The organism is Plantactinospora sp. CA-294935, assembly GCF_050936445.1.
Lineage (GTDB): Bacteria > Actinomycetota > Actinomycetes > Mycobacteriales > Micromonosporaceae > Plantactinospora.
In genome coordinates, this window is the sequence record NZ_JBNJMU010000001.1 from 4115687 (window position 1) to 4173049 (window position 57363).

Genomic DNA, 57363 nt, shown 5'->3' on the forward strand with positions numbered 1-57363 from the left:
CGGTCGTTGCGCGATGTTTCCGAGGTGGAGGAGTTGTGCTCGAAGAAGAGCACTGCCGCCGATCTGACGGCGAAGCACGGACTCGTCGATGATCGTTTCGAGTGCTGGCGGATTTGGTCGTTCAAGCACGCCCTGTCGCTCCATCCGAAGCTCCAGCCACCGGGACACCTTGTCTTCCGTGCTGTTGGGTCCCTCCAAGCATCTGATCACGAGCTCGGCGTACTTCCGTAGCTGGAACAGCCCGGGAATGAGCATCGCGTGATACGAGCAGACCGTGTTGGCGCGGGACTCCAGCCACGGGAAGTCGATGAAGGAAGAATCGACCAGGTCGCCGTAGTTGTCGGTCCAGCGGTCGGTGCGCCACACCTCTTCCGCGAGTGTGAGCAGTTGGGCGCGTTCGGTGGCGCGGTGGAAGCCGTACAGGTCGAGCAGGGCGAGCACGTCGTGGCGTTGGATCGGCCACTCGGCCCGCTCGTAGCGGCCGAGCGCCGACCGGTCCCGGTTCAGGTGCTCGGCGACCAGCTCCAGGCTCATGCCGCGCTGCTCGCGCAGCTCCCGGAGCCGCTGGCCGAGCCACTGTGCCCGGAGCGTACGGATGAAGGGCCGATGTTGCGTCACCACCATGATCTGTCTCCTCTGCCGAATCGGTGCGGGTCGTCGCGGAAAGGTCGAGCGGGAAGGGTTACTCCCGCCCGGCGGCCCCTGACAACCTGTCGATAGAGGAGGTGATGCCGAGTCGTCTTTTCAGGTTGGACCGCTGATTCATCGCGACTTACCGGAGTTATCTACCACGGGCGCGCGTAGCTCCGCGACCCCGCACCATCACGAATTGCGCCACCGTTCCACCGACCGCGTGGCGTGGTGAAGCGCGTGCTCATTTCCGCCTGCCCTGCTGCCGTACTCGCCGATTGGCTGCGGTGGCAGGTGCGTCAGGGGCGGCCCGTTCCCGACATCGGCCTCCCGACGGGCCGCCCCTCTCAGTTCCCGAAGCGTTCCATGCTGACGATGAAAGAAGGAGTACGTTGTCCAACATAGATCGCGGCTTGACTACCGCCCCCGATCCGCCGGGCGGCCGGTGATGGACGAGCGGCCGAGGTTCGTCCTGCATCTGCCGTTCACCGCGAACAGCCTGGACGCGGCGAAGCTCTTCGCCCGCACCGCCGGTCGTTCGCTGGCCTTCCTGTCCCAGGTCGACGTGCCGGAGACGACCCTCTCCGAAGAGGACAACCAGGGCGTACGGCACCGGGTCTTCTGCGACCGGCTGCTGACCGGCGGCCGGCGCTGTGCGTTGCGGGCCGACCATCCGAACGATTGCACGGCGGTGGGCCGGTGACCGCCACACCCCTGGTGGTGCCCTGCCCGGACTGCCGTACCGCCAGCTACGCCTGCTCCGCCTGTGGCCAGTACGGGTCCCTTCGGGCTCAACTCGTCCTCACGGTGGCGAACCTGGACACCGGAGCGGTCGCCTCGGCGGAGGTCGTACCCGGAGTGCTCGAACCCCGCCCGGCGCCCGGCGGTGGCTGGCACCTCGCGCTGACCCCGCTGCTGCGCCACCTGGCCGCGTCGGTCGGTGCGGGCAGCGTCCACCACGTCACCGCCCCGACCGAGCCGGTCGGCGAACGGCTGGTACCGCTGCCTGCCCGGTGGCGGCCCGAGTTGGCCACCGAGCAGCGGCACGACCTGGAGACGGCGGCGATTGCCGGCTGGACGCGTACCCCGTGGCAGGTCTTCCTCGGCCGGACCACCGCGCGGCCGGCGCCCGACCCGGATCGGCAGCTCACCCGGCTCTGCGCGATCGCCGGCCTGCTCTGCCTCGACCTGGTGGTCGAGGCGCGTCGGCTCCCCGGCGCCGCCGAGAGCTTCGGCTGGGAGGTGCGATACGAGCTACCCGGCTCGGCACCTCCGGAACAGCCGGCCGCCTTCACCGACCTGCCCACGGCGGTCGCCGTCACCACCGTCGAGCGGGCGGTCGGGCTGCTGGCCGCTCGCCGGGTCGCCGCGCCGGCACACTTCGTCCGCTCTGCGGGCCCGGACGGGGTCGCTCGGCCGGCCACCGTCGACGTCATCTCCGGAATCGATGTCGGGCAGGTCGAACGCCGGATCCTCGGCGGCTGCGTCGTTCCGGCCACCGGCGAGGAGATGCCGGGCGCGCAGGGGATCTGGCGCAACGGCGCCTGGTGGTACACCGGGCTGCGTCCGGGTGCCGTGCCCGAGTCGCAGGTCGACCGGCACACCGGGCGGTTCAGCCCCCGGCCCGCCGGCACGTTGCGGCGCAACTGGGAGCCGCCGGCCCCGCACTGGCGCGGCACCCCCATCCCGTACGTCGACTGCGCCGACTGCGACCCGGCCACCGGCCTACGGCCCTGCGAGTGCACCCTCGGCGGCCGGCCCGCCGAAGCCGGGTGTCTCCGGTGCCATGGCGCCGGTCGCTGTGCTTCGGTGCTGCCCTGTCACGCCTGCGGCGGCACCCGCCGCCGTTACCTCGGTGCCGTCGTCACGCTCAGCAACCTGCGTGACCAGGTCCTCCACCTCAACTGGGAGGTCGGGCAGCCGCCGCCGGCCCAGCCGGTCGGCAGCCAGCCGACCGGGCAGCCGGTGGTCCAGCTTCCCGGCCGCTACCGCCTGGCACGCTGGGCCGGCGCCTTTCGGGTACGCCCCGAAGACCTCGCCGAGCTGGACGGTGGTGGCGGCGTCGACCAGGACCTCCGGGACGGCATCGTCACCCTGCCCGACCCGGACGCCGACCCGCTGGCCCACTACGTCGGGTACGCCAGTCGCGGTCACCCGGGCGCACGGCGCTTCGTTCGGGCCGCCCGACCCGATGTGCCGCCGCTGGCCGACCTGATCCGGCTCGCCCTCGGCCTCGGCCTGGTTGTCACCGTGACCGTGCAGAACCATCGGCTCAACCAGGGTGATCCACTCCGGCTGCACGGCGAGGGCTGGCGCGTCGAACTCAACGCACCAGCCCTGCCAATGGGCGTACCCGAGCTGCCGACCCATCCCACCGTCGAGACGGCGATCGCCGACTGCCTCGACTGCCTCGATCTCGCCTTGGCCGAGGCGGTGCCGGCCGACCCGAGATATCCGATCCCGGTCCCGTCGTCACCGGAGCCCGCGCGGCTCGACGACCCGCTGCCCCTGCTCACCCACCTCGGCGACCGGTACGCCGGCCAGCCCGTGGCGTTCCGATTCGACCCGGCCGGCTGCCACCTCTACCTGTGCGTCAACCGCACCGCTCGGCACATCACCACCTTCACCAGCTTGGCCGCGGGTCCGGAGGAGGCGGTGCCGTTCCCGTACTGACTCGGCCGACCGCCGCTGGCGCCGATCGAGGTGCGTGGCTCCGGCATACCGTCAGCGGAGGGTGGTCACTGCTGGAAGTTGCCGGGGCCGAGGACCTGCCAGGTCGGCGTCGTCGGGTTGGCGATCGACCGGAACGGCACGGTGAAGCTGAACGCCTGCTTGGTGGAGCGCTTGATGGTCCAGAGCTTCGACCGGGTGCCCGAGTGCTCCCAGGCGATGCCCTGGCCCTCCACGCCCGGCAGGGTGACCGTGCCGACCCACTCCAGTTCGGAGCCGGCGGACGGCAGCCGCAGCACGTACGCCTCACCGAGGTCGTGGCCGGTCAGCCAGAGCCGGCCGTCCGGCCCCCAGGAGCCACCGGAGTTGCTCATCGGTGTGAACCGGTCGAGGATCGGCTTCGGGATCGTCCACGCCTCGACGACCTGGAACCTGTCGTCCAGCTTGACCACCTGGGTGTTGTACGTCTCCCCGTACGGCTCGGTCTCGCCGTCGGCGATCTCGTCGTAGTTGGCGAACCCGGCCCACCACGCCCCGTCGTGCCGGTCCAGCCAGGTCAGCGACCCCCGGAAGATCCCGAAGCTGTACGTCTCGACGTGCCGCATCGTCCTCGTGTCGAAGACCTCGATCGAGCTTTCCATCGGCGACTCGTCGTAGTTGGAGTGCGCGGCGTAGAGCCGGTTGCCGACCACCACACCGCTGTCCAGGTGGATGATCGGGCCGCCGGAGTTCGAGGCGAACTGGAGCAGCGGCCGTCCGGTCGCCTTGTCGTGCTTGGTGATGCTGCGATTGTCGACCACGTAGAAGTACCGGTCGTCGACGGCGACGCCCTGGTTGGCGTCGAAGGCGTCGTAGCTGCGGGTCAGGGTGGCCGAGAGGACCGGCGGCTCGGCGGCGACCACGGCCGGCTTCGGCGTGGGGGCGGGGGCGACGACGGTCGGCGTGGACGCCTGGGCGGGCACGAGGCCGGCGGCCAGGGCGACCGCGCCGGCGGCGACCGAGGCGCCGAGTCCGGCGGCGATCCGGGTACGGGTCGGCATGATCTCCTCCATCGGGATTCGGGTACGCCCCGGGTCGCGTGGACCGGCCGAGGGCCAGCACTGTGCCCTCGTCAGTCGCCCTGCCCGACCCGTCGGCGTACCGTCCGACCCTCTCCGGCCAACCGCTCGGCGTGCGGAACCGGATCCGGCGACCCGATGAACTGATCATGAAGCCGGGCCGGCCGCCGGCCTGCTCACGGCGCCCGCTGTTCGGCGGGGCCTACCAGCCGGTCCCGCTCACCGTCACCGACACCCGCACCTTCGACTCCGGCGCGGCCCTCGTCACCTACGGCCGGACGTGACCCCGGGCGGAAATATCGCTGGTCGCCCGCTGGCCGGGCCGGGAGGATGACCCGATGCGGATCCGACCGGCCCGTCAGCCGGACCTGCCCGGGCTGCGGGACATCGAGCGGGCCGCCGGACGGGCCTTCCGGGACATCGGGATGCCGGAGATCGCCGACGACGAACCACCGTCGGTCGAGGAGCTGGCCCGGCATCAGCGCGCCGGCCTGGCCTGGGTCGCGGTCGACGCCGACGACCTGCCGGTCGGCTATCTGGTCGCCGAGCCGGTGGACGGCAACCTGCACGTCGAACAGGTCTCGGTGCATCCCCGGGTCGCCCGCCGGGGCGTGGGCCGGCAACTGATCGAGCGCCTCGCCGCGCACGCCACGGCGAGCGGGGTACCGGCGCTGACCCTGACCACCTTCACCGACGTGCCGTGGAACGCCCCGTACTACTCCCGGTGCGGATTCGTCGTCCTCGACGAGCGGGAGCTGCCCCCCGGGCTGGCGGCGATCCGGGCCCGCGAGGCGGCACACGGCCTGGACCGGTGGCCCCGGGTCTGCATGCGCCGCGACCTGTAGGCCGGATCGGGCGCGCCAGAGCATCCGTCGGGCAGCTCGAACGACCTCACCCCGGGGGCTGCGGCTGCCGCCGGTGCCGCTCCAGCCGAGCCGCCACCGGCCGATCGTCCGGAGGAGTCGTCCTCCGGGGTGGCGCCGTCCGAAGCGGTCAGCGGGCCACCACGGGGACCGGGCCGGGGCCGGGAAGCCGCTCGGGAGCGGAGAAGCGGTCGAGCACCAGCAGTTCGGTGCCGGCGGACATCTCGGCGAGCAGCAGTTCCTGTGCCTTCCGGGCTATCCGGATGCAGCCGTTGCTGTTGTCGCGGCCGAGCTGGCGGGCGTTGTACCAGGCGTGCAGGCCGATGTGCGCGCCGCGAAGCCCGGACGGTACCGAATTCGGTTCGTCAGGTACGGCGCCGAGCGCGAAGACCTCGGTGTCCGCGTACACCCGGCCGGGCAGGGTCGACCGGCCGAGGATGAATGTCCGGCCCAGCGGGGTCGGCGTGGCCGAGGTGCCGACGCTGACCGGCCAGGACCGGACCAGCCGGTCGTCCCGATACCAGTACAGCCGGTGCGCCTGCCGGACCACCACGAGCAGGTCGCGCAGTTCCACGGTGCTCCACGGCCCGGGCGGCACCCAGGCGATGGTCCGGTTCGCCGACGGAAGCAACACGGCGGTCCAGCCCGTCCGGCGCGTCACGATCGGCATGGTCACCGGCACCCCGCTGATGGCGGGTGCGAGGAAGGCCCGGGGCCGGCCGCCCGGCGCGTCGTACGCGGCGACCCGGCGGATCGGCCGGAGGCCCTCGCCGAGCCGTACCGTCGACATCGGAGTCGGGTCCTCGGGGAAGCCGCCCGGTGCGGGGCCGTAGTCGACTACCGGCAGATGCGCCGGGGGTGGCGCCGCGGGCGGCGTCGGCTCGGTGCTCGGCGGCGTGCCCGGGGCGACCGGGGTCGGCAGGTGTTGCTCCGCCGCCCGTGGCCGGTCGACTGTCCTCGGTGGCTCGGGCGCGTCGTTGACCACCACCACCGTCAGCACGAGTATCCCGCCGAGTACGACCAGCGCGGCACCGGCCCGGCGGCGTGCCCGCCCCGAGACTATCGGGTTGAACCGGACAAAAGCCATCTAGCTACTGTAGGTGATCAACTCGTCCTGACCGGGCCATTCGGCCGCTCCGCGTGTCCCCGGTGTGCGGTCGCCGTCAGCACGCGGCCGTGGTGAAGGCGATACGCGGGCGCTCGCGGCGGATCAGCGTGCCGGGACCGCGGGCCGGATCAGCGTGCCGGGACCGCGTGCCAGACTGGGGCGATGAATGAGCCGTCTCCGGTCCGGCAACTCCGGCTGGTGGTCACCGCCGACGACTACGACCAGGCCCTCCGGTTCTACCGTGACGTGCTGGGCCTGCCGGAGCAGGCCGCCTTCTCCTCGCCGGACGGCCGGGTCACGATCCTGGACGCCGGTCGGGCCACTCTGGAGATCACCGATCCGGGGCACGCCGAGTACATCGACGAGGTCGAGGTGGGCCGCCGGGTGGCCGGGCACATCCGGGTCGCCTTCGAGGTCGACGACGCCCCGGCGGTCACCGCGACCCTGGCCGACGCGGGCGCGACGGTGATCGCCGAGCCGACACGTACGCCCTGGAACTCGCTGAACTCGCGGCTGACGGCGCCCGGTCACCTGCAACTGACCCTCTTCACCGAGCTGGGCGAGGACGCCTGACCCAGGAGGACCGCCGAGCCGGGAGGACCGCCGAGCCGGGAGGACCGCCGAGCCAGAAGGACCGACTGAACCAGAAGGACCGACTGAGCCAAGAGGAGCGACCGAGCCGAGGGGCGCTCAGATCCGCACCGGCATCAGGATGGAGAAGGCCGTGTCGTCGTCGAGTCGGCGTACCGCCAGCGGGCGGATCGGCCCGTCGAGTTCGAGGACCAGTTGGCCCGCCCCGACCGCGTCCAGGGCGTCGAGCAGGAACTCCCGGTCGACTCCGACCCGTACCACCGGATCGGTCGGTGCGGTCGGGGTCTCGGCGGCGGAGACGGTCAGCCGGTTCGTGGCGTCGATCGCGAGGACGCTGACCGCGCAGCGGGCGCCGTCGTCCGTCCGTACCACCGTCCGGGTCTCGGCGGCGGTCAGCCGCTCGCGCAACCCGACCACGTCGACGGTCACCCGGCGTCGGTCCGGCCCGCCGGTCGTGGTGCGCAGCAACCGGCGGTAGTCCGGGAAGTCGTGCTCCATCGGGGTACCGGTGACCCGCCGGTCCCGCACCCGCAGGCTGACGGCGGCGGAGCCGAGGGTGAGGGTCGCCGGCCAGCCGCCGGTCAGCAGCGCCCGGGCCGCGTCGACGAACGAGACCGGCGCGGTCACCCGGGTCACCGCTTCGCCGTCACCGAGGTTGCCCGGCTCGGCGCAGACCTCGGAGACGGCCATCCGGTACCGGTCGGTGGCGACCAGCCGGAGCACGTCCCGGTCGAACTCGAAGTGCACGCCGCCGAGCATCGGCAGCCCGGGATCCGCCCCGACCGCGAACCGGACGGCGTCGACCGCCGCCGCCAGCTCCCGTCCGGGTACGGTCAGCCGGACCTCCGGCTCGGCGGCGGCGCAGAGTACCCGGAGTCGGGCCGCCTCCCGGCGGGCGTCGGCGAGCCCCTCCTCCAGGCGGCGCAGGTGCGCGTCCAGCAGCCGTGACACGGCGGCCGGATCCGAGCCGCGCAGCTCCAGTATCCGGGTGATCTCGGCCAGGGGCATCCCGATCCGGCGCAGGCCGGCCAGCAGCCGGGCGGCCGGTAGCTGCCGCTGGGCGTACCGGCGGTAACCGGTGCCGGGGTCCACCGACGCGGGTGCCAGCACGCCGGCACCGTCGTAGAAGCGCAGCGCGCTGATGCTCAGGCCGCTCGCCCGGGCCATCTCGCCGATGCCGAGAAGCCGGCCACCCCCGTCCATGAGCAGGCATTCTGCCCCCTCGACCGGGTCGAGGGTCAACCCGCCGGGTCCGGCCCGCCCGGCGCATCGTGCGGTGGTAGGGGAGAAGGGATATGTATCTACATCCATCTATCCAGCGTTAGTGTGCTGCCTGACCACGACTCCGACACCCCTGGAGGTCAGTCATGTCCCGACCGCACCCGGCGCGCGTACTCGTCCGCCGTACGTGCCTGGTGGCCGCGTTGGTCGCCGCCGGCCTGTCCCTGCCGGCCGTCGCCTCGGCGGCGCCGTCGACCGCGTACGCGGACGTGCCGGCGGCCTCCGGCGAGCCCGCGCCGGGAGCCACCGACGGCGACGGCGGTGTCGGCACGCTGGTGGTGAACGGCCGGCCGGCGTCGGAGAACTACTCGTTCCTGGTCTACACCTCGGGCTGCTCGGCCTCGCTGATCAAGGCCAACTGGGTGGTCACCGCCAAGCACTGCCCGACACCGAGTTCGGTACGGGTAGGCAGCGTCAACCGCACCAGCGGTGGCACCGTGGTCAGCGTGGTACGGGCGGTGAACCACCCCTCCATCGACGTGAAGCTCTTCCAGCTCGGCAGTTCGGTGAGCCACGCCCCCGCCGTCATCCCCAGCACCTCCGGCGCGGTCGGTACGGCGACCCGGATCATCGGCTGGGGGCAGACCTGCCCGGTCCGGGGCTGCGGCTCGGCGCCGACCGTCGCCAACGAGCTGGACACCTCGATCGTGGCCGACAGCCGCTGCTCCGGCATCAACGGGACGTACGAGATCTGCACCAACAACACGAACGGGAACGCCGGCGCCTGCTACGGCGACTCCGGTGGCCCGCAGGTGCGCAGCATCGACGGCCGGTGGAACCTGATCGGTGCGACCAGCCGGGCGGGCAACAACAACTCGACCTGCGCGACCGGGCCGTCCATCTACGGTGACCTGCCCTCCATCCGGTCCTGGATCAACACCCAGGTCGGCGGTCTGCCCTCCTGACCGACCCCGCTCTCGAAGACCCCGACCCGGGCCCGGCGACCAGTTCGCCGGGCCCGCGCCCGTGCCGCCGGTCGGGGTCGGGGTCGGCGTACGAGAAATACGTAACGGGCCGGAAACTGTATCGCCGTAGTCGTACGTCGGCCTTGGGCGGTTATAGAACGGTTGCCATAAACGGTGCCGAATCGGGTTGCGGGTTGGTTGTGGCCATCAGGGTGCCGTGTTATGGTATCGACGCTGTTTGATGGCTGGGCCGGGACAATTCCTGCTTTCTCCACCGAGGACCGCGTACGGGGGCGTCGCGTGAGTGTGAGAATTTTGCTGTTCGATTCCGCACAATGGCGTGCCGGGCAAGAACCCGATCGATGACTCGCTGACACCACGCGGGCCACGGCCACCGCCGGGTATGCCCGCGCCGCCGCCTGCCGGTCAGGGGCCGGCATCGGGCGGTCCGGCGACCGCTTTCGTTCCGAGCGCCACCAGCGCTGGGCGAGACGGCGTCACCTGCGGATACGTTGACACATCGGCCTGCGGGCGTACGAGGCGTTCCGGGTGTTGCGGCGTTACACCCGGCCCCCCGTGCCGCAGCCGAGGCGTCGACGTCGAGCCGTACCCCGACACACCCGCACCCGGTTTACCGGACAGGACCCCTCCCTGCCTTCCGCCATCGTTCCTGGAGTTGGTCAGAAAAGGGGGAAACACCATGCGCAAATCGCGCGTCAATTATCGGAATGGTCTCCGAGTACTGTTGTCGCTGACCACCGCGGCAATTATCGGTGGCGCGTACGCCGGGCCTGCAGCGGCCGCCCCGGCATCGGCAGACGCGGCGGCGACGAGCAGTGGCACCTGTGAGTTCCTCCGGGCACTGTGCCTGTTCGAAGGGACCTCGTACGACGGAGCACGGTTCACCGTTTCCGCGCTGGACCCGACCGTCGGGGCCTGTGTCGACCTGGTCGCGCACGGCTGGGGCGAGCGGGCCCACTCATGGATCAACACGAACAGCCGGGCGGCCCTGCTCTACGTCAACGACGACTGCACCGGCCGGCCGATGCTGCTCAGCGGCAGCAACCCGTCCTTCACCTTCCCGGCGAAGAGCGTCTTCGTCTACTGAACCCGTCAACCTCGACAACGCACCGGGGCGGCCGGGGAGAGGCTGACCGCCGGACGACAACCGCGAGACAGCCGGGAACGGCTGGAACAGCCAGGAACGGCTGACGATCGGGCACGACCGCCGGCCGGCCGGGGAAGGCGGCTCCCCGGCCGGCCGGCGAGGCGGTCGTGCCGGCGGTCCGGCCCGCCTTCCGCGAGCCGGACCGCCGCTGCGCCGACGCCGCGCCCACACCAGTCACGTCGGAGCGCGGCGCCGGGCCGCCGGTCACGCCTGAGCGCGGCGCCGGCTCACACCAGTCACGCCGGAGCGCCGACGCCGCGCCCACATCAGTCACGTCGGAGCGCGGCGCCGGGCCGCCGGTCACGCCTGAGCGTGGCGCCTGGTCGACGGCCCGGGGCAGGCTCGCCGCCGGGCCGGTGCCCGATCTCCGCTACCTGGGCCGTCATCGTCCGGCGGTGCCGGGTGAACCAGGGTCGTCCGCAAGGGGTGAACCGCGACGGGCCGGGTATCCGCCTCGGGCCGTCGCGTCGGGACGGGCCGCGGGAGGTGGGACATTGTTGGAACGGATCGAGGAACTGGCCGGAACGGGTGCGCCGGCCACCGACAGGACAGCCGCCGGCCCGGGCGGCGGGGCGGGGCGTTCGGCGCCGCCGCTGCTCACCGCGAAGCTGGCCGCCGCGCCGCGCTCCGGGGCGGTGTTGCTGCCCCGGCCCCGGCTGTTCCAGTTGCTCGACCTCGGGACGGCCGGCCCGCTGACCCTGGTCTCGGCCTCGGCCGGCTGGGGCAAGACGGTGCTGCTGAGTTCCTGGTGCCGGGCTCGCAACGCCACGGACCGCCGGGCCGGGAACAGCCCCGACCGGGGCCCGGTGGGCTGGCTCTCGCTGGAGCCGGGTGACGGCGGGGCACGGCTCTGGTCATATCTGTACGCGGCGCTGCGTCCGGCCGTCGACGGGCAGGAACCGGACGAACCGGATCCGGGGTACGGGCTGGAGTCCCTCGCCGAGCAGTTGGCCCGGCGTACCGGGCCGGCGACCCTGATCCTGGACGATCTGCACCAGGTGGACGACCCCGAGGTCTCCAGCGGGCTGGAGTTCCTGCTCCGGCACACGGCCGGCCGGCTGCGGCTGGTGATCGGCTGCCGTACCGACCCCGGGCTCGCGCTGCACCGCTGGCGGCTCAGCGGGGAGCTGACCGAGATCCGCGCCACCGACCTGGCGTTCCGCCCCGACGAGGTCGCCGACCTGTTCTCCGCGTACGGGGAGCCACTGCCGCCGGAGCAGACCCGCAGGCTGGTCAACCGCACCGAGGGCTGGCCCGCCGGCCTGCGGTTCGCCGCGCTCGCCCTGCCGGGCCACCCCGACCCGGCCCGGTTCGTGGACGAGTTCACCGGAGAACATCCGGACGTCGGCGACTATCTGACCGAGGAACTGCTCGCCGGCCTCTCCGGTGACGCCCGGGAGGCGCTCTGCCGGGCGTCACTGGTCGAGGGCTTCTCCGCGGAGCTGGTGGACACGCTGACCGGGCGCACCGAATCGGCCCGGGTACTGTCCGAACTGGACCGTCTCGGCGGGTTCGTGATCCCGCTCGGCGGCCGGCCGGCGGCGTACCGGTGCCATCCGATGCTCGGCGAACTGCTCCGGTCCGAGTTGGCCCGCCGCCCCGCCGACCAGGTGGCCGAGCTGCACCGTCGGGCCGCCACCTGGTTCACCGCGAACGAGTTGCCGGCCGAGGCGCTCCGGCACGCGCTCGCCGCGCACGACTGGCCGTACGCGATCGGCGTGCTGCTGCGGCACTGGCCGGATCTCGTCCCCTACGGCCAGTACGCCCCGACCCGGCCGGCGCCGCCGGCGCCGCCCCCGGAGGTGGTCCGCGCCGACCCGGAACTCGGCCTGGCCTGTGCCGCGGACCGGTTGGACGGGGGTGAGCCGACCGCCGCCACCGGCTACCTCGCGCTGGCCGCCGAGCACAGCGACCTGCTCGACGCGACTCGCCGGCACCGGTTCCGGCGGATCGCGGCGGCCCTGCGGCTCGCCGCCGCCCAGTCGGCCGGAGACGAACCGGCGGTACGAGCCGGGGTCGACGATCTCCGCCGCCCGGATCCGCTGGCCGGTCACGCCGACGTCGCGGTGGTGACCGTCGACCCGGGCGCGCTGCTCGGCCCCGCCCCGGCCGCCCGGCCGGACGTCGACGGTGGCCCGGTCGTGGGCGTCGATGTCGAGGCATACGTGGACGCCGACCAGATCGACCTCGGCCGGCTCACCCTGCCCGACTCGGCTCGGACCGACTTTCTGGAGCCGGGTCGTCCTGACCTGCCGGACGCTGCTCGGACCGATTTTCTGGAGCCGGGTCGTCCTGACCTGCCGGACGCTGCTCGGACCGATTTTCTGGAGCCGGGTCGTCCTGACCTGCCGGACGCTGCCCGGACCGATCTTCTCGGTCCGGGTCGTCCTGACCTGCCCGGCTCGGCCCGGGCCGACGTCCTCGGTCTCGGCCGAGCCGACCTGGGCGCAGCGGGCTGGGCCGGCCCGGCGGGCTCCGGTCTGGGGGACCCGCCCGACGTGGGGCGGCTCGGTATCGCGCCGGCCGACGGCGGGGATTCCGACCGGGACGACCTTGAACTCCGGGCCAGAGCGGTGGCCAGGCTGGTGCCGGGGGCGATCCGGTTCGGGACGGGCGACCCGACCGCCGTCGAGCCGGAGATCGCCGACGGGCTGGCCGAGGCGACCCGGGCGGAACTGCCCCGGGCCCGTCGGCTCTGCCTGGGCCGGCTGGCACTCGCCCGGGCGATCCGGGGCGAGCTGACCAGCGCCGACGAGGCCGCCCGCGCGGCACTCGGCACGGCGCCCTTCGGTGGGCTGGTCCGGCCGGCCGACGGCGTACACGGGTATCTCGCGCAGGCGCTCGTCGCGCTGCACCGGGACCGGCCGGACGATGCGGACGCGCATCTGGTACTCGGCGTCCGGGCCGCCGAGTACGTCGACGAACCGCTCGTGCACGGAGTGGCCGGCATCATCCAGGCTCGGCTGCTGCGTGACCGGGGTGACCTGACCGGTGCGCACCAGGCGCTGGCGGCCAGCCGCCGCCGGCTCGGCGACCGGGCCGAGGCGCAGCCACTCGCGCACTGGCTGCTCGCCGCCGAGGCGGAGCTGTGGGTCGACCACGGCGACGTCGAGTTGGCCAGGGGCATGCTCACTCCGGCGCTGGAGCGGGGAACGGCTCCGGTCGAGCCGGTGGCGGTGGCGCTGTCCCGGGCCCACCTGCGGGCGCGGGACCCGCAGGCCGTCCTGCGTACGCTGCCGGACTGGGCGGCGCCGGCCGGGGCCGGTGGGCCGCTTCCGCTGCGGCTGGCGGCCGGACTGCTCGACGCGAGCGCGGCCCGGATGACCGGCGACCACCGCCGCGCCGCCCGCGTCCTGGAACAGGTGCTGCGGTTGGCGGAGCCGGAGGGCTTTCGGCGGCCCTTCACCCGGGCCGATCCACCGGTACGGGACCTGCTCGCCGCCCACCTCGACTCGGGTACGGCGTACTGGCCGATGGTGAACGAGCTGCTCGACGCCGCCGACGGGACGGGCGGCGCGGCGACCCCAACGGCAACGCCGCTGGCTGAACCGCTGACCGAGCGGGAGCTGACCGTGCTCCGCTACCTGCAGAGCATCCTGTCCAATGTGGAGATCGCGGCGGAGCTCTCGCTCTCGGTCAACACCGTCAAGACGCACGTCCGGAACATCTACCGCAAGCTCGACGCCACCCGGCGCCGCGACGCCGTACGCCGGGCCCGCGAACTCAACCTGATCTGACCTGAACCCGGAGCCTCACAGCCGTACGGTGATGTGGTTGTCGACCTGCGTGACGCCCGGCGCCGACCACGCGACCCGTTCGGCCTCCTCGCGTTCGAGCCACGACCGGACGTTGCCGGTCAGCACCACGGCGTCGCCCTCGATCCGGATGTCGATCCCCGCCGCGTCGGTCTCCACGCTGCGTACCAGTGCGCTCTGGATCCGCTCGGAGATCTCGTCGCGCTCCGGTCGTTCGTGCGGTTGCACCGAGATCCCGTTGGTGAGGCCGCGCACTCCGGCGAGCCGGCGTACCGCCTGCTCGGCGGCGCGTCGCTGGTATTCCCACTCGACGTCGCCGCGCAACACGACCCAGCCGTTGGAGACGGTCACGTCGACCTCGGAGGTGGGGACGAAGGCGTCCCACTCCAGGGCCCGGGTGACCGCCGCCGCGATGTCGGGGTCGTCGCGCTCGGCCGAGGAGGGCAGGCGTACCTCGAGGTCGTTCGCGACCGCCCGGACCCGGTGTACCCGGTGCGCGGCCCGTTCCGCAGCCCACTTCTTGGCGTAGTTGTCCACCCAGCCGCGCAGCGTCACCACGCCGTCCTGCACCGCCACACCGATCTCGTTCGGCTGGACCCGGGGTTCCCAGGCCAACTCCGCCAGGATGTCGCGCTGGATCTCCTCGTCAGTCCGGCTCGTCGCGCGGCTGGCCATGCTCGCTCCTCCGACGGTCGAGTGAACCCGTGTCAACCTGAACCGCGCGGCGTCTGCCGCCCCGATCTCCACCTTGGGCCACGACGGACGCAAGGGGAGGGGGAAAGAGGTTCAGTGCGGTGGTCCGGGCGACCGGTAGGCTGCGCCCCGCCGGTCACGTCCGCGCTTCGACTCTGACCCGCCCTCGGGTGAGCGACCCTCACCCGTGCGGGGTGAGCCGGACGGGGCGTGACAGCCCCGGCGAACATCAGGAATCATCAATCCCGGTGTGCTCCGGGGCAGACGCCGGTGTGGTGCGGGGGACAGGGCCCGGGCCGGAAGGAATGGGCAGGGATGACGATCGAACGGCAGACGGCACCGGCCGGACCCGACGACCGGGCCGGCGACGGATCCTCCGACGGACGGGCCGGCGACGGATCCTCCGACGACCGGGCCGGTGACGGATCCCCCGACGACCGGGCCAGTGACGGGAATGACGAGCGGACGGGACCGCCGGAGACCGGCGCCACGCCGTCGGGCCCGGATCGGACGCCCCGGGCTCCCTTCCTGGTGCGCCTGGTCAGCCACGAGTGGACGCTGGCCGTGCTCGGCGGGCTGCTGCTGGCCGTGGTGCTGACCTGGCCGACCCTGCGCGACATCACCAGCACGATCCCGCAGGACATCGGGGATCCGACCCTCCAGGCGTGGCAGATCGCCTGGGGCGGCCACGCGGTGCTGAACGACCCCACCCAGTTGTGGCACTCCAACACCTTCTATCCGGAGCCCTACACCTACGCCTACTCCGACACCCTGCTCGGCTACGCCCCGGCCGGGATGATCGGCGAGGGTCCGGTGGCCGGCGTGGTCCGCTACAACATCCTCTACGTGCTGGTGCACGCGCTCGCCTTCGTCGGGGCGTACGCGCTGGTCCGGCAGCTCGGCGCGGGCCGGATCGGTGCCGCGGCGGCCGGGGTCGCCTTCGGGTACGCCCCCTGGAAGCTGGCCCAGGCCGGGCACCTGCACGTGCTCTCCATCGGCGGCATCGCGCTGGCCCTGGCGATGCTGGCCCGGGGACACGGCTGGTCGCTGCGGCACGGCTACCGGCCGGAGCGGCGCCGCCCCGGCTGGGCCTTCGCCGGCTGGCTGGTGGCGGCCTGGCAGATCACCCTGGGCTTCGGCATCGGGCTGCCGTTCGGCTACGTGCTGGCACTGGTCTGCCTGGCCGCCGGGGCCGGCTACGCCTGGTCGTGGTGGCGGCGCCGGTCCCGTCCGCCGTTCGGTCGGCGGCTGCTGCTGGCCGACCTGGCCGGCGGGGTGGTGTTCGGCGGGGTCAGCATCCTGATGGCGTTGCCCTACCTGGAGGTGGTGGCCCGGCACCCGGCCGGCCGGCGGACCCTGGCGCATGTGCAGATGTTCTCGCCGCCGTGGCGGGGTTTCCTGGTCGCGCCGCCGGAGAACTGGCTCTGGGGCGAGCGGCACGGCGCCGCCCGGGCGAGCCTCAGCTTCGCCGGAGAGATGACCCTGCTGCCCGGGGTGGTGCTGATCGGGCTGGCCGTCGCCGGGCTGTTCTTCTCGGTGTGGCGGCTGCGGCACCGGATACTGCTCGCGGTCGGCGTACTGGTCAGCGTCGGGCTGGCCAGTGGCACCACGCTCGGCGGCGATGGCGATCCCGGGTACGCCACCCTGGTGCTGCACGCGCCCGGCTTCGACGCCATCCGGACCTCCGGTCGGCTGGTGCTCTGGACGACCCTGCTGCTCGGCATCCTGGCCGCCGGTGCGCTGACCGCGCTGACCCGGCTCGGCACGGAGTCGTCCGGTGACCGGTCGCCGGACGGCACCCCCGCCGACACCCGGCCGGAAACCACCGCCACCGTGCCGCCGGCTACCGGTGCCACCGTGCCGGCCACCGCCACCGTGCCGGCGGCTACCGGTGCCGCCACCGTCCCGCCGGCTACCGCCACCGCGCCGGCCGGCGCCGAGCCCGCCGCCGGCCAGCCCCGACCGGAGTCGGCGGCCGTGGCCGAGACGGTGCCGTCCACCGAACCGGGACAGCCGGGCCCGGACGACGGTCCGGACCAGGCCGCGCCGGCCCCGCCGCACGCGGGGGAGCGGCCGGGCAGCCCGGTACCCGTGCTGCGGATGGCTGCCTACCAGCCGCCGCCGGGCACCGAGGAGCAGCCGGACCGGCGGGTACCCGGGCGGCGTGCCGCCGGGTTCCGCAGGGCGCTGGTCCGGTTGGTCGCACTCATCCCGCTCGCGCTGATCGTCGTCGAGGGGGTCAACACGACCCCGCACGCCCCGGTGATCCCGCAACCGGCCGCGTTGCGCGGGGCCGAGGGCCCGCTGCTGGTGCTGCCGAGCAGCGGCACCCTGGAGTTCAGCGTGATGCTCTGGTCCACCGACGGCTTCCCGAAGATCGTGAACGGCCTCGCCGCCTTCACCCCGGACTCGCAGGCGCAGACTCTCGGCATCACGGCGAGCTTCCCCGACCGGCTCAGCGTCGACCATCTGCGTCAACTCGGCGTCCGTACCGTCGTGGTGTTGCCGGAGTACCTGCCCGGTACGCCGTGGCAGGAGGTGCTGAACCGGCCGGTCGACGGCTTGGGCGTCACCCGCGAGGAGGTCGCCGGCTCGGTGGTGTTCCGGCTCGGCTGAGCCCCGGCCCACCACCGGTTTAGTTTAGGTGCCCAACTATTGACACGGTGTCCAGCCGTGTGTGAACGTCTGCACGACGCCGTTACGGGAGCCAGGACGACGCCACGGGAGCAAGGGCAGCTCCCGGCTCGGGAAGTGTTCTGTCCGCGCGCGATCGGCGGGACCGCACTGGTCCGGATCGTCATCGGCGTCCCCCTCGGAACGCCCGCCGCGCCGACGGTTCGTCCGTCCCCCGGCGTGCCAACCCCCGGCCGCGCCGGCCAGCGCAAGCTCTTTCACACAGGGAGCCGTACATGCGTAGAAGTCTCGCCACTGCGCTCGCGGCGGTACTGGCCGCCGGCGTGGTGGCCGTGGTGGCCCAGGTCGCCGTCAGCCCCGCCGCGGCACCGGCCTCGGCCGCGGCGGCCGAGCCGTACTCGTGGAAGAACGTCCGGATCGACGGCGGCGGCTTCGTCCCCGGCATCGTCTTCAACCCCACCGAGCGGAACCTGATCTATGCCCGCACCGACATCGGCGGCGCCTACCGCTGGGAGCAGTCCAGCCAGAGCTGGACCCCGCTGCTGGACTGGGTCGGCTGGGACCGCTGGGGCTGGAACGGCGTGCTCAGCATCGCCACCGACCCGGTACAGACCAACCGGGTCTACGCGGCGGTCGGGATGTACACCAACGACTGGGATCCGAACAACGGCGCGATCCTGCGCTCCACCGACAAGGGCAACACCTGGCAGGCGTACCAGTTGCCGTTCAAGGTGGGCGGCAACATGCCGGGTCGGGGCCAGGGCGAGCGGCTCGCCGTCGACCCGAACCGGAACAGCATCGTCTACTACGGTGCCGAGGGCGGCAACGGGCTATGGCGCAGCACCGACCACGGCGTGACCTGGGCGAAGGTGGGCAACTTCCCGAACCCCGGCAACTACGCCCAGGACCCTTCCGACCCGAACAACTACCTGAACAGCAACCAGGGCGTCACCTGGGTCAGCTTCGACAAGTCCACCGGCACCGCCGGCAACACCACCCAGACCATCTATGTCGGGGTCGCGGACAAGGAGAATCCGGTCTACCGGAGCACCGACGGCGGTACGAGCTGGGAGCGGATCGCGGGCCAGCCCACCGGCTATCTGGCGCACAAGGGTGTCGTCGACCCGGTCGGCGGCTTCCTCTACATCGCCACCAGCGACACCGGCGGCCCGTACGACGGCGGCAAGGGCGACGTCTGGAAGTTCAACCGGGCCACCGGGGCGTGGACGCAGATCAGCCCGGTCCCGTCCAGCAGCGCCGACGCGTACTACGGCTACAGCGGGTTGACCATCGACCGGCAGAACCCGAACACCATCATGGTGGCGACGCAGATCTCCTGGTGGCCGGACGCGATCTTCTTCCGGAGTACGGACGGCGGCGCGACCTGGACCCGGATCTGGGATTTCGGGGCGTACCCGAACCGGACCAAGCGCTACACCATGGACGTCAGCTCGGTGCCGTGGCTGACCTTCGGCGCCAACCCGTCCCCACCGGAGGAGACCCCGAAGCTCGGCTGGATGAACGAGTCGGTGGAGATCGACCCGTTCGACGGCAACCGGTTGATGTACGGCACCGGCGCCACCATCTACGGCACCACCAACCTGCGCAACTGGGACAGCGGCGGCACGGTCACCATCCGACCGATGGTGCGGGGACTGGAGGAGACGGCCGTGCTCGACCTGGTCAGCCCGCCGTCGGGTGCCCCGCTGGTCAGCGGACTCGGCGACGTCGGCGGCTTCCGGCACACCAGCCTGGACGCCGTACCGCCGACGATGTTCACCCAGCCGGTCTTCACCAGCACCACCAGCCTCGACTTCGCCGAGTCGAACCCGAGCATCATGGTCCGGGCCGGCAACTTCACCGACGCCGACCGGCCGAACGACAGCCATGTCGCGTTCTCCACCGACGGCGGGGCGAACTGGTTCCAGGGCCAGGAGCCGGGCGGGATCAACAGCGGCGGCACCGTCGCGGTGGCCGCCAACGGCAGCCGGTTCGTCTGGGCGCCCGGCGACTCCGGAGCGCAGGTGGTCTACTCGGTCGGGTACGGGAACTCGTGGAGCCAGTCCAGCGGGATCCCGGCGAACGCAGGCGTCGAGGCCGACCGGGTGAACCCGAACAAGTTCTACGGCTACTCGGCCGGCCGGTTCTACCTCAGCACCGACGGCGGGCAGAGCTTCACCGCCACCGCCGCCACCGGGCTGCCGAGCGGCGGGGCGAAGTTCAAGGCGGTGGCCGGGGCCGAGGGAGACATCTGGCTGGCCGGCGAGACCGGCCTCTTCCGGTCCACCGACTCCGGAGCGAGCTTCACGAAGCAGTCGAACGTGAGCAGCGCGGTCAACGTCGGGTTCGGTCGGGCGGCGCCCGGGCAGACGTACCCGGCGGTCTTCGCGGTCGCCACCGTCGACGGCGTGCGCGGGGTGTACCGGTCGGACAACGCCGGTGGCGCCTGGGTGCGGATCAACGACGACCAGCACCAGTACGGCAACATGGGCGAGGCGCTGACCGGTGACCCGAGGGTCTACGGCCGGGTCTACCTCGGCACCAACGGCCGGGGCATCCTGGTCGCGGACCGGCTCGGCGGCCCCGCCAACCCGCCCACCGCCACCCCCGACCACCCGTCCGCCGACGGCGACTCCGACGACCCGCCCGCCCACGGCCACTCCGAGCAGCACGCCGCCGCCGAGCGGTGAGCTGCGCGCGGAACTGAACAAGGCTGAGCATGGCGCGCGGAACTGAGCGAGGACCGGGGCCGCGCGGAACTGAGCGAGGACCGGGGCCGCGCGGAACTGAGCGAGGACCGGGGCCGCGCGGAACTGAGCGAGGACCGGGGCCGCGCGGAACTGAGCGAGGACCGGGGCCGCGCGGAACTGAGCGAGGACCGGGGCCGCACCTCCGGGCCCGGCGCGGGAACGCACCGGGCCCGGCTTCCGCGGACCTGCCCGACCGGCCGGGCAGGTCCGTGGGGATCAGGTGGTGTCGACCCGGACCGGTGAGTTGGCCCGGTCGACGTCCACGAACTCCAGCCCGTCGCTGGCGGGCAGTTCCTCCTCGGCCCGGGCCAGCGCGGCCCGGGACGCGGCGGAGGCGGCCCAGGCCAGGGCGGCGCCGAACAGGCCCGCCCCGATCAGCCACCCCCAGGGAAGTCCTGGCCGGCGGCCCGCGAGGGCGTCGTACGCCCGGCTGGCCCGTACCCGGGCCTCGTCGGTCACGGCACCCACCCGGTCGCCGGCATGGCTGGTGAGGTGGGAGCCGGTCCGCCGCGCCGAGCGGGCGGTGTACTTCACCGAGTCGCCGGCCGAGTTGATCGCGCCGGTCAGGTGTTCCCACGCCTGGTCGGCGATCCGCTCGGGCTTGCTCTGATGTTTCAGCAGGTTCGTTCCGAGCATCGTGCTACCTCCTCGGTTGCCGAACGAAGCGGCCACTTCGGACAGAGGCGTCTGTTCGGCGCGTTGCGGATTGCTACTTCGGGAGGTGCCCAGGCGTGTTTCCTGGCAAACCCGGGATCACCTCCCGAAGTCTGCCGGAATCGCCGAGATCTCGTGCCGGTGTGCCGCAGACGGTCAGCCGCAGGCGGTCAGCCGAGCAGGACGACGGACGCGCGCTGGGCGAAATCGTCGTCGTCACCGTCGTCGTCATCACCTCCGCCGCCGAACCCGCAGGCGAGTACCAGTGCCAGCAGCGCGCCGACCCCAGCCAGTCCGATCAGCTTCCTCAGCATCAGGTGTCCCTTCCCGAGCCTGGGTCGCCCGTCCCGCGACGGACGGATCACCCCATGCTAGGTGCTCCCCGGCACACCCGCCCCGCTGGCGACACCGGCCCCAGTGGTCCCACCGGCCCCGTCGGGCCCGCCGGTCTGTCGCATAGGCGACAGGGATTCGGGTACCGGCGGGCGGCGGCGTCGGGCGAGGTACGACACAGTGCACCGGTGGCCCGCCCCGACCTGCGGGACGGCTACGCTGAGGGCGTGACGGTGCAGGTGCCGAAGCCGACGGCGCAGGAAAATTTAGCGTAGTTTGCCCCGTTACCGGGTAGGTTTGTCGGCTCGTTGAATAGATTGCCCGTCCGGAAGGGTGGCGATCGGGGCCGTGAGAGGAATACTCTCGGTCGCGGCCCGCGTACTGATTAGGCGCCCGGACATGGGCGAGTGGAGGTGCTCGCGTGAGCCTGTCGATCGTCAAGTCGGTCTTGCCTGGTGGAGTTGTGGAGATCGCCCCTCGCGGAGAAATCGACGTCGATACGGCGTACGAGGTTCGTGAGGCGATCGCCGGAGTTCTGACCAAGGGGCGACCGTCCAGGATCGAGCTCAACATGCGACTGGTCAGCTTCATCGACTCCGTCGGAATCAGCGCCATGGTCGCCGGCTTCCAGACCGCGGAGGTCAGCGGCGTCAAGCTCGTGGTCACCGAACCGAGCCGGTTCGTCCACCGGCAGCTCTGGGTCACCGGGCTCCTCGGCCTCTTCGGCGCGCCGGAGCCCTACTTCGCCGGCCCCGCGGCTGCCGCCGAGGAGGTCAAGGTCCCCGGCGCCTGACCGTCCCCGGCCCGCGATCTGATCAGCGCGGACCGGGAATCCCACCCCTCACTGCGGATCGTCCAGTCCGGACAGATCCACGTCGGACGCCTCGGTGACCGCCCGGATCGCCGTCACCGAGGCGTAACCCTCCGCCAGCCAGGCCACGTCCGTGCCCGGCTCGACGTACTGGCCGGATTCCTCCAGGGCGGTACGCACGAAACCCTTGCCGGCTTCGGCGACCGTCATCTGTACCTGCCCGAACCCGGCCAGGGTGCCTCGGCGTATCCCGCGCAACCGCTCGTACGGCAGGTCGGGGGAGTTCACGTTCAGCACGCTCTCCACGGGGCCTGCGGTCAGCCGGGGCAGCAGGTCCAGCGCCACCCGGGCCGCGGTCGCCCAGTTCCGCCGCTCGTCCCGGTCCGGTCGGGTGACGGCCGCCGCCGCACCGCCGCTTCCGGTGCTCGCCTCGTGTACGGAGAGTACGTCCAGGGAGACCGCGAGCCCGTGGCAGCCGTTCGCGGCAGCGGTGAACGCCGCACCGACCGTGCCCGAGTGCAGCACCGCACGGCCGGCGTTCGCGCCCCGGTTGATCCCGGAGAGCACCGCCGACGGTGCCGGCCCGAACGCCCCGTGCAGGGCGATCAGCGTGATCAGCGCTGGCGAGCCGGCCACTCCGTACGCGGGGACGCCGGGCAGCTCCTCGATCGGGTGCTCCTCGACGACCACCCGGCCGTCCCGCTCCACCGCGCTCATCGCGGCGCTCGCGCCGCTGGCCTCCTCGCTCGGGGCAGCCACCACCACGTCCCACCCGCGCTCCGCCGCGGTACGCGCCAGCCAGCGCAGCCCGGGAGCCGCGATGCCGTCGTCGTTGGTGACCAGTACCCGGATCGTCATGACGTCGTCGTCCGGTGCGCCAGCTCGTCGGGGGTCAGCCGATCCTGCCGGTCCACCCGCATCGGTGCCAGTTTCACCCGGTCGACCAGGCCGGCGATCGCGTCCGGCCGGCCGGTGCCGAGCCCGTGCCGGGTGACGTTCAGCGCGCCCGCCGCCGCCCCGGTCCGGACCGCGAGCCGGATGTCGCCGCCCCGGGCCAGCACCGCCGCCACCCCGGCGGTCATCGAGTCGCCGGCACCGCGCGGGTCCGCCACCTCCAGCCGGGGCATGTCGAGTTGGGCCACCTCGCCGTCGACCAGCACCAGGGCCGGCTCCTCGGCCCGGCTGACCACCACCGACTGGGCCCCCTGGGCGTGCAGCGCCTGGATCACCCGGATCAGCTCCGCCTCGCCGTCGTCGGCGGCCAGGCCGTCCCGGAGCAGTTCCTCGTGGCTGACCTTGAGTACCGACACGCCGCTGTCCAGTACGGCCGCCAGGTGCGGACCGGAGAGGTCGGCGACCACCCGGCTGCCGTTGTGGCCGAGGTCGGCGGCGAGCCGGCGGTAGATCTCCGGTGCGACCAGGGACGGATGGCCAGGGCCGCTGAGGATGCTGACCTCGGCGCCCAGCCCCTCGCTGAGCGCGAGGTTGTAGAGCTCGTCCAGCTCGTGCCGGGCGAGCGGATGGCCCGGCACCGAGGCGATCTCGTGGCGCTTGCCGTCCCGCCGGTCGTGCACGTAGCCGCCGCTGCTGGACTCGCGGTGGATCGCCCGGAGGTCGACTCCCTCACCGGCCAGCAGCGGTTCGAGCACCTGTCCGATCTCCCCGCCGAGCCCGGCGCAGAGCACCACGGGCACGCCCAGACACCTGATCATCCGGGCCTGCCACACCCCCTGGCCGCCGGGGTGCAGGTGGAGCTCGGTCTCGTCGGCGGGCTGGTCGATGGTGACCGTCAACTGCGGATCAGGGGCAAAGACCATAACATGTCCGCTCATGCCCGTTAGATACCCTGTTAGTCGCTATTCATGCAGCTCCGGCCGTCGCGGGTCAGCGGACGAGGGACCACCCGCCGCACCTGTCCGCCTGCCACGAGCCGTGCGCCGGCTGCGCTGGGGACCGTTCCGGTTCCAGGTCACCTACCGGGCCGACCTGCTCCGGTGGGCGGCCGACGAGCTGGAGATGGTGGCCCGGCAGTGGCCGCGTACCACGCTGCGGAACCGGACCCGGCTGACCCGCGAGGCCGACGGGCTGGTACGCATCGACGTCGAGATCACCCTGTCGGCACCCGTACCGCTGTTTCGGTACGCGTTCCGGCAGGCCCGGGCCGGGCACCTGGACCTCGCGACCCGGCTGCCGGCCGCGCTGGCCGCTGCCCGGTCCTGACCGCACCGGCCCGACCGATTCGGCCCCACGGCTTGTAGGTGGAGAGCACCGTGGCGACGACCAGCAGGGTGCTGGAGACGATCGGCGCCGCCAGCAGGCCCTGCCGGGCGTCCGGTGGAGTCGCCGCACCGAGTTCGGCGGCCTGCAGGTTCGGCAGCAGGGCGAAGAGCACCGCGCCGAGCATCACGGTGGTGATCACCATCTTGACCAGCACCCACCGGTGCCTGACCAGGCCCCAGGGCGTGAGCAGCGCGCTGGCGACGCCGACCAGCCAGGCGAGCACGCTCAGCGGCACGAAGACGGCCTGCCCGACCAGGGCCATCACCGGATAGACCACGTCCGGGTCGGAGCCGCGCGCCCCGGCCACGCCGAGGGTCAGCAGCACCACGTCGACCCCCAACCAGCCGACCGCGGTGACCACGTGCAGGGTGAGGAGGGCTTTTCGCCACGGCGGAGAGAGCGTCATGCCAGTGATGGTGCCGGCGGAACGGCACCGCGACATCGTGCCGGTGTGGATGTTCCGAGTACGCAGATCGACGTACCGCCGGTTCCCGGCGACGGGTCAGCGCCAGGTGTCGGTCCAGGTCGCGGTGCATCCGGCGGCGGAAGGGGTGGACCGGGACCGGTTCGGGTCGCTCTCCCAGACCACCTGGCCGCCGTTGCGCTTGACGTACTTGTACTGCACGGCGGTGCCGGCGGGCAGGTCGACGGTGCCCCGCCAGACGGGGTAGCCGGCCGAGGAGAGCGGCACCCCGTTCGCCGGGTTCCAGTTGCCCAGCGCCGGGACGTTCCCGGTGAGGTAGACGTTCTCACCCCAGACCGTCGTGGCGGTCACCGCGAAGGTGGTGGCGACGGTGGAGCAGGAGCCGCCCGTCGGGGTCGGGCCGGGACCGCCGCCCGAGGTCCGGGCGTTGACGTGCAGCGCCAGGGCCCCGAACGCCGGCACGGTCGCGGTGACCTGGCCGGCGGTGTCGACCTGGTACGTCGTACCGGTGCAGGAGCCGCTGGTGAAGTCCCCGCTCAGCACGTCGCAGTAGCTGCCGGCCGGCAGGCTGGTCTGGAAGGTACGCGTCAACGGGCCGCCGGCGCGGTTGAAGGCGACGTAGCCGGCGCTGCCCCGGCCGAAGGCGATCTGGTTGCTGCCGTTGCTCCACCAGTTGGTGACCCCGGCCCCGGCGGCGGCGTTGCGCAGCCCGACCATGTTGGCGGTGCTCCGCCAGCGGTGCTCACAGGCCCAGCCACCGCCCGCGCAGTCGACCGGGCTGGTGGCGCCGGTGCCGTCGCGCGGCGGCCCCGCATCCGGGTCGCTGAAGGTGAAGCTCGACATCACCTGCGGGACGCCGTACGGCCAGGCGATCATGAACGCCTCGGCCAGCGCGTACGCCGAGCCGTCCCGGTAGGTCAGCCGGGCTCGACCGTTGCGCTGGGTGTCGTGGTTGTCGACGAACGCCACCGCGTCGCCGGAGCCGAGCCGCATCGAGGAGGCGAGGTTGTTCAGGTTCGCCAGGTTGCCGTCCCGGAACGCGTTGCCGACCACGTCCCCGTAGCGGAACTCGGTGACGTCACCGATCCCGGCGTACTCCTCCGGGGTGGGTTCGCCGGAGCCGCCCTCGATCACCTCGCTGAAGACGTACGGGTCGCCGGTGACGGGCTCGACGATCGCGGCCAGGTCGGCGGCGGGCAGGTGCTTGGCCGCGTCCACCCGGAAGCCGTCGACGCCGAGCGAGACCAGGTCGTTCAGGTACCCGGTGAGCCTGCCGCGCACATAGGACGACTCGGTGCGCAGGTCGGCGAGGTCGACCAGCTCGCAGTTCTGGATCTCCCAGCGGTCGGCCCAGTTGACGATGTCGTCGTTGCCGTTGCGCCCGCAGTGGTGGAAGTCGCCGCTGCCGTACGGCACCGCCGGATAGCCGTACTGGCTGTAGGTCGAGCCGCCGCTGCCCGTCCCGGTCGAGGCGCCGCCGGCCATGTGGTTGACGATCGCATCCACATAGATCTTCACTCCGGCGTCGTGGCAGGTCCGCACCATGCCGGCGAAGGCGGCCCGGTCACCGCGCCGGGTACTCAACTGGTAGCTGACCGGCTGGTAGTCCTGCCACCACGGGTAACCCCGGCCGGGGAGTACGACGTGCTCCTGCGGCGGCGACACCTGCACCCCGCCGAAGCCCTTCGGACCGAGCACCGTGCTGCACTCGTTGGCGATCGAGGCCCAGGGCCACTGGAACAGGTGCACGATCACGTCCTTGGCGCCCGGGCTGGCCGGGCTGGCGGTCGCCCGCTCGGTCCGCCGGTCGGCGACGGTCACCGCCAGCGCGGCGGCGAGCACCCCGGTCAGGGCGGCGGTTGCGGTTCTTCGGGCGGCGGTCGAACCTCGTCGGGTACGCATCGGAACCTCCCATAGTCAAGGAGAGCGGAGACGGCCGGCCTGCAAGTTCTTGCAAATGTTGCCGGGAAGCTATCACCGGGTTCCGAGGCCGTAAAGCATGGGCGGAGGTGGATGTCTGGGCTGGTTTGGCCAGAATGGACCCACTCCGATTTGCAGAGATCACCGTGCCGGGAAGGGATGTGTGGCTATCGCCGCAGGTCCCGGCGGGGTGGCTGGCCGCCCAACGCTTGCAAAAGTTTCATTCATGAACACCCGAGGGTGGGTCAGGGGCGGGGGGCGTACATGATGACGGCTACCCCGACGAGGCAGATGGCGGCGCCGGCCAGGTCGTAGCGGTCCGGGCGGAACCGGTCCACCAGTACGGCCCAGCCGAGCGAGCCGGCCACGAAGACGCCCCCGTACGCGGCGAGCACCCGACCGAAGTGCGGATCGGGCTGGAACGCCGCCACGAAGCCGTACCCGGCCAGTGCCAGCATGCCGGCGGCGACGAAGAGCAGGCCCCGGTTCTCGCGTACGCCCTGCCAGACCAGCCAGGCCCCGCCGATCTCGGCGACGGCGGCGAGCAGGAACAGCAGCAGCGAGCGCGCGATCGTCACCCCGTCATTGTCGCTGGCCGGGGCGGCCGGGCCGACGGCAGGAGCGCGGGTCCGGCCGGTTGCTTGCATCGATGGTTGTCTCTAAGCTTGGTCGGCGCCGTCACGCGACCGGTACGGGCTGGCCGGGGTGTCGTGGCGGATCGATGATCATGGGAGCTGGTCACGGGAGTCCAACGAGGGCGGTACGCGCCGCGCGCGTCGGCCACTCGTCGTCGTAACAGCACTGCCGGCACGCGCCAGGGGCGGCGACGGGGCCGGCAGTCGTCCGAGAGGAACTCCCATGCGGATCTCCGCACCGTACCGTCGCGTCTCCCTGGCCCTGGCCGCGGTGACCGCGATCGCCGCGAGCAGTGTCGCCGTGCTCGGCACCGGGTTGACGCCGACCGCGCAGGCCGCCGCCGGCTGCCTGGTCGACTACACCGCCAACCAGTGGACCGGTGGCTTCACCGCCGCCGTCCGGGTGACCGCCGGGGGCAGCCCGGTGAACGGCTGGACCGTGACCTGGACCTACGGTGGCGACCAGCAAATCACCAGCAGTTGGAACGCCCAGGTCAGCCAGTCCGGCGCGACCGTGACCGCCCGGAACGTGGCCTGGAACGGGTCGCTGCCGGCCGGCGGCTCCACCGAGTTCGGGGTGCAGGGCAGCTACGCCGCCAGCTCGTCTGCGCCGACCGGGTTCACCCTCAACGGCGAGCCGTGCAACGGTGCCGAGCCGACCACTCCGCCCAGCACCGCGCCGCCGACGACCAGGCCGCCGACGACTCCGCCGACCAGTGCCCCGCCGACGGTCACCCCGCCGCCGACGGTCCCGCCGACCACTCCGCCGCCGAGCGGCTGCGGTTCGGCGGTGCTCTGCGACGGCTTCGAGAACCAGACCGGCACGGCACCCTCCGGCGACTGGAGCGTCAGCTACCCGGACTGCTCGGGCAGCGGCACCGCCAGCATCGACACCTCGGTCGCGCACCAGGGCACCCGGTCGGTGCGGATCAACGGCGCCGTCGGCTACTGCAACCACGTCTTCGTCGGCTCCACCCGGGATCTCGGCGGCGTCGGAGCGGTGCGCTACGCCCGGCTCTGGGTCCGGCACACCACCGCGCTGCCGACCTCGCACGTGACCTTCCTGGCCATGCGGGACGCCAACGACGGCAACCGTGACCTGCGGATGGGCGGGCAGAACGCCGCCCTGCAGTGGAACCGGGCCTCCGACGACGCCACCCTGCCGGAGCAGAGCCCGAACGGTGTCGCGCTCAGCGCGCCGCTGCCGGTCAACCAGTGGACCTGCCTGGAGTTCATGGTGGACGGCGCGCAGGGCCGGCTCTCCACCTGGGTCAACGGCACCGCGGTGACCGGGCTGACCGCCGACGGTACGCCCACGCACGACGTCGACGGACAGTGGTACAACCGGGCCAACTGGCGGCCGAGCCTCACCGACCTGCGGCTGGGCTGGGAGAGCTACGGCGAGGGCGCGAACACGCTCTGGTTCGACGACGTGGCGCTGGGCTCGACCCGGATCGGCTGCTGACCGGCGCACCCGGTCCGGGGTTACGGCCGGGTGCGGAACGAGAACCGCCGGCACTGCCCAGGGGTGGCGGGCGGTGCCGGCGGTTCGCGATCGGTGCCTCAGGTGCCGTCGATCAGTTCATCGACAGGTGCACGTGGTTGGTGTGGTCGCTGGACGGGTCACCGTTGCCCCCGTTGTACGTCTTCCAACCACCGCTCGGCAGCCAGATCTGCTTGAACCAGATCACGTACAGCACGCCAAGTCGATCGGCGTTTCGCACGAAGTACGCCGCCAGGTTGTTGCCGTACGTCCGGTCGCCGCCGGTCGCCACCCCGCCGAACCCGTTCTTCTGGGCGGCGAAGTCGCAGGCCTGCCCCTTCGGATGCTCGCCGCTGCCGCCACTGCGGAAGCAGGAGACGAACCGGGTGAAGCCGGCCGCCTGGGCCTGCTTCAGCGCGTGCAGGGTGCGCGCGGTGATGCAGCCGCTGGTGGTCGGGTCGTCGAGACTGCACGACTCGTCCGGGAAGGAACCGTCGGCGTTGCGGGGTGCCGGTCGCGCCGACCCGCCGCCGCTGCCGCTGATCCCCGAGCCGGCGCCGCCGCTGTTGTTCGCCGCCGCCAGCGCCCGTTCGGCCTGCTTCTTGCGGGTCTCCATCACCTCGACCTGCTTGCGCTGCTCGCCGATCTCCTTGTCGAGCGCCGCCTTGGCCTGGGTCTCCTTGTCCAGGCTCTCCCGCAGCCCGCGCAGCTCCCGGCTCTCGTTCGCCGAGATGGTGTCGAGTGCGGCTGCCCGGTCCACCAGGCTGGTCGGAGAACCGCTGTTGAGCAGGGCGGAGACCTGCCCGAGCCGGCCGGTCCGGTACGCCATGTCGGCCATCTCGGCGACCCGTTCGCTCCGGCTCGCCACCTCGGTGCGCAGCGCGGCGAGCTGCTGGTTCAGATCCGTCTGCCGCTTGACGGAGTTGGCCAACCTGTTCTTGGCGGTCAGGTAGCCCTTGCTGGCGGCCTGAAGCTGCTCGCGCAGGCTGTCGGTGCCTCCGTCGATGTCGTCCCCGCCGGGTGCCGCGGCCAGCGTCCCGGGGGTCGCGTACTCCGGTGCCGCGGCGGCGGGTGCGCCGCCGAGTGCCGCGAGGACCATGCCCAGGGCGACGGCCACGGTCGTCGCGGCCTTCCGGGGCGGTCTCGTGGCTCTCTGCGCGGACGCCGGAGCCTGTCGGGTGGGTGCCAGGAACGGCATATGACAATGTCCTTCCGTCAGCCGCCGACCGGGTTAGCTGACGGGTTCGGGACGGAAGATCCCTACCGCTGGAGCGGATGCACCCCTGGTACGTGGTTCCCCGGCTCGCGCGTGCGATTAGGCGACGGTCTCCGCAGGCGCCGGAGGGCGCCGCCCGGCGGAAACCGGAGCCGAGCCTACCGGCAGTTGCCGCCCGGGGATACGTGGCGTTGCCGGAGTTAGATTCGCGATTCTCCTACTTCGCAAGGATGTATCCGGACAAAAACCTCAAGCGCCGGATCGAAACTTAAGATGCCGCTAACTATCGGTGAGCCTCGACGTCTCCTGAGGCGGAATTCCGACAGTTTCCGGCTGACTCCGCCGTGACGCAGCGTCGCGAACGGTCACCACTCGGTGGGCCCGCAGCCTCCGGGGGCGGTGTTCGGCTCGACCTGGAGGGTGGCGTGCGAGATGTGGAAGTCCTCGCGCAGCGCCGACCGGGCCGCGGCGAGTACGGTACCGACTTCCGCATCGCTGTCCAGCCTCAGGTGCGCCGAGGCCACCTCCATGCCGGAGGTGAGGGTCCAGACGTGCAGGTCGTGTACGTCGCAGACCCCGGGTACGCCGGCCAGCCGGGCGCGTACGGCGGCCACGTCGAGGTGCTCGGGCGCGGCCTGCACCAGGATGCGTACGGCGGTCCGGCCGAGCCGCCAGGTGCGGGGCAGGATGAACAGCCCGACCGCCAGGGCCACGATCGGATCGGCCCAGCGCCAGCCGGTCAGGATGATCACCACGGCGGCGAGGATCACGCCCGCCGAGTTGAGCAGGTCCCCGAGCACTTCGAGGTAGGCGCCGCGCAGGTTGATGCTCTCCCGCGCCCCGGCCCGGAGCAGGCCGAACGCGGCCGCGTTGGCTAGCAGGCCGAGCGTGGCCACCAGCAGCATCGGGCCGGCCGCGACCCGGGGCGGGTCGTCGAACCGGCGTACCGCCTCGACCAGCACGTAGAGCGCCACCCCGAACAGCAGTACCGCGTTGGCCAGCGCGGCCAGCACCTCCAGGCGGTAGAGCCCGAAGGTCCGCTGCGGGTCGCCGGCCGCCCGCCGGGCCGCCGTGATCGCGGCCAGCGCCATCCCGATCCCGAGCACGTCGGTGAACATGTGCCCGGCGTCGGAGAGCAGCGCGAGCGAGCCGGTGACCAGCGCGGCGACCGTCTCGACCACCATCAGGACGGCGAGCAGCCCGAAGGCGGCCCAGAGCCGTCCCCGGTGCCGTTCCGCCGCCCGGGTCAACCGCCCCCCGTGGTCGTGCCCGGCCCCCAACACCCCCTCCTTCCGGCCCGATCGCCCCCGCCGTCGATACTGCCGGCCGGCCGGCGGCGGGAACCCGTCCTGTGCGGAATCGGTGCCCCCGTCCTACTGGAGAACGACGGTGTCCCCGTCCCTACCGGAGAACGGCGCTGACCCCGTCCTACCGGAGAACGACGGTGTCCCCGTCCCTACCGGAGAACGACGCTGACCCGTCCTACTGGAGAACGACGGGCGGGCGTGCCCGGCTCACCCGTCCGTGCCCGGCTCACCCGTCGTCGCCGAGGGTGGCGACGATCGGGGCCCGGGCAGCCCGGCGGGCCGGCAGCAGGCTGGCCAGCACCGCCGCCGAGGCGGCCAGCGCGGCGCAGAGGGCGAGCTGCCCTACGGGTACGGCCGGCAGCCCGTGCCCGTAGCTGCTGATCAGACCCATCGCCGCCGTCCAGCCGAGGCCGAGCCCGAGGGCGATCCCGGACAGTGCCCCGACCGCACCGGCCAGGGCCGCCTCGGTCAGCAGCATGGTCGCCAGTTGCCGGCGGGACAGGCCCAGCGCCCGGACCGTCGCCGACTCCCGGCGGCGTTCGACGACCGAGAGCGCGAGCGTGTTGCCGATGCCCAGCACGGCGATCAGCACCGACATGCCGAGCAGGGCCGCGAAGATCCCCAGCAACTCGTCGAGGGTGCGGGACAGCGCGTCGGCCTGGTCGGCGAGACCGCGTACCCGGACCGCCGGCTGGTCGGCCAGGGCCGCGTCCAGCGCCTGCCGGCCGGCCGCCGTCGACACCCCCGGGGCGAGGTCGACCAGCAGCCGGTCCGGCTCCCCGGGGCCGTACGCGCCGACGAACGACGCCCAGGGGACCAGGGCGGCACCGTCGACCGGGCTGTCGTCGTAGACCGCCACCACGGTCAGCGGCCCCGGTGGACCGAGGCCGAGCGCGATCCGGTCGCCGACCCCGATGCCCCGTTCGGCGGCGAGTTGCCGGCTCACCGCCACCGTGCCCGGGGCCAGCCCGGCCAGGCTGCCGGCGGTCACCTCGGGGCGGATCGGTCCGTGCAGCCGCTCGGGCGGCACCGCCCAGACCCGGATCCGGTCGTCCAGGGGCGAGTTGGCCAGGCGTACCTCGGCGACGGTGCCGAACGCCGGATCGGGACGGAGTCGCTGCGCCATCCCGGGCGGCAGCGGGCCACGTACCGCCACCGGCGAGCCGTCGGTGCGGACGCGGTCGAGTACGAAGTCCACCGGGAAGTTCTCGGCCAACTCCCGCCCGGCCTGCTCCCGGGCGGTCGCCAGCAGCACGCTGAACATCGCCATCAGGGCCACCCCGATGGTCAGCGCGGTGCTGGTCGCCGCCGCCCGCCGGGGATTGCGTCGGGCGTTCGCCACGGCCAGCCGTACCACCGGACCGAAGACCCGGGCCGGCAGCCAGCCGACCAGCCGGACCGCCCGGGGGACCAGCAGCGGGGCCGCCACCACCGCGCCGAGGAAGGCGACCATGCCGCCGCCGAGCACCAGCGGCAGTCCGGGAAAGGCCAGCGGCAGCCCGACCAGTACGGCCAGTCCGCCGACCCCGGCCAGGCCGAGCGCGACCGCGATTCGGGTACGGCGGCGCCGGCCGCCGCCGGCCTCGACGGCGTCCCGGGACCGCAGCGCGGCCAGCGGCGCCACCCGGCTCGCCTCCACCGCCGGCACCAGCGCGGCCAGCACCGTGACCAGGGTGCCGAAGCCGAGCGCGACCAGCACGGTCGGCCAGCGCACCACCGGGGCGTGCAGCGGGATGTCCGAGGCGACCAGCTCACGACCCCGGATCAGCCCGTACCCGACGAGCAGGCTGGCCAGCAGCCCGCCGACCGAGGCGAGCAGGCCGAGGATGCCCGCCTCCAGGAGTACGGCGCCGCGCACCTGCGCCCGGGAGGCGCCGACGCAACGGAGCAGGCTGACCTCCCGGACCCGCTGCGCGCCGAGCATGGCGAAGGTGTTGTAGATGACGAACGCCGACACGGTGAGCGAGACCAGGCCGAAGCCGAGCAGTACGGCGAGGAAGCCGTCGACGTACTTGGCCGCCTGCCGGGCGAGCCGGTCCCGCAGGGCCGCCCCGGTCAGGGTGCGCGTGCCGGGGCCGACCGCCTCGGCGATCCGGTCCCGCAGCCGGGTCGGGTCGGTGCCCTCGGTGGCCCGGACCACCACCTGGGCGTAGTCGGCGGTACCGGTGAGCGTGCCGAGGTCGGCCGGGGTCAGCGCGGCGACGGCGGAGCCGCCGAAGAGCCGGTTCACCCCGAGGTCCAGCACGCCGACCAGGCGCAGCCGGTGCACCGTGCCGGCCCGGTCCAGCACGGTCACCGGGCCGTCGAGCGCGAAACCGGCGCCGGCCACGGTGGCCCGGTCCAGGGCGATCTCGCCAGCGGTGCCCGGTAGCCGCCCGGCCGCCACGTCGTACGGGGCCAGCGCGGCGTCACCCGGCACCGACAGGGCGTACCCGATGTGGTCCTGGCTGGTGATCAGCTTGCCGTTCCGGTCGAGTACGCCCAGCCAGGCCACGACCCGCCCGTCCACCGCCGCGACACCGTTGACGGCCGCCACCCGGCGTACCGTCGCCGGGGTGAGCAGCCCGTGCTCCGGCTCCACCACCACGTCCACGTTCCGGGCCGACCGGGCCAGGTCGGTGTAGAACGCCGCCCGGGCGGTGTCGCCGTAGACCAGCGTGCCGGCGAGGAAGCCGACCGCCACCACCACCGCGAACCCGGTCAGCACCACCCGTACGGCGTGCGCGCGCAGCCCGGCCAGGGCGAGCCGGAGCAGCGGATGGTTCATCCGCCGGGGCGGGCGACGGGGTGCACCGGTGCGATGAGGCGCATCGGACCAGTGTCGCCGGAGGCAGGGCGCCGCGCCGCCGAGCTGTCGAGATGTGGACAAGCCGGTCGGGTGTCGGGGGCACGGCCGCTCGTTGGCCATCGGTGGTCCGCGATTCCTGAACCTGTTGATCTATCCTCACGGAATGGATATTTCGGCCGATGGGTATCGCTGGGAGACTGCCCGCGGCGGCCGGATCCCACCCGGCGCGGTACCGCACGGCTACGAGGCGGACGGCGAGCCACTGTGGGTGTGCCGAGTCCGGATGAACGGCGGTGTGCACCCGGGCAAGGTCCGCCCCGGTTTCGGCGCGGCCCTGGCGGCCTGGGGCGGTAAAGAGGTCAGCGTCGACGAGTACGAGGTGCTGATGGATCGCGGCGTCTGGGGTGTCGCGTCCGGCGGCGCGGTGCCCGGGGATGCGCTGCCGGTGGGCCGGGAGAGCGGCGGCGAACCGCTTTACGTAGCCCGCGGGGCGGTCGCGCTTGGCGCACTACACATCGGCAAGGTGCGGCCCGCCTTCGGCGCCGCGAACATCGGATACGGCGACGACGAGCACACCGTTTTTTCGTACGAGCTACTGCTGCGCCCGTCGGCTCCTCCGCCGACGGCCCCGCGGCGTGCCGGGATCCAGATGGAACCCACCTACGCCGACTTCGGCACCGAGCCGCCACGCATCGGGAACGTCACGATCACCGACGTCGACCGGTCCTCGGCTGCGGGCGACCACCTGGCCATCGGCGCCGGCGGGTCGGTCGAGCTGGAGTTCGACGTGCCCGACCCGGCCGTCGTCCGTGAGGCCTGCGTCGCCCTCGTGGCGCTCGCGTCGATGCTTTCCCGGGCGCCCGGATACGCCCCGCTCACCGTTCGCCTCAACGGCAGACTCCTGGCCGAGCGGCTGCGGATCCCGAATGGCGGTGGACTCCCGCAACGGCTGGTCTTCGCGGTCCCGGCCGAGGAGTTGGTGGCCGGCTGGAACACGTTGCGGATCGAAAGCGGTGACGACGCCCGGAGCATGCTGTGGTTGTACCGGGTGACGATCGACCCGATGCACGCACACGATCAGGCGGGGCTGGCGCTCGAACGGCAGGCGATCGCCGAGCCGGTGCTGCGGTACGCGAGCGACGCCGGTGAGGTCACCATCTTCATCGACCGTGGCGAGCAGGCCGTCCTCGACCAGGTGGCCTGGGCGGACGCGTCCGGCGCCGAGTATGCGATCACGTTCGAGAAGCAGCAGGCTGCCTTCTACGGCTGGAGCCGGCAGCCGGGTGAGCAGCCGAGAGAGTTCCGCGGCCGGCTGATCGAGCGCGGCTCCGTCGCCAAGGAAGCTCGGCGCTTCTCCACCGAGGAGGGCTGGAGCGGTGGGTGGCACCGCTCTGGTGACCTGCTCTTGGCGGTGGTGTCGCTGGCCGCCCGGTCACCAGGCTGACCTGGCGCGACGGCCGCGGCAACAACGGCGCGGTCGCCTTCGGCGACGGCGGGTTCCTGGGGACCTATCAGCGGGTTGGCGAGGGCCCCATCGGCTACCGTGGCCGTCCGGCGTGGTGGTGATTCTGGTGGGCCCGCGACCCGCCTGGCGTGCTGTTACCAGGGGGCCGGCCGACTCGCGGTCGCGGTGTGCGCCACCTACCGCCGGCAGTTTCGGGACAAGGGCATCACCCCGATCAGCGCCCGACGCGGCACCACACCCGGCTCAGGACTCGGCACCCGCCGCTGGGTAGTCGAGCAAACCATCGTGCTGCTCCACTGGTTCCGCCGCCTGCGCGTCCGCCGGGAGATCCGCGACGAACGATCCGGGTCGTCGCACCCCGAGGCCACTCCAAAGGGGATGACGGCGGCCCCGGGGTGCTCCCCGGTCGGTGCCGGCCCCGGGTGATGCGCGGGGAAGCGGAAGCCGGTGCCGACGTTTCAGGGGGGTGCCGGACCGGCGCTAACGGCGCCGGGGCACCCAGTAGATGATCAGCCCGACGATCAGCGCGGGATGCGGCGGTCGGGGAAATCGATCCACGGGCGCTGTGGCTCCTCCGGCTGCGGGGGTGGCGGGGGCGGAGGTGGCGGGGGCGGCGGCGGTGGCGGCGCTTCCTCGTGCCCGACCCGTGCTTCCGGGCGATCCGACCCGCAGCGCCCCGACCCGCAAGCCGTCAGACCGGGGGCGGCCCGACTTGGCTCATTAATGCGCGCCGGGCATGGCTCGAGTGTGGCGTGGGGGCCGGCGGGTACGGGGACCTCGAACTTGCGCGGGTACGCCGCTGAGGAGCGGGCGCTGATGCGTCCGCCGGCCGATCTACCAGCCCCGGCCGCCTTGCAGCGCCCACGATATGGAACAACTCTCAAGATTCTTGGCAACTTAGGGCTCGTGGCGAACCATAACTCTCCAAGAATCTTGAGACTTGCCGTGTTGGCGGCGTCCCCTGCCGGACCGGGGCAGCATCGGGTCCACCACCGCTTTCTGCACGTGACGGGGCAGCCGCCAGGGGCGGCCCGGCCGCCCGACCCGGCAACCGTCACCGCTCCGGCGCCCGACTCGCAGTGGCCCGACCCGAAAAGCCGTCAGGCCGGGGGCGGCGGCCGAGCCCGGGAGCCGTCAGAGCGGGTCGACGGTGCTGAGTCGCTGGGTGGCCCGGGAGAGCGCGACGTAGAGGGTGCGTACCCCGGCGGCCGAGTCCGCCCGGATCTCGGTCGGGCCGACCAGCACGACGCCGTCGTACTCCAGGCCCTTGGCCTGCATGGTGTCGACCACCTGGAGGCGCGGGTCGGCAGCCGGCTCCAGCCAGCCGGCGACCTCGGCCCGGCGGTCGACCGCGCTGATCACCCCGACCGTCCCCTCGACCTCGGCGAGCAGCTTCGCCACCGCCTCCCGGACCGCGTCCGGCAGTTCGGCGGCCGGCACCACCAGCTCGACCGGGGGTACCCCGGTGGCCCGCACCGCCACCGGCAGTGGCAGGTCGGGGAAGACCTCGCGGATCACCCGGGCCGCCGCCGCGAAGATCTCCGCCGAGTTGCGGTAGTTGGTGGTGAGGGTGAACTCGTGCCGGGGGCGCCGGCCCAGCGCCTTGTCCTGGGCCCGGGACAGCTCGGCCGGGTCACCCGTCCAGGCGGTCTGGGCCGGGTCGCCGACCACGGTCCAGGAGGCGAGCCGGCCCCGGCGGCCCAGCATCCGCCACTGCATCGGGGAGACGTCCTGGGACTCGTCGACCACCACGTGGGCGTACTCGCGGTAGTCGGCCGGCCGTTCGGCGGCGGCGTCCCGGCCGGTCCGGGCCGAGCGCTGCCGGTCCGCGTACGTGGTCACCTCGCGGACCCCGCCGGCCAACTGGTACGGGTCGCGGTTGCGCCGCGCCGGTCGGGGCGGCCGGCCCAGCAGGTGGTCGAGTTCGTCCAGCAGTGCGACGTCGGCGACGGTCGGCCCCGCGCTGCCCAGCGTCCGGTACGCCTCGGCGAGCAGCCGGGTCTCGGCCCGGGACAGGATCCCGGCGGTGTACCGGCGCAGCCGCTCCGGCTCGGCCAGCCAGGGCAGTACGTGCCGGGGGTGCAGCCGGGGCCACCAGGCGCGCAGGAAGTCCCGGAACTCGGGCCGCTCGGCGATGTCGTCCTCGAAGGTCCGCTGGTCGGGCAGCCGGCCGACCCGCAGTTCCTGGGCCTGTGCCCAGAGCGCGGCGAAGATGCCGTCGAAGCCGGCCCGGCGGACCTCGTTGCGGCGGGCGCCCGGCGGCAGCGCCCGGGTCCGGATCCGCTCCAGCTCGGCGCCGTGCAGCCGGAGCAGTTCGCCCCGGTAGAGCAGCCGCAGCTCGGCGGGGGCGTCCGGGACCTGGTCCCGGACCGCCCGCTCCAGCACCCGGCGCATCCGCAGCGAGCCCTTGACCGCGGCGACCGCCACCGGATCGGTGCGGGTGGCCTCGACGCCGTCGAAGAGCGAGCCGAGCGAGTGCAGGGTGGCGGCGTTCTCGCCGAGCGAGGGGAGCACCGAGGCGATGTAGTCGACGAAGACGGCGGACGGGCCCACCACCAGCACCCCGCCGCCGGCGAACCGGTTGCGGTCGGAGTAGAGCAGGTAGGCGGCCCGGTGCAGGGCCACCGCCGTCTTGCCGGTGCCCGGACCGCCGGAGACCACGGTCACCCCGCCGGCCGGGGAGCGGATCGCCTCGTCCTGTTCCCGCTGGATGGTGGCGACGATGTCGCGCATCTCCCGGCCGGTGGTCCGGGACAGGGTGGCGAGCATGGCGCCGTCGCCGACCACCCGCATCCCGTCCGGTGCCGCCGCCGGGTCGAGCAGGTCGTCGGAGATCCGGGTCACCCGCTCGCCGCTGGAGGTGATCACGCGGCGGCGTACCACCCCCTGCGGGTCGGCCGCGGTGGCCTGGTAGAACGCGGCGGCGGCCGGTGCCCGCCAGTCGATCACCAGCGGTTCGGCGTGCTCGCCGCGTACGCCGAGCCGGCCGACGTGCAGCACCTGCCCGGTGTTCAGGTCCAGCCGGCCGAAGACCAGCCCTTCGTGCTCGGCGTCCAGGGTGTGCCGGCGCCGGGCGGCGTGGAAGACCATCGCGTCCCGTTCCACCAGCGCGCCGAAGTTGCCGACCCGGGCCAGTTGGTAGCCCTCCCGCTCGGCCAGCACGGCGGAGTGCCGCAACTGCGCCAGCCGGGCGTAGACCCGGTCCAGGTGGCGCTGTTCGGCTTCGATCTCCTGCCGCAGCGTGGTGTGGTCCGTCAACGCGTCTGCTCCCGGAGATCGATCTGTGGCGACGCGGCCGTCCGGCACCGGAGGTCCGGACGGCCGCGCGCCGAATTGCCAGGAAGCGAGGGTACGCCGTGCCGGCAGCCTCCGACTCGGCCACGCCAGTCCCGCAGCGCCCCGATCGGGTTCAGGGGCATGGTGCGCCGCGCCGGGCGCCGACCCGTCTGGGCTGTTCGAGGATGGTCACGGCGCGTTTCGCCCGGGCGGCGGCGGTCGCCTTCCGGGTGATCTTCGTCGCCGGCCGGACCCGGTCGACGACCGAGCGGAGCGCGGTGGTGACCTCGTCGGGGCGTTCCAGCATCAGCATGTGGCCGGCGCCGGGGCAGACGGTCAGCGCGGCCGAGGGCAGCGCCTCGCTGATCGACACCGTGCAGGGCGGTGGGGTGAGCCGGTCGCGGTCGCCGACCAGGGCCGCCACCGGCAGGTCGCCGAGGGTGGCGAGCGTCTCCAGCCGTTGCTGCGCCCCGATGGAGGGCCGGAACCCGCCGATCGAGACGAACGAGGCCCGGGCCACCGCCGAGGTGGTCAGCCGGATGTCGGCCGGGTCGCAGACGTCGCCGAAGAGCAGCCAGCGCAGGGTCGGGCGGAGCGCGTGCAGCAGGGGTGCCGGGGTACGCCAACCGCCGCACCGGGCCAGTAGCCCGGCGCAGGTGGTCTCGGTGACCCGGATCAGCCGGGCCAGCGGTGCCGGTACGCCGTACCCGGTGTGCGTGTGTCCCTCGGCGGTGGTGGCCACGAAGACGAGCCCGGCGACCCGGCGGGCGAAGTCGGCGGGGTGCCGGTGGGCGTACTCCATCACCGTCATGCCGCCCATCGAGTGCCCGACCAGCACCACCGGCCCGGTCGGCGCCACCTGGGCGAGCACCTCGGCCAGGTCGTCGCCGAGCCGGGCGAGGGTGGCCGAGCGCAGCGTGGTCGGGCCGGACCGGCCGTGCCCGCGGGCGTCGTAGCAGACCACCCGGACGGTGGCGCCGTACGTCTCGCGCAGCGCGGTCAGCTGCCGGTGCCAGGTGCGCCCGTCCAGGGTCCAGCCGTGCAGCAGCACCACGGTCAGCGGGGCGGTGTCCGGGCCGGAGACGTCGACGTGCAGCCGTACGCCGTCGGAGAGGCGTACCGGGACCGGGTCGGGCATGGTCACCTCCGCGTCGAGCCGGGGTAGCCGTACCCACGGTGACAGATGGGCGCTCCGCCGGGGTGGCGCCGACGGGTCGGGCCGGCGCGGCGCCGCCCTCCCCGGCCTGCCGGAACGCGTCGCCGTAACGGTGGATACCCGCGCGCCGTCCCGGCGAATCATCCGCCCCGGCGGGTCGGGCCGGGCGGTGCGGAAACGCCCGGCGCAGACCTGAACGCCCCGACGCGGGACGATCCGGGTCGGGGCGTTACGGGTGGTGAAGCTGATCGTGCCGGTGGGCTCAGGCCTCGAAGACGCCGGCCTCGACCAGCCGCTTCTCGGTGGTGTCCCAGCCGTCGGCCGGGTACGTGGCGGCCAGGTTGTTCAGCTCGGCCCGGATCTTGACGGCGTGGCCGGCACCGGCGAGCGTCCGGATCTCCTCGACGAAAGCCTCGGAGTCGGTGCGCAGGTGCGAGGTCTTGCCGTTGGTCAGGTTCCGCACGTAGGCGTGCTTGCCGCCGTTGAGCGGGATGAGGTACTTGAACTCACCGAGCACGCTCAGGGCGCCACCCTGGCCTGCCTGGCCGGCACGGACGGATGCGCGCGCGGTCTTGGAGGTGTTGCTCGCCACGGAGGTACTCCTTGAAGACGTACGGGAGGACTGGGTAGTCCGAGGGGACGGCCTGGGCGGCAGACGCCGCCGGGCAAATTTTACACGACAACGGTGATGGCCGGACGGCTACCGCCGCTGACGTGCGGTCCAACTACCGTCACCGGTACGGCTATTCCCCCGGGGCAGTTTCGTGAATCCCTGGCGTACCATCCGTCACACAAGTCATCATGTGTTCCAGCAATCGCACGGGAGATCAGCCCGCCGAGGTCGAGGTCGTAGGGGAAGACGCACCTCGCTCTCCGGGAGGTCACCGTGCCAACGCGTGGCGTCGTATACGTCCACTCGACCCCACTCGCCGTGTGCCAGCACGTCGAGTGGGCGATCGCGCGCGTCCTTACCGCGCCGGTCACCCTGCACTGGACGGCCCAGCCGGTCGATCCGGGCGCCCGTCGGGCGGAGTGCGGGTGGTCCGGCCGGCCTGGGACCGGCGCGGAGCTGGCGGCTGCCCTGAGACAGTGGCCCATGATCCGTTTCGAGGTCACCGAGGAGCCGAGTCCCGGCGTCGACGGTGAGCGGTTCATGTACGTGCCCGGCCGGGGGCTCTTCCGGGCCACCGCCGGAGCGGCCGGCGACATCCAGCTCGGCGAGGACCGGCTGCGATCGATCATGGAGTCGGCCCGGGCGCCGGAGGCGCTCGCGCACGCGCTCGACAAGGCGATGGGTACCGCCTGGGACGCCGAACTCGAACCGTACCGGTACGCCGGGGACGGCGCCCCGGTCACCCTGCTCACCCGGGTCGGCTGAGCGACGCCCGCCGGCTCGGCCCGGGCGCTACGCCGCCGACCGGGCCGCCGCCGACGAGTCGGCGGGCCGGCCGTGGTGGTCGTCAGCGGGCCGCCGGGGGTGGGCAACCCGTGGGGTCGGTCACGCCGGTCCGACCGGCGCCGTCCGGGTCGAGGCGCCGGTCGGACGCCGTCCGGACCCCGTGTTCCGGGTCCTTGGTCAAGTTGCCCGGGCGGTGGCGGGCTGGTGGGATAGCGGGCGTGTCGACTCCCCTCCGGCGCGCACTGGTCGTGCTTCCCCTCGTCACCGCCTTGATCGTCTCCGGCTGCGCCGGCTCGCGGGAGCCGGAGGCGGCTCCCGGGGCCGCGTCGCCGTCGCCCTCGTCGACCGGCGCCGCCCCGACGCCGGACCCGGCGACCCGGGCCGCCCGGCTGGTCGGCACCCTCGCCGACGAGGACCTGGTCGGCCAGGTGCTGATGCCGTACGCCTACGGCAACTCGGCGACCAAGGTCTCCGGCGGTTCGGCGGCCGGCAACCGGAAGCTGGCCGGGGTGGAGACCCCGGCCGAGATGATCGCCAAGTACCGGCTGGGCGGGCTGATCCTGGTCGGCTTCTCCGCGGACGACCCGACCAGCGACACCAACCCGACCACCAACGTCGACAACCCGGCGCAGGTACGCGAGCTGACCGCCGGACTACAGGCCGCGGCCGGAAAACTGCCGGCCGGTGCCGCCGGTGCGCTGGTCGGCATCGACCAGGAGTTCGGCGTGGTCACCCGGATCTCCGACGGGGTGACCAACCTGCCCAGCCCGATGGCCTTCGGCGCGGCCGGTGACCCGGCGATCACCGAGTCGGCCTGGCGGGCCGCCGGCACGGAACTCGCCGCGCTCGGGGTGAACGTCGACTTCGCGCCGAGCGCCGACGTACTCGAGGCGAACAGCAAGGTGATCGGCTCCCGCTCGTACGGGGCGGATCCGAACGCCGCGGGGGCGCAGGTCGGCGCCGCCGTGCGGGGATTGCAGGGCGCGGGCGTCGCCGCCACCCTCAAGCACTTTCCGGGGCACGGGCAGACCGCCGCCGACTCGCACAAGGGCCTGCCGGTGGTCACCGCCGACCGGAAGAAGCTGGAGTCCACCGCCCTGCCGCCGTTCTCGGCCGGGATCGCCGCCGGGGCCTGGCTGGTGATGGCCGGGCACCTCGACGTGCGGGCGGTCGACCCGGAGGTGCCGGCCACCTTCTCCCGCAAGCTGCTCACCGACATGCTCCGCGGGCAGCTCGGCTTCACCGGTGTGCTGGTGACGGACGCGATGGACATGGCGGCGGTGGCGAAGCAGCCGGCCGGCACGACCGCGGTCCGGGCGCTGAACGCCGGCAACGACCTGGTGCTGATGCCGCCGAACGTCACGGAGGCGTACAACGGGGTGCTGGCCGCGCTGCGGGACGGCTCGCTGCCCCGGGCCCGGCTGGTGGAGGCGGTGACCCGGGTGCTCACGCTGAAGTTCCGGCTGGCCGAGCGGCCCAGGCCGGAGATGGGCACGCTGAACAGCGCCGGCCACCAGGAGGCAGCCCGCCGGGCGGCGGCATCGTCGATCACCATGCTGCGCGGTCGCTGCGGCGGGCCGCTGCTGACCGGACCGGTGACGGTGACCGCGGCGAGCGGCCGGGAGCGGAGCCGGGACCGGCTCAGCCAGGCGCTCCGCGCCGCCGGGGTCAAGGTGACACCGTCCGGCGGGGCGGTGGTGCACCTCGTCGGGTACGGCGACACCGCCGCCGACCTGCGCGGCGACGCGACCGTGACGGTGGCGATGGACACCCCGTACCTGCTCGGCCGGGCCAACTCCAAGGTGCTGCTGGCGACGTACTCGTCGAATCCGGCCTCGTTGACCGCGCTCGCGGAGGTGCTGACCGGCCGCGCCCGGCCGACCGGGCGGTCCCCGGTGCCGGTGGGTGGGCTGCCCAGGACGAGCTGCTCCTGACCGGGCCGGGGAGCCCGGCCGCTGGTGAGATCAGTCACTGGGCTGGCTGGTAGCGTTCGGCTGTCCGGTGAGCGGGAGACGGGGGGTGTGCGGGCGGTGACGAGCCGGGAGCCGACCCTCTCCGTGGTCGTACCGATCTACAACGAGGAGAACGTCCTCCCGTTGCTGGTCCAACGGCTGCGGCCGGTGCTCGACGGGCTCGGCGAGCCGTACGAGGTGGTCGCGGTCGACGACGGCAGCAGCGACGCCACTCCGGCGATCCTGGTCGGGATGCGACGCGGCTGGCCGCAACTGCGGGTCATCCGGCTGCGCCGCAACAGCGGGCACCAGGCGGCGCTGATCGCCGGGCTGTTCCGGGCCCGGGGCGGCTACGTCGCCAGCATCGACGCCGACCTCCAGGACCCGCCGGAGGTCCTGGTCGAGATGCTGCGGCTGGCCCGCGACGAGGGACTGGACATCGTCTACGGGGTACGCGCGGACCGCTCCACCGACACCAGGTTCAAGCGCTTCACCGCGGGCCTCTACTACCGGCTGGTGCGCCGGCTGGTCGGCAACTCCGTACCGGCCCAGGCGGGTGACTTCCGGCTGCTCAGCCGGGCGACCGTCGAGGCACTGCGCGAGTTGCCCGAACGTCGCCCGGTGCTCCGGCTGGTGGTGCCCTGGCTGGGCTTCCCCAGCGGCGAGGTGAGCTACGTCCGCGAGGCACGGGCGGCGGGCAGCACCAAATACTCGCTGTCCCGGATGTTCCGGCTGGCCACCGACAGCATCACCAGCTTCTCCGCGGCGCCGCTGCGGGTGGCGACCTGGCTCGGTGCCGGCGGCATGCTGCTCTGCGTGGTGATGGTGGTCTTCGCGGTCGTCATGTACTTCCGCGACTCGACCGTCACCGGCTGGGCCTCGCTCTACGTCGCGGTGCTCTTCCTCGGCGCCGTCCAGTTGCTCTGCCTCGGGCTGCTCGGCGAGTACGTCGCCCGGATCTACGCGGCGGTGCAGGGCCGACCGGCCTACTTCATCGGCTCGGACACCGCCGACCTGGTCGACGAGTCGTCCCCGGCCACCGGTACGCCGCCCGCGCCCGACCCGCCCGAGCGCGACGACGACCACACCACGACCGCGCCGGCCGCGCGGAACGCCGCCGAACGGCCGGCGGCGACCCCGGCCGGAGGAACATCCGAAGGCCAGGCCAGCCACAACGGTGGCGTGCGGGCGGTACGGTGACCGCTACCGAAGCGGCGGTGGCCGACTCCGCCGCCCCGGCCGCACCGCCGCCGGCACCCGCACTGCTCCGCTGGGCACCGCTGCTGGTCGGCGCCGGCCACTTCGCCGTGGTACTGCTGGCCGCCGACACCGACCCCGCCGACCTCGCCCGGTATGCGGGCTACCTGCTGCTGGCCCTGATCCTGCCGGGCACCCTGGTCTACCGGGCGCTGCGCCGCCGGCCGCACACCCTGGTCGAGGACGTGGCGATGGGTGCCGCCGTCGGGCTGGTCCTGGAGTTGCCGGCCTGGGCGCTGTACGCCTGGCTCGGCCTCGCCGGCTGGCTCTGGACCTGGCCGGCGGCGATCGTCGCGCTCTTCCTGGCGGTGCCCCGGCTGCGCCGGCACTGGCTGGTCCGGGACTACCGGCCCACCCCGGTCGGCTGGTCGTGGTCGGTGGCCGGGGCGGTGGCGTTCTTCACCACCTATCTCTCCAGCACCTTCCTGGAACGCAACCCGATCCTGCCCACCTCCGAGGAGACCCACCAATACCTGGACCTCGCCTACCAGCTCTCGCTGGCCGGCGAGGCGAAGCACCAGTTCCCGATCCACCTGCCCCAGGTCGCCGCCGAACCGCTCGACTACCACTGGTTCGGCTACGTGCACATGGCCGCGACCAGCCTGATCGGCGGGATCGACCTGCCGGTGGTGGCGCTCCGGCTCACCATCCCGGCGCTGTGCGCGGCGGCGATCGTGCTCACCGCCGTGCTGGGCTGGCGGGTCAGCGGGCGGCCGGCGGTCGGCGCGATCGCCGCAGTGCTCTTCTTCGTGATCGGGGAGACCAACTTCACCGACCCGGTGACGATGCCGTTCGGCACCCAGGCGTCGTTCGTGATCTGGCACGGCATGTCGATGATCTACAGCTGGGTGCTGCTGATCGCGCTGATCGCGGTACTCGCCGACGTGGTGGACCGGCGCCCGGACCGGCCGGTGGCCGCGATCGGCCGGGGCGCGTTCGTGCTCGCCCCGCTGCTGATGCTCGCCTCCAGCGGGGCGAAGGCCAGCTCGCTGCCGGTGGTCGGGCTGGCGCTGGCGTTCACCGCGGTCGCCCTGCTGGTCGCCACCCGACGGATCCCGTGGCTGGTGGTCGGTGCGGGGCTGGCCACCGCCGCCGCGCAACTCTTCGCCACCGCCGTGCTCTACCGGTTCAAGGCGTACGGGATGGAGGTCGATCCGCTGGCCAACAGCCTGGAGCCGTACTGGACACCGCCGCCGGAAGGCTGGCCCCTCCCGCTGGTGTACCTCGCCGTGGCCGCCGCCTTTCTGCTGAACATGCAGCTCCGGGTGGTGGGCATCGGCCCGCTGCTCTGGCTGCGCCGGGGCCGGCTCGAACCGGTGCAGTGGTTCCTGCTCGGCGGCGCGCTGGCCGGCCCGGTGCTCTACCTGCTGCTGCGCCAGCCCGGCGGGGCGAACCAGTACTTCACCCGGGCCGGGTTCACCTTCGCGGTGGTCCTCTCCGCCTGGGGGTACGTGATGGTCGCCGAGCGGGCCAAGCTGACCCGGCGCTCCGGTACGGTGCTCGGGCTCTGCGCGCTCGCCGTGGCCGCCGCGCTGGTCGCGTTCCAGTTCCGGTACGCCGAGCCGGCCGCCGGGGAGACCATGTTCGACTGGCTGCGGCCACTGCTCTGGTGGTCGGCGGGGCTCGCGGTGCTGGCGGTGATCGCCATCGGGATCTGGCTGCCGGCCAGCCTCGGCATCGCCGCGCTGCACAAGCGCGGCGCGATCGCACTGCTCACCGCCGTGCTGGTGGTCGGAGCGCCCGGCCTGCTGATGGACATGCGCAAATCGGAACGCTCCCCGAACGGCGGCGCGTACGCCAACATCGCGCTGCCGAAGAGCCGGGTCGACGCCGCCCGGTGGGCGCGGGAGCACAGTGAACCCGGCGACGTGCTGGCGACCAACGTGCACTGCCTGGCGGTGGTGAACGGCTGGTGCGACGCCCGCTCGTTCTGGCTCAGCGCCTACGCCGAGCGCCGGGTACTCGTCGAGGGCTGGGGATTCGCGCCCCGGGTGGCGGCGTCCGGCGCGTACACCCCGTTCTGGGACCAGGAGCTGTTGCGGCGCAACGACGCGGCGTTCACCGAGCCGACCGAGGCCGGGCTGCGTGAACTGCGGGACCGGCACGCCGTGCGCTGGCTGGTGGTGGACCGGTCGGTGGGTACGGAGTCCCCGGAGCTGGGCCGACTGGCCCGGCTGCGGTACGAGAACGGCCGGATGGCCGTCTACCAGATTCCCTGAACCGCCGAGGGCGGGCTCAGCCGGCGGGGAAGTAGCGGTCCAGCATTTCGTTGCGGAACTTGCCGCTCGGGTCGTACCGGCGGACCAGCTTGGCGAAGTCGGCGTACCGGTCGTAGCGGTCGCGGAGCTGCTCCGGCGGGGTGCCGAAGAGCTTGCCCCAGTGCGGCCGGGGCGCGTACGGCGCGAGCCGCTCCTCGACCGCCGCCAGCACCGGGAGCACCGCCTCGGTGTCCTTGACCCAGGTGAAGTGCAGGGCGGCGCTGTCCCGCCGGTAGCTCGGGCTCAGCCACAGCTCGTCGGCGGCGATGGTGCGGATCTCCGAGATCTGCAGCACCGCGGCGATCCGGTCGGCGATGCCGTCCAGCGCGGTCAGCGCCGCGACCAGGTGTTCACGCGGCACGAAGAACTCCGACTGGAGTTCCTCGCCGCTGCTGGGCGTGAATTCGAGCCGGAAGTGCGGCAGCCGGGCGTGCCAGGGCCCCGGCACGCCGAGCTGCTCGGTGCAGTGCACCGTCGCCATCCCCGGCACCGGGTGCCGGGGCTCGGCCGCCAGGGTGGCACCGTGCCAGTGTGGCTCGGCGGCACCTCCGCCGGCCGCGTCCACCCGGCGCTTCACCCACACCTGGTTGATCCGGGGACCGGTCCAGTCGGTGAAGAGGCTGACGCTGTAGCCGCCGCCCAGGATCTCGGTGGCGTGTGCGTCGAGCTGGTCGCGGGGCAGGTCGTCGTAGACGTACTGGGCGATCTCGAAGGTCGGGACGAGATCGAGGGTGAGCCGGGTGACCACGCCGAGCGCGCCGAGCCCGACCACAGCGCCGAGGAAGTCGTCGCCGTCGGCGCCGCGGCGCAGCGTCACCAGGCCGCCGTCGGCGGTGACCAGCTCCAGCGCGGCGACCGCGGTGGCGAGGTTGCCGTTGTCCGGCCCCGAACCGTGGGTGCCGGTGGCGCAGGCGCCGGCCACCGAGATGTGCGGCAGCGAGCCGAGGTTGTGCAGGGCGAAGCCGGCCCGGTGCAGCTCGCCGACCAGGTCGCCGTAGCGGAGCGCCGCCGAGACGGTGACGGTGCGGGCCGCCCGGTCGACCTCCAGCACCGGCGGCAGGCCGGCGACCGAGACGAGGTCGCCGGTGGTGTCGGCGATCCGGTTGAAGGAGTGCCCGGTGCCGAGGGCGCGGATCCGGTCGCTGCCGGCGACCAGCGAGCGCAGCTCGGCCAGCGAGCCCGGCCGGTGCAGCCGGCGTGCCCGGAAGTCGACGTTGCCGGCCCAGTTGTGCAGCGGGGTGGTCATCGCGGCCGTCAGTTGGCGTCGGGAACGAGTGCCGGAGTTCGCATCCGCATCATCCAGTGGCTGGTCGGTATCCGGGTGGCGTCGTCCACGACCTCGCCGTCGACGTCCGCGAAGGTCTCCCGGCCGAGTGCCACGAACGCCTCGGGGGTACGGACGTACTCGCCGCGGTCGTTGCGCGACATCCACCGGGAGATCGGGTGCTGGCCCGGCACCAGGGTGGGGTCGACGGCGATCACCCGGCCGCCCGGGGCGAGCGCCTTGGCCGAGACCCGCAACAGGTGCCGGCATTCGTCGTCGGAGAGGTGGTGCAGCAGCCCGAGCAGCAGGATCGCGTTGGCCGGCGGGATCTGGGCCAGGTGCTGCTCGCCGAAGATCTCGCAGCGGAACTCGACGCCGTCGCCGCCCCAGCGGTTGCGGGCGTGCGCGATGTATTTCTCGCTGGTGTCGAAGCCGTAGTAGCGGACCTTCGGCAGCCGCCCGAAGTAGTAGGCCGGGCCGCAGCCGACGTCGATGATCGTGTCGCCGTCGACCAGCGCGAGTTCGTCCAGGCAGCGGTAGCGGAGCCGGTCCGCGCCCAGGCCTTTCTGCAGGGCCACGTACAGCGCCTCGTGCCCGAGCAACCCTTTCAACGCCGCCAGCATCCGCGCCTCTCCTCGGCTCGCCGTCCTGCGGAACGGCGCCCGCCGCTACCGGTGGCGCGGCAGGCGCCAGAACGACCGAAATCTACCATCGGCAGCCGACCGGACGGTGCCGGCCGGGTACGCGCTCCGGGCGTACCCGGCCGGCACCGCCGGTGATGGAGCGGGACATCCGGCGGACGGTCAGACCCGGGCGAAGACGAGGACCGCGTTGTGGCCACCGAATCCGAATCCGTTGTTGAGCGCCGCCGGCACGTCCATCTGCCGGGCCTTGTGCGCGGCGACGTCCAGGTCGAGGGCGTCGTCGGGGTCGTCGAGGTTGATCGTCGGCGGGATCACCCCGTCCCGGATGGCCAGGATGGTGGCGATCGACTCCAGCGCGCCGGCGGCACCCAGCAGGTGCCCGGTCATCGACTTGGTCGCGGTCAGCACCGGGTGGGTACCGAGCGCGGACCGTAGGGCGACGATCTCGGCGATGTCACCGACCGGGGTGGAGGTGGCGTGCGCGTTGACGTGCACGATGTCCGAGCGGTCGATGCCGGCGTCGGCGATCGCCATGTTGATCGCCCGGATCACGCCGCGCCCCTCGGGATGCGGCTGCACGATGTCGTACCCGTCGGAGGTGAGCGCGGCGCCGGCCAGCCGGGCGTAGACCCGGGCCCCGCGCGCGGCGGCGTGGTCGGCCCGCTCCAGGACGACCGCGCCGGCCCCCTCGCCCAGTACGAAGCCGTCCCGGCCCTTGTCCCACGGTCGGGAGGCGCGCTCCGGGTCGTCGTTGCGGGTCGACATCGCCCGCATCGAAGCGAACCCGGCGATCGGCAGCGGGTGCACGACCGCCTCGGTGCCGCCGGCCAGCACCACGTCGGCGCGGCCGGAGCGGATCATGTCGAGTCCGAGCGCGATCGCCTCGGCCCCGGTGGCGCAGGCGCTGGCCACCGAGTGGACTCCCGCCTGCGCACCCAGCTCCAGCCCGACCCACGCGGCCGGGCCGTTCGGCATCAGCATCGGGACCGTGTGCGGGGAGACCCGCCGCGGCCCGGACGCCTCCAGGATGTCGTCCTGGGCGAGCAGGGTCTGCGCCCCGCCGATGCCGGAGCCGACGCTCACCGCGAGCCGCTCCGGGTCCGGCGGCGAGTCGGCGAGGCCGGCGTCCGCCCAGGCCTCGTGCGCGGCGATCAGTGCGATCGCCTCCGACCGGTCGAGCCGGCGCAGCTTGACCCGGTCCAGTTTCTCGGTCGGTTCGACCGCGAGCTGGGCGGCGATGCGTACCGGGAGCTGCCCGGCCCACTCCTGGGTGAGCGGACCCACCCCGGAGCGGCCTGCCAGCATGGCCTCCCAGGTCGACGCGACGTCCCCGCCGAGCGGGGTCGTCGCGCCGAGCCCGGTGACGACGACGTCGGGACGACTCATGGTCAGGACTGCGCCTCGATGTAGGCGACGGCGTCGCCGACGGTCTTGAGGTTCTGGACGTCGTTGTCCGGGATCTTGACGCCGAACTTCTCCTCGGCGGCCACCACGACCTCGACCATGGAGAGCGAGTCGACGTCGAGGTCGTCGGTGAACGACTTCTCCTCGGCGACGTCGTCCGGGCTCACCCCGGCAACCTCTTCGAGGATCTCGGCGAGGCCGGCGGTGATCTCGTCACGGGTCATTGTGGTTCTTTCCTCTCCATGGATGGATATCTGCGGTGGCGGATCCGTCCGCCGCCGCTGGTCAGCGTCCGACCGGTGGATGGTGGTGGAGCCGGGCCGGCGGCCGCGCCGTTCCGGCCCCGGAGCACCGGTCAGGGGCACCGGGTCAGGGGCACCGGACGACCTGTCCGGCGTAGGTGAGGCCGCCGCCGAAGCCGAACAGCAGCACCGGGGCGCCGGACGGCACCTCCCGGCGTTCGACCAGCTTGGAGAGGGCCAGCGGCACGCTCGCCGCCGAGGTGTTGCCAGACTCGACGATGTCCTTGGCGATCACCGCCTGCGGCATGTCGAGCCGCTTGGCGATGCCCTCGATGATTCGCAGGTTGGCCTGGTGCGGCACGAACGCGGCGATCTCCGACGGGGCGACACCGGCCCGCTCGCAGGCCTTCAGGGCGAGCGGGGCCAGTGCGGTGGTGGCCCAGCGGAAGACCGACTGCCCCTCCTGCTGGATGTACGGGCGCCAGCCCTCGATCCGGACCGCCTCGCTGCGCTCCGGGACCGAGCCCCAGACCACCGGCCCGATGCCGTCCGGCTCGTCGTCCCCGGTGGCGGTGAGTACGGCCGCCCCGGCGGCGTCGCCGAAGAGGATGCAGGTCGACCGGTCGGTCCAGTCGGTGAAGTCGGAGAGCTTCTCCGCACCGATCACGATCGCGTTGCGGGCGGCACCGGCCCGCAGCGCGTGGTCGGCGGTGCCGAGCGCGTACGAGAAGCCGGAGCAGGCGGTGTTGATGTCGAACGCGCCCGGTGCGTCAATGCCGAGCTTGGCGGCGACCCGGCAGGCGGTGTTCGGGCTGCGGTCGATGGCAGAGCAGGTGGCCACCACGACCAGGTCGATGTCGGAGGCGGCCAACCCCGAGTTGGCCAGTGCCTTGTCGGCCGCGGCGGCGGCCATGTCGGCGACGGTCTCGGTGTCGGCGATCCGCCGGGTGACGATGCCGACCCGCTCGCGGATCCAGGTGTCGTTGGTGTCGACGAGCTGGGCCAGGTCGTCGTTGGTGAGTACCCGCGACGGCTGGTAGTGGCCGAGCGCGATCATCCTGCTCACCGGACCACCGCCGGGCGGTGGTCCGGGTTCTCCCGGTGACCGATCATGAACGCTGTCCTCCGATGCGGGCGACGGGCTGGCCCGGGGCGACCGGGTCGTCGTGGTGGGCGAGCCATTCGGTGAGTACGCCGGAGCCGTGCGCGGTGACCTCGACCGCGCCCTGCCGGGTGGCGACGTGCCCGACGACCTGCCCGGACTCGATGGCGGTGCCCTCGGCCAGGCCCTCGACCGGTGCGAAGGTGCCGGCGGCACCGGCCACCACCACCCGGAACCGGGTGGCCGGCCGGTGCCCGGACGGTGCGCCGTGCCGGGCGATCAGGTCGCGGGCCGCGGCCAGGTCGTCCGGGGTGTTCAGGGTGACGATCTCGGGGACCTGACCGGTGCCCTTGAGTTCCCGCTTGATCAGCCCGGCCAGGGTGCCGGCCGGGGGCAGCTCGATCACCGCGGTCACGCCGAGGTCGGCGAGGCGGCGGACGCAGACGTCCCAGCGGACCGGGGCGGTCACCTGGCGGACCAGGCGTTGCAGCATCTCCCGTCCGTGGTCGACGGCGGTGCCGTCGGCGTTGGAGAGCAGGATCCGGGTCGGGTCGCTCGGGGTGATCCCGGCCGCGATGCCGGCGAGGGCCTGCTCGGCCGGTGCCATGTAGGGGGTGTGGAAGGCCCCGGCGACCTTCAGGGCGATCACCTTGGTGCCGGCGGGCGGGTCGGCGGCGAACTTGGCCAGCCGGTCGACCGCACCGGCCACCACGATCTGGCCGGCGCCGTTGAAGTTGGCCGGGTGCAGCTCGTGTGCGGCGAGGGCGGCCAGCACCTCGTCCCGGTCGCCGCCCATCACCGCCGACATTCCGGTCGGTTCCAGCGCGCAGGCGGTGGCCATCTCCCGACCCCGTACGCCGGCCAGGGTGACCGCCGCCTCCGGGCTCAGTACACCGGCCAGCGCCGCTGCGGCCAGTTCACCGACGCTGTGCCCGGCGGTTGCCGTCACGTCGTGCATCGGAAGCTGTTCGGCGGCGAGCAGGGCGGCGGCGACCAGCAGCGGCTGGGTACGCGCGGTGTCCCGGATCTCGTCGGCGTCACCCTCGGTGCCGAGCCGGACGAGGTCGACGCCGGCCAGCACGGACCACCAGCGCAGCCGGGCGGCTGTGCCGGGGAGCTGGAGCCACGGGGTCAGGAAGCCGGGCTTCTGGGAACCCTGGCCGGGCGAGAGTACGGCGAGCACGCTTACGACTCTCCTGGATCATCCGTCCCAGCGTGGTTGCCGTGATGTACCAATCCGCACTACCAGCTTTGTGGGGAACCTACAAAGATCCATGGCAGTCACGGACTTCTCGTTCCGTCTGTCCCATACGGGGCTACTGTCCCGTCCCTGGCCCGACCGGGGCGGACGGATCCAACCGTCCGATCGTCAACGCCATCCGCAACGCGAAGGAGTCCCGGGCGGTGAGCGGAGAGAATCCCGTCACATCCGCGACCCGGCGCAGCCGGTACCGCACCGTGTTCGGGTGCACGAAGAGCGTCCGGGCGGCACTCTCCAGCACACCGCCGGCCGCGAAGAACGCGTCCAGGGTCTCCAGCAGTTCGCCGCCGGCCCGGACCAGCGCGGCGAAGACGTCCTGGCGCAGCGCCCGCCGGGCCTCCGGGTCACCGGCCAGGGCCCGCTCGGGGAGCAGGTCGGCGGCGGCCACCGGGCGGGGCGCGGCCGGCCAGGCCGGTGCGGCCCGGAAGCCGGCCAGCGCCGCCCGGGCCGAGTCGGTCGCCGCGTCCAGGCTCGGCACGGCCGGCCCGACCACCACCGGACCGGGGCCAAACCCGGCGAGCATCTTCGCGGTGGCGGCGAGCGGGTCGGTCGCGCCGCCGAGCACCAGGACGAGGCGGTCACCGTGCACCCCGCCGATCATCTCCAGGCCGAGCCGCCGGGTGACCCGGTAGATGGTGTGCAGCACGGCGGCGACCTCGCCGCCCGGGGACCGGCCCACCGCCACCGCCACCGGTGGGGCGTCCGACCAGCCCAGCGCCGCCGCCCGGCTGGCCAGCACGTCCGGGGAGTCGCCCCGGAGCAGCGCGTCCACCAGCAGCGCCTGGAGGCGGGCGTCCCAGGAGCCGCGCGATTCGGCGGCCCGCGCGTACACCCGGGCGGCCGCGAAGGCGATCTCCCGGGAGAACTTGAGTACGGCCTCGTGCAGCAGCCGCTCCTCGCCCGGTGCCGCGAGGTGCGGTACCTGCTCCTCCACCACGTCGATGGTCACCTTGATCAGGGCCACCGTCTGCTGGAGGCTGATCGACCGGGCCAGCGCCCGGGGCGCGGCGGCGAAGACCTCGTCCGGACTGTCGGCCAGCGCGTCGGCGCCGCTGCGGTCGTCGGCGTCCGGTCGCGATCGCAGCCACTCGACCAGGGATCGGACGCCGGCCTGGGCGACCAGCATCACCCAGGACCGCTGCTCGGCCGGCAGGTCGCGGAACCAGGGCAGCGTCTCGTCCATCCGGGTGACGCTGGCGCTGGCCAGGTTGCCCGCCGCCCGTTCGATCCGACGCAGCGTGGCCGCCAGTTCGCCGTCGCCCGCCTCGCTCGCCATCGGCCCAGCGTGCCACGCGGAATCCCGGACGCCGCCACCGGCCGTGGCATCATGGCCCGATGGTCGCCCGCCCGCCGCTGGTGGTCCCGCTGCTCGCGCTCGCCGGTTTCCTGGTGCTGCTCGCACTGACCGTGGCCGGCTGGGCGCCGCTGGACCGGTTCGACACCGCCGTCAGCGACACCTTCCGGGGGTACGGCGACACCAGCCCTCGGGTGGTCGACGTGCTGCGGATCGCCACCGACGTCGCCGCCACGGTGCCGTTCCTGGTCGCCGGCCTGGCCGTCACGGTGGGGCTGGCCGTCCGGGGCGGGCGCCGGGCGGCCGCGCTCTGCGCCGTGGTGACGGTGCTGATACCGGTGCTCTGGGGGCTGATGCACTGGCTGGTGCACCACCCCCGGCCCGAGGACGGCTTCGTCGTGATCACCAGCAACGGGTTTCCGAGCGGGCACACCAGCAACGCGGCGGCGGCGGCGCTGGTGGCCGTACTCCTGCTCTGGTACCGGCTCGGCGGCCCGGCCCGGGTGCTCACCGTCGCGCTGGCCGTGGCCTTCGCGGCCTTCGTGGGACTTACCCGGCTGGCCCTGTTGGCGCACTGGCCGACCGACGTGCTCGGCGGCTGGCTGCTCGCGCTCGCCGTCGTCCCGCTGGCCGCCCGGGTGGTGCCGCCCCCGGCCGGCAGTCCCCAGGCACCCGACCGCCGGCCGGACCAGGCCGTCCGGTAGCGCGTCCCGCTCTGGTCGTCGACGGCTCGGCCGCCAGCCCGACCGGTGGCGGACCGGGTCGGTCCGAGGCGGGACGGGACACCAGGGGCCGGGCCCGGAGGGCGACGGGCCGCGGGGGGACCGGGACGGGTCGGTCAGGGCGGCGGCAGGCCCAGTTCCTGCGCCAGGATCGCGGCCTGCACCCGGCTGCGCAGGCCGAGCTTGCCGAGGATCCGGCTCACGTGGGTCTTGGTGGTGCTCTCCGCCATCGTCAACCGCTCGGCGATCTGCTGGTTGGACAGCCCCAGCCCGAGACAGGCCAGCACGTCCCGCTCCCGGGGCGTCAGGTCGGCCACCGCCGTCCGGGCGGTTGCCGGGGTGGTCGGCGTGGTGGCGGCGAAGGCGGTGATCAACCGACGGGTCACCGCCGGTGCGATGATCCCCTCGCCCCGGGCGACGGTACGCACCGCGTCGACCAGCCCGTCGGCGTCGGTGTCCTTGAGCAGGAATCCGGACGCGCCGGCCCGGAGCGCGCCGAAGACGTACTCGTCGAGGTCGAACGTGGTCAGCACCAGGACATCGGCCAGCCGCTCGGCGACGATCTCGGCGGTCGCCGAGACACCGTCGAGCCGGGGCATCCGGACGTCGAGCACCGCCACGTCCGGCCGGAGCCGCCGGCACAGTGCCACCGCCTCCTCGCCGTCGGCCGCCTCGCCGACCACGTCCAGCCCGGGCGTAGCGGCGAGGATCAGCACCAGACCGGCCCGGACCGCGTCCTGGTCGTCGGCGACCACCACCCGGATCACCCGGCCCGCCCCCGATCCGGCACCACCGGGCCGGTCGCCGCTGGCCGGGGTGCCGACGGCGGTGACGCCGCCGGCCAGGTCGTCGTCCGGCCCGGTCACGGCCGGACCGTCGGCGGCGCCACCGGCCGGCCAGCTTCCCCGGCGGAGCCGGGCGGCCCGGCGGGCTCGGGCGCAGGCCGGGTCGGCGGGCCGGAGGACTCGGCGTTCGGCAGTTCCGCGTGCACCCGCCAGCTCGATCCGCTCGGGCCGGCCTCGAACCGGCCGCCCAGCAGGGCGGCCCGTTCCCGCATCCCGATCAGTCCGGCGCCCGCACCGGGCAGGCCGGCCCCGGCACCCCGAGCCTCACCGGAGCGGTCGAGCGGGTTCTCGATGGTGAGGCTGACCGACCGGCGCTCGTGGCAGATGGTCAGGGTGGCCGGGCCGGCGCCGTGCTTGAGCGCGTTGGTGAGCGACTCCTGGACGATCCGGTACGCGGCCAGGTCCACGCCGATCGGCAGCGGGCGTACCTCGCCGGTCGTGGAGAACCGTACCGGCAGGCCGGCGTCCCGGGCCTGGCCGACCAGCCGGCCCACCTCGGCCAGCCGGGCCCGGACCGGACCGTCGACCGTGCCCAGCCGGGTCGGTCCGGCGGCGGGGAGGCTGCCGCGCCCCGGTCCTCCGCCCGGCGTCGGTCCGGCATCCGGCGGGTTCCCCCGCGCGGAACTTCCACCCCCGCCCGGCGACCGGTCCGGGATGGCCGGCCGGTGCGGGTCGCCCCCGGGCGGCACGGGCTCGACTTCGGTCGGTGGCGGCACCGACCCGGGGTCGGCCGGTTCCCGGAGCAGGCCGATCATCTGCCGCATCTCGGCGAGCCCCTGCACGCTGTTCTCCCGGATCACCCGCAGCGCCTGGTCGAGCTGGGACCGGTCCAGCCCGGAGACCGAGAGCGCCGCGGTGGCGTGGATGGCGACCGCGCTCAGGTGGTTGGCGATCACGTCGTGCAGTTCCCGGGCCATCCGGCTCCGCTCCGCCGCCACCGCCTGGCGCCGGTCGAGTTCGGCCAGCCGGGCGGTCTGCTCGGCCCGGGCCCGCTCGGCCGCGGCCTGGTCGCGGTACTGCCGGACGCTGATGCCGCTGACCACCGGCAACACTCCGATCAGCACCACCGGAATTGCCAGCCCGATGCCCTGCCAGGCCGGGGACGCCAGGAAGACCCCGGTCAGCGCGGCGACCCCGGTCAGCGCCAGGTTGACCCGGAGCAGCCGACGCCAGAGCCTCGCCGACCCGTAGACGCAGGAGTCGAAGAGCACCTGGGTGTAGACCAGGCTGGTGGCCAGCGACGATCCGTAGGCGAGGTCGACGACGATGGCGACGGTACCCAGCGCCAGGCCGAGCCGGGTCGCCACCCGGCGCAGCGCCACGGCCAGGCAGGCGAGGGCGAGGGTGCCGACGAAGAGCACCGGCGGGGCGTCCAGCAGGCCGGGATTGAGCGGGTGGTAGACCCCGAGCACCATCATCAGCAGCCCGCCCGCCAGGGACGCGGACGCCAGCGCGATGTCCCGGGCGAGGGACCCGCGCTCCAGGCTCAGCCGTGCGGTCACCCCTCGATCCCATCACACCGGCGGGCCCTTCCCGTCGGCCCCGACGACGAGGCCGCCCCGGTCAGGGTCCGTCGAAGGGTGTAGGCGTACCTCTTTCGGCGGACCCGGATCTCGGTACCGGTGCCGAGGGCACGGCCGGTCGGCCCGCCGAGACTGGTGGCAGTGACCGGGCGGCGGGCTCCAGGCAGCGTCGCCGTGCCGGAGCGGACCCGGGCGGCCGGGCGGAGGATCGGGGGTACGGGATGCTGGCGGTGATCGCCGCGGGCGAGATCGGGTTCTGGGTGCTGCTCGGTGCCGGACTGATCGCCCGCTATCCGCTCCGGATGCCCCGGCTCGGCGCGCTGCTGCTGCTCGGTACCCCGT

At 73.2% G+C, this 57363-nt stretch carries 48 protein-coding genes and 1 riboswitch (2 of these 49 only partly in view); of the genes, 21 read left to right on the forward strand and 27 right to left on the reverse strand.

The window, feature by feature from the left end; translation table 11 throughout:
• On the reverse strand, positions 1–624 hold the 5' portion of the coding sequence (locus ACQEVC_RS18425; protein ID WP_432878970.1) for a helix-turn-helix domain-containing protein. It extends 249 nt beyond the left edge of the window; only the first 624 of its 873 coding nucleotides appear in the window; it begins with the start codon at positions 622–624; its stop codon lies beyond the left edge, outside the window.
• A gap of 454 nt (positions 625–1078) precedes the next feature.
• On the opposite strand from ACQEVC_RS18425, the gene ACQEVC_RS18430 reads away from it, so the two are divergent.
• Positions 1079–1333 carry a hypothetical protein gene (locus ACQEVC_RS18430; protein ID WP_432878973.1) on the forward strand — a complete coding sequence of 85 codons (255 nt, stop codon included), beginning with the start codon at positions 1079–1081 and terminating at the stop codon, positions 1331–1333.
• Complete coding sequence (locus ACQEVC_RS18435) at positions 1330–3303, forward strand: hypothetical protein (protein WP_432878975.1); 1974 nt, start codon at positions 1330–1332, stop codon at positions 3301–3303. Before ACQEVC_RS18430 ends, ACQEVC_RS18435 begins: the two co-directional genes overlap by 4 nt.
• A gap of 65 nt (positions 3304–3368) precedes the next feature.
• On the opposite strand, the gene ACQEVC_RS18440 is transcribed toward ACQEVC_RS18435, so the two are convergent.
• A complete protein-coding gene (locus ACQEVC_RS18440; RefSeq protein ID WP_318394174.1) occupies positions 3369–4352 on the reverse strand; it encodes a hypothetical protein in 984 nt (327 codons plus the stop codon).
• 50 nt (positions 4353–4402) lie between these two features.
• On the opposite strand from ACQEVC_RS18440, the gene ACQEVC_RS18445 reads away from it, so the two are divergent.
• Positions 4403–4642 carry a hypothetical protein gene (locus ACQEVC_RS18445; protein ID WP_432878978.1) on the forward strand — a complete coding sequence of 80 codons (240 nt, stop codon included), beginning with the start codon at positions 4403–4405 and terminating at the stop codon, positions 4640–4642.
• Positions 4643–4696: 54 nt separating this feature from the next.
• Positions 4697–5203: a GNAT family N-acetyltransferase gene (locus ACQEVC_RS18450; RefSeq protein WP_432878981.1), complete on the forward strand. Its 507-nt coding sequence runs from the start codon at positions 4697–4699 to the stop codon at positions 5201–5203.
• Positions 5204–5351: 148 nt separating this feature from the next.
• Here ACQEVC_RS18450 and ACQEVC_RS18455 read toward each other — a convergent pair whose 3' ends face one another.
• Positions 5352–6308, reverse strand: a complete 957-nt coding sequence (locus ACQEVC_RS18455; protein ID WP_432878983.1) for a L,D-transpeptidase — start codon at positions 6306–6308, stop codon at positions 5352–5354.
• 183 nt (positions 6309–6491) lie between these two features.
• Here ACQEVC_RS18455 and ACQEVC_RS18460 point away from each other — a divergent pair, with 183 nt between their 5' ends.
• Positions 6492–6902 (forward strand): VOC family protein, encoded by a 411-nt coding sequence (locus ACQEVC_RS18460; RefSeq protein WP_318394177.1) that lies wholly within the window; start codon positions 6492–6494, stop codon positions 6900–6902.
• Positions 6903–7019: 117 nt separating this feature from the next.
• Here ACQEVC_RS18460 and ACQEVC_RS18465 read toward each other — a convergent pair whose 3' ends face one another.
• A complete protein-coding gene (locus tag ACQEVC_RS18465) occupies positions 7020–8123 on the reverse strand; it encodes a MerR family transcriptional regulator (RefSeq protein WP_432891515.1) in 1104 nt (367 codons plus the stop codon).
• Positions 8124–8287: 164 nt separating this feature from the next.
• Between ACQEVC_RS18465 and ACQEVC_RS18470 the strand changes: the two genes are divergently transcribed.
• From ACQEVC_RS18470 to ACQEVC_RS18480, 3 genes are all read left to right on the forward strand, one after another.
• A complete protein-coding gene (locus ACQEVC_RS18470; protein ID WP_432878987.1) occupies positions 8288–9106 on the forward strand; it encodes a S1 family peptidase in 819 nt (272 codons plus the stop codon).
• 745 nt (positions 9107–9851) lie between these two features.
• Positions 9852–10214, forward strand: a complete 363-nt coding sequence (locus ACQEVC_RS18475) for a peptidase inhibitor family I36 protein (RefSeq protein ID WP_432878990.1) — start codon at positions 9852–9854, stop codon at positions 10212–10214.
• 557 nt (positions 10215–10771) lie between these two features.
• On the forward strand, positions 10772–14011 hold the full coding sequence (locus ACQEVC_RS18480; RefSeq protein ID WP_432878993.1) for a LuxR C-terminal-related transcriptional regulator: 3240 nt from the start codon (positions 10772–10774) through the stop codon (positions 14009–14011).
• A 15-nt stretch (positions 14012–14026) separates the two neighbouring features.
• Here the strand turns inward: ACQEVC_RS18480 and ACQEVC_RS18485 are convergent, their stop codons facing one another.
• A complete protein-coding gene (locus ACQEVC_RS18485) occupies positions 14027–14704 on the reverse strand; it encodes a BON domain-containing protein (RefSeq protein WP_432878996.1) in 678 nt (225 codons plus the stop codon).
• Positions 14705–15037: 333 nt separating this feature from the next.
• On the opposite strand from ACQEVC_RS18485, the gene ACQEVC_RS18490 reads away from it, so the two are divergent.
• Positions 15038–17338: a hypothetical protein gene (locus ACQEVC_RS18490; protein WP_432878998.1), complete on the forward strand. Its 2301-nt coding sequence runs from the start codon at positions 15038–15040 to the stop codon at positions 17336–17338.
• 293 nt (positions 17339–17631) lie between these two features.
• A complete protein-coding gene (locus tag ACQEVC_RS18495) occupies positions 17632–20046 on the forward strand; it encodes a xyloglucanase (protein ID WP_432879001.1) in 2415 nt (804 codons plus the stop codon).
• Positions 20047–20322: 276 nt separating this feature from the next.
• Here ACQEVC_RS18495 and ACQEVC_RS18500 read toward each other — a convergent pair whose 3' ends face one another.
• Both ACQEVC_RS18500 and ACQEVC_RS18505 read right to left on the reverse strand, forming a co-directional pair.
• A complete protein-coding gene (locus ACQEVC_RS18500; RefSeq protein WP_432879004.1) occupies positions 20323–20742 on the reverse strand; it encodes a hypothetical protein in 420 nt (139 codons plus the stop codon).
• A 188-nt stretch (positions 20743–20930) separates the two neighbouring features.
• Positions 20931–21074, reverse strand: a complete 144-nt coding sequence (locus ACQEVC_RS18505; RefSeq protein ID WP_318394184.1) for a hypothetical protein — start codon at positions 21072–21074, stop codon at positions 20931–20933.
• A gap of 440 nt (positions 21075–21514) precedes the next feature.
• Between ACQEVC_RS18505 and ACQEVC_RS18510 the strand changes: the two genes are divergently transcribed.
• The gene (locus ACQEVC_RS18510) at positions 21515–21886 is read left to right on the forward strand and encodes an STAS domain-containing protein (RefSeq protein WP_432879007.1); all 372 of its coding nucleotides are present in this window, start codon (positions 21515–21517) and stop codon (positions 21884–21886) included.
• Positions 21887–21934: 48 nt separating this feature from the next.
• Here ACQEVC_RS18510 and surE read toward each other — a convergent pair whose 3' ends face one another.
• Both surE and ACQEVC_RS18520 read right to left on the reverse strand, forming a co-directional pair.
• A complete protein-coding gene (gene surE / locus ACQEVC_RS18515) occupies positions 21935–22762 on the reverse strand; it encodes a 5'/3'-nucleotidase SurE (RefSeq protein ID WP_432879009.1) in 828 nt (275 codons plus the stop codon).
• Positions 22759–23736 (reverse strand): 1-phosphofructokinase family hexose kinase, encoded by a 978-nt coding sequence (locus tag ACQEVC_RS18520; RefSeq protein ID WP_432879012.1) that lies wholly within the window; start codon positions 23734–23736, stop codon positions 22759–22761. The genes surE and ACQEVC_RS18520 overlap by 4 nt, the downstream gene beginning before the upstream one ends.
• Before the next feature lie 100 nt (positions 23737–23836).
• On the opposite strand from ACQEVC_RS18520, the gene ACQEVC_RS18525 reads away from it, so the two are divergent.
• The gene (locus tag ACQEVC_RS18525; protein ID WP_432879015.1) at positions 23837–24124 is read left to right on the forward strand and encodes a hypothetical protein; all 288 of its coding nucleotides are present in this window, start codon (positions 23837–23839) and stop codon (positions 24122–24124) included.
• Here the strand turns inward: ACQEVC_RS18525 and ACQEVC_RS18530 are convergent.
• From ACQEVC_RS18530 to ACQEVC_RS18540, 3 genes are all read right to left on the reverse strand, one after another.
• Complete coding sequence (locus tag ACQEVC_RS18530; protein WP_432879017.1) at positions 24012–24590, reverse strand: hypothetical protein; 579 nt, start codon at positions 24588–24590, stop codon at positions 24012–24014. The genes ACQEVC_RS18525 and ACQEVC_RS18530 overlap by 113 nt on opposite strands.
• A gap of 96 nt (positions 24591–24686) precedes the next feature.
• Entirely contained in the window at positions 24687–26510 is a 1824-nt protein-coding gene (locus tag ACQEVC_RS18535; protein ID WP_432879020.1) for a carbohydrate-binding module family 20 domain-containing protein, read from the reverse strand.
• A gap of 263 nt (positions 26511–26773) precedes the next feature.
• Complete coding sequence (locus ACQEVC_RS18540) at positions 26774–27106, reverse strand: YnfA family protein (protein WP_432879023.1); 333 nt, start codon at positions 27104–27106, stop codon at positions 26774–26776.
• Positions 27107–27386: 280 nt separating this feature from the next.
• On the opposite strand from ACQEVC_RS18540, the gene ACQEVC_RS18545 reads away from it, so the two are divergent.
• Entirely contained in the window at positions 27387–28628 is a 1242-nt protein-coding gene (locus tag ACQEVC_RS18545; RefSeq protein WP_432879026.1) for a cellulose-binding domain-containing protein, read from the forward strand.
• A 112-nt stretch (positions 28629–28740) separates the two neighbouring features.
• Here ACQEVC_RS18545 and ACQEVC_RS18550 read toward each other — a convergent pair whose 3' ends face one another.
• The 3 genes from ACQEVC_RS18550 to ACQEVC_RS18560 form a co-directional block, all read right to left on the reverse strand.
• Complete coding sequence (locus tag ACQEVC_RS18550; protein ID WP_432879028.1) at positions 28741–29844, reverse strand: coiled-coil domain-containing protein; 1104 nt, start codon at positions 29842–29844, stop codon at positions 28741–28743.
• A 6-nt stretch (positions 29845–29850) separates the two neighbouring features.
• Positions 29851–29978, reverse strand: a riboswitch (cyclic di-AMP (ydaO/yuaA leader).
• A gap of 249 nt (positions 29979–30227) precedes the next feature.
• A complete protein-coding gene (locus ACQEVC_RS18555) occupies positions 30228–31142 on the reverse strand; it encodes a cation diffusion facilitator family transporter (protein ID WP_432879031.1) in 915 nt (304 codons plus the stop codon).
• Between the two features lie 253 nt (positions 31143–31395).
• Positions 31396–33936: an ABC transporter permease gene (locus ACQEVC_RS18560; protein ID WP_432879034.1), complete on the reverse strand. Its 2541-nt coding sequence runs from the start codon at positions 33934–33936 to the stop codon at positions 31396–31398.
• Positions 33937–34120: 184 nt separating this feature from the next.
• Here ACQEVC_RS18560 and ACQEVC_RS18565 point away from each other — a divergent pair, with 184 nt between their 5' ends.
• Both ACQEVC_RS18565 and ACQEVC_RS18570 read left to right on the forward strand, forming a co-directional pair.
• Positions 34121–35401: a DM9 repeat-containing protein gene (locus tag ACQEVC_RS18565; protein ID WP_432879036.1), complete on the forward strand. Its 1281-nt coding sequence runs from the start codon at positions 34121–34123 to the stop codon at positions 35399–35401.
• The gene (locus ACQEVC_RS18570) at positions 35398–35523 is read left to right on the forward strand and encodes a hypothetical protein (protein WP_432891518.1); all 126 of its coding nucleotides are present in this window, start codon (positions 35398–35400) and stop codon (positions 35521–35523) included. Before ACQEVC_RS18565 ends, ACQEVC_RS18570 begins: the two co-directional genes overlap by 4 nt.
• A 1033-nt stretch (positions 35524–36556) precedes the next feature.
• Here ACQEVC_RS18570 and ACQEVC_RS18575 read toward each other — a convergent pair.
• The 3 genes from ACQEVC_RS18575 to ACQEVC_RS18585 form a co-directional block, all read right to left on the reverse strand.
• Entirely contained in the window at positions 36557–38680 is a 2124-nt protein-coding gene (locus tag ACQEVC_RS18575) for a HelD family protein (RefSeq protein ID WP_432879040.1), read from the reverse strand.
• Positions 38681–38831: 151 nt separating this feature from the next.
• Entirely contained in the window at positions 38832–39836 is a 1005-nt protein-coding gene (locus tag ACQEVC_RS18580) for an alpha/beta fold hydrolase (protein WP_432879042.1), read from the reverse strand.
• A 280-nt stretch (positions 39837–40116) separates the two neighbouring features.
• Positions 40117–40446, reverse strand: a complete 330-nt coding sequence (locus ACQEVC_RS18585; RefSeq protein WP_101367378.1) for a hypothetical protein — start codon at positions 40444–40446, stop codon at positions 40117–40119.
• A 294-nt stretch (positions 40447–40740) separates the two neighbouring features.
• Here ACQEVC_RS18585 and ACQEVC_RS18590 point away from each other — a divergent pair, with 294 nt between their 5' ends.
• The 4 genes from ACQEVC_RS18590 to ACQEVC_RS18605 all read left to right on the forward strand — a co-directional run bounded on the left by ACQEVC_RS18590 (position 40741) and on the right by ACQEVC_RS18605 (position 46681).
• On the forward strand, positions 40741–41232 hold the full coding sequence (locus ACQEVC_RS18590) for a DUF3145 domain-containing protein (RefSeq protein ID WP_107261790.1): 492 nt from the start codon (positions 40741–40743) through the stop codon (positions 41230–41232).
• Between the two features lie 239 nt (positions 41233–41471).
• Positions 41472–43187 (forward strand): glycoside hydrolase family 3 protein, encoded by a 1716-nt coding sequence (locus ACQEVC_RS18595; RefSeq protein WP_432879046.1) that lies wholly within the window; start codon positions 41472–41474, stop codon positions 43185–43187.
• Positions 43188–43283: 96 nt separating this feature from the next.
• Positions 43284–44405: a glycosyltransferase family 2 protein gene (locus tag ACQEVC_RS18600; protein ID WP_432879049.1), complete on the forward strand. Its 1122-nt coding sequence runs from the start codon at positions 43284–43286 to the stop codon at positions 44403–44405.
• Positions 44402–46681, forward strand: a complete 2280-nt coding sequence (locus ACQEVC_RS18605; RefSeq protein WP_432879051.1) for a hypothetical protein — start codon at positions 44402–44404, stop codon at positions 46679–46681. The genes ACQEVC_RS18600 and ACQEVC_RS18605 overlap by 4 nt, the downstream gene beginning before the upstream one ends.
• 16 nt (positions 46682–46697) lie before the next feature.
• Here the strand turns inward: ACQEVC_RS18605 and ACQEVC_RS18610 are convergent, their stop codons facing one another.
• The 7 genes from ACQEVC_RS18610 to ACQEVC_RS18640 form a co-directional block, all read right to left on the reverse strand.
• The gene (locus tag ACQEVC_RS18610) at positions 46698–47966 is read right to left on the reverse strand and encodes a D-arabinono-1,4-lactone oxidase (RefSeq protein WP_432879053.1); all 1269 of its coding nucleotides are present in this window, start codon (positions 47964–47966) and stop codon (positions 46698–46700) included.
• Positions 47967–47974: 8 nt separating this feature from the next.
• On the reverse strand, positions 47975–48607 hold the full coding sequence (locus tag ACQEVC_RS18615; protein WP_432879055.1) for an SAM-dependent methyltransferase: 633 nt from the start codon (positions 48605–48607) through the stop codon (positions 47975–47977).
• Between the two features lie 180 nt (positions 48608–48787).
• A complete protein-coding gene (gene fabF, locus ACQEVC_RS18620; RefSeq protein WP_432879057.1) occupies positions 48788–50014 on the reverse strand; it encodes a beta-ketoacyl-ACP synthase II in 1227 nt (408 codons plus the stop codon).
• Between the two features lie 2 nt (positions 50015–50016).
• Entirely contained in the window at positions 50017–50256 is a 240-nt protein-coding gene (locus ACQEVC_RS18625; protein ID WP_107261778.1) for an acyl carrier protein, read from the reverse strand.
• A 145-nt stretch (positions 50257–50401) separates the two neighbouring features.
• Positions 50402–51331, reverse strand: coding sequence for a beta-ketoacyl-ACP synthase III (locus ACQEVC_RS18630; RefSeq protein ID WP_432891521.1), 930 nt, complete (start codon positions 51329–51331; stop codon positions 50402–50404).
• A 52-nt stretch (positions 51332–51383) separates the two neighbouring features.
• Positions 51384–52559 carry an acyltransferase domain-containing protein gene (locus tag ACQEVC_RS18635; RefSeq protein ID WP_432879062.1) on the reverse strand — a complete coding sequence of 392 codons (1176 nt, stop codon included), beginning with the start codon at positions 52557–52559 and terminating at the stop codon, positions 51384–51386.
• A 133-nt stretch (positions 52560–52692) separates the two neighbouring features.
• Positions 52693–53913 carry a PucR family transcriptional regulator gene (locus ACQEVC_RS18640; RefSeq protein ID WP_432879066.1) on the reverse strand — a complete coding sequence of 407 codons (1221 nt, stop codon included), beginning with the start codon at positions 53911–53913 and terminating at the stop codon, positions 52693–52695.
• Between the two features lie 59 nt (positions 53914–53972).
• On the opposite strand from ACQEVC_RS18640, the gene ACQEVC_RS18645 reads away from it, so the two are divergent.
• The gene (locus ACQEVC_RS18645) at positions 53973–54635 is read left to right on the forward strand and encodes a phosphatase PAP2 family protein (RefSeq protein WP_432879069.1); all 663 of its coding nucleotides are present in this window, start codon (positions 53973–53975) and stop codon (positions 54633–54635) included.
• 134 nt (positions 54636–54769) lie between these two features.
• Here the strand turns inward: ACQEVC_RS18645 and ACQEVC_RS18650 are convergent, their stop codons facing one another.
• Both ACQEVC_RS18650 and ACQEVC_RS18655 read right to left on the reverse strand, forming a co-directional pair.
• Positions 54770–55420: a response regulator gene (locus ACQEVC_RS18650; RefSeq protein WP_432891524.1), complete on the reverse strand. Its 651-nt coding sequence runs from the start codon at positions 55418–55420 to the stop codon at positions 54770–54772.
• A gap of 95 nt (positions 55421–55515) precedes the next feature.
• A complete protein-coding gene (locus ACQEVC_RS18655) occupies positions 55516–57000 on the reverse strand; it encodes a sensor histidine kinase (RefSeq protein ID WP_432879072.1) in 1485 nt (494 codons plus the stop codon).
• A 242-nt stretch (positions 57001–57242) separates the two neighbouring features.
• Between ACQEVC_RS18655 and ACQEVC_RS18660 the strand changes: the two genes are divergently transcribed.
• Positions 57243–57363 carry the start of a hypothetical protein gene (locus tag ACQEVC_RS18660; RefSeq protein WP_432879074.1) on the forward strand. It continues 419 nt past the right edge of the window, so the window shows 121 of its 540 coding nt (coding positions 1–121); it begins with the start codon at positions 57243–57245; its stop codon lies beyond the right edge, outside the window.

Bases quoted from the DNA above. Each gene is read 5' to 3' on its own strand.
- surE (WP_432879009.1), bottom strand. From the start codon at position 22,762: ATGACGATCCGGGTACTGGTCACCAACGACGACGGCATCGCGGCTCCC.
- ACQEVC_RS18565 (WP_432879036.1), top strand. From the start codon at position 34,121: ATGGATATTTCGGCCGATGGGTATCGCTGGGAGACTGCCCGCGGCGGC.
- ACQEVC_RS18460 (WP_318394177.1), top strand. From the start codon at position 6,492: ATGAATGAGCCGTCTCCGGTCCGGCAACTCCGGCTGGTGGTCACCGCC.
- ACQEVC_RS18440 (WP_318394174.1), bottom strand. From the start codon at position 4,352: ATGGAGGAGATCATGCCGACCCGTACCCGGATCGCCGCCGGACTCGGC.
- ACQEVC_RS18430 (WP_432878973.1), top strand. From the start codon at position 1,079: ATGGACGAGCGGCCGAGGTTCGTCCTGCATCTGCCGTTCACCGCGAAC.
- fabF (WP_432879057.1), bottom strand. From the start codon at position 50,014: ATGAGTCGTCCCGACGTCGTCGTCACCGGGCTCGGCGCGACGACCCCG.
- ACQEVC_RS18500 (WP_432879004.1), bottom strand. From the start codon at position 20,742: ATGCTCGGAACGAACCTGCTGAAACATCAGAGCAAGCCCGAGCGGATC.
- ACQEVC_RS18470 (WP_432878987.1), top strand. From the start codon at position 8,288: ATGTCCCGACCGCACCCGGCGCGCGTACTCGTCCGCCGTACGTGCCTG.
- ACQEVC_RS18630 (WP_432891521.1), bottom strand. From the start codon at position 51,331: ATGATCGCGCTCGGCCACTACCAGCCGTCGCGGGTACTCACCAACGAC.
- ACQEVC_RS18495 (WP_432879001.1), top strand. From the start codon at position 17,632: ATGCGTAGAAGTCTCGCCACTGCGCTCGCGGCGGTACTGGCCGCCGGC.
- ACQEVC_RS18610 (WP_432879053.1), bottom strand. From the start codon at position 47,966: ATGACCACCCCGCTGCACAACTGGGCCGGCAACGTCGACTTCCGGGCA.
- ACQEVC_RS18520 (WP_432879012.1), bottom strand. From the start codon at position 23,736: ATGAGCGGACATGTTATGGTCTTTGCCCCTGATCCGCAGTTGACGGTC.
- ACQEVC_RS18640 (WP_432879066.1), bottom strand. From the start codon at position 53,913: ATGGCGAGCGAGGCGGGCGACGGCGAACTGGCGGCCACGCTGCGTCGG.
- ACQEVC_RS18485 (WP_432878996.1), bottom strand. From the start codon at position 14,704: ATGGCCAGCCGCGCGACGAGCCGGACTGACGAGGAGATCCAGCGCGAC.
- ACQEVC_RS18545 (WP_432879026.1), top strand. From the start codon at position 27,387: ATGCGGATCTCCGCACCGTACCGTCGCGTCTCCCTGGCCCTGGCCGCG.
- ACQEVC_RS18505 (WP_318394184.1), bottom strand. From the start codon at position 21,074: ATGCTGAGGAAGCTGATCGGACTGGCTGGGGTCGGCGCGCTGCTGGCA.
- ACQEVC_RS18615 (WP_432879055.1), bottom strand. From the start codon at position 48,607: ATGCTGGCGGCGTTGAAAGGGTTGCTCGGGCACGAGGCGCTGTACGTG.
- ACQEVC_RS18455 (WP_432878983.1), bottom strand. From the start codon at position 6,308: ATGGCTTTTGTCCGGTTCAACCCGATAGTCTCGGGGCGGGCACGCCGC.
- ACQEVC_RS18490 (WP_432878998.1), top strand. From the start codon at position 15,038: ATGACGATCGAACGGCAGACGGCACCGGCCGGACCCGACGACCGGGCC.
- ACQEVC_RS18625 (WP_107261778.1), bottom strand. From the start codon at position 50,256: ATGACCCGTGACGAGATCACCGCCGGCCTCGCCGAGATCCTCGAAGAG.
- ACQEVC_RS18560 (WP_432879034.1), bottom strand. From the start codon at position 33,936: ATGAACCATCCGCTGCTCCGGCTCGCCCTGGCCGGGCTGCGCGCGCAC.
- ACQEVC_RS18580 (WP_432879042.1), bottom strand. From the start codon at position 39,836: ATGCCCGACCCGGTCCCGGTACGCCTCTCCGACGGCGTACGGCTGCAC.
- ACQEVC_RS18645 (WP_432879069.1), top strand. From the start codon at position 53,973: ATGGTCGCCCGCCCGCCGCTGGTGGTCCCGCTGCTCGCGCTCGCCGGT.
- ACQEVC_RS18550 (WP_432879028.1), bottom strand. From the start codon at position 29,844: ATGCCGTTCCTGGCACCCACCCGACAGGCTCCGGCGTCCGCGCAGAGA.
- ACQEVC_RS18450 (WP_432878981.1), top strand. From the start codon at position 4,697: ATGCGGATCCGACCGGCCCGTCAGCCGGACCTGCCCGGGCTGCGGGAC.
- ACQEVC_RS18530 (WP_432879017.1), bottom strand. From the start codon at position 24,590: ATGACGCTCTCTCCGCCGTGGCGAAAAGCCCTCCTCACCCTGCACGTG.
- ACQEVC_RS18535 (WP_432879020.1), bottom strand. From the start codon at position 26,510: ATGCGTACCCGACGAGGTTCGACCGCCGCCCGAAGAACCGCAACCGCC.
- ACQEVC_RS18465 (WP_432891515.1), bottom strand. From the start codon at position 8,123: ATGGACGGGGGTGGCCGGCTTCTCGGCATCGGCGAGATGGCCCGGGCG.